Origin of the sequence: Pseudomonas mucoides, assembly GCF_015461845.1 — a bacterium.
Lineage (GTDB): Bacteria > Pseudomonadota > Gammaproteobacteria > Pseudomonadales > Pseudomonadaceae > Aquipseudomonas > Aquipseudomonas mucoides.
Genome location: NZ_JACOPW010000009.1, coordinates 113,919 through 171,375 on the forward strand (window position 1 = coordinate 113,919; position 57,457 = coordinate 171,375).

52 protein-coding genes and 1 pseudogene (2 of these 53 only partly in view) are annotated in these 57,457 nt (G+C 60.3%); 29 read left to right on the forward strand and 24 right to left on the reverse strand.

The window, feature by feature from the left end; translation table 11 throughout:
• From H8F22_RS27955 to ureC, 12 genes are all read left to right on the forward strand, one after another.
• On the forward strand, nt 1–214 hold the 3' portion of the coding sequence (locus H8F22_RS27955; RefSeq protein ID WP_194940960.1) for a hypothetical protein. Its footprint begins 86 nt before the window's first position; only the last 214 of its 300 coding nucleotides appear in the window; its start codon lies off the left edge, out of view; it ends in the stop codon at nt 212–214.
• A 224-nt stretch (nt 215–438) separates the two neighbouring features.
• Nucleotides 439–1,704: an urea ABC transporter substrate-binding protein gene (urtA, locus tag H8F22_RS27960; protein ID WP_027921927.1), complete on the forward strand. Its 1,266-nt coding sequence runs from the start codon at nt 439–441 to the stop codon at nt 1,702–1,704.
• 161 nt (nt 1,705–1,865) lie between these two features.
• Nucleotides 1,866–3,368, forward strand: a complete 1,503-nt coding sequence (gene urtB, locus H8F22_RS27965; protein ID WP_194940961.1) for an urea ABC transporter permease subunit UrtB — start codon at nt 1,866–1,868, stop codon at nt 3,366–3,368.
• Complete coding sequence (urtC, locus tag H8F22_RS27970; protein ID WP_027921929.1) at nt 3,368–4,447, forward strand: urea ABC transporter permease subunit UrtC; 1,080 nt, start codon at nt 3,368–3,370, stop codon at nt 4,445–4,447. The genes urtB and urtC overlap by 1 nt, the downstream gene beginning before the upstream one ends.
• Entirely contained in the window at nt 4,444–5,313 is an 870-nt protein-coding gene (gene urtD, locus H8F22_RS27975) for an urea ABC transporter ATP-binding protein UrtD (RefSeq protein WP_194940962.1), read from the forward strand. Before urtC ends, urtD begins: the two co-directional genes overlap by 4 nt.
• Nucleotides 5,314–5,452: 139 nt before the next feature.
• Nucleotides 5,453–6,151, forward strand: a complete 699-nt coding sequence (gene urtE, locus H8F22_RS27980) for an urea ABC transporter ATP-binding subunit UrtE (protein ID WP_027921931.1) — start codon at nt 5,453–5,455, stop codon at nt 6,149–6,151.
• A 43-nt stretch (nt 6,152–6,194) separates the two neighbouring features.
• A complete protein-coding gene (locus H8F22_RS27985) occupies nt 6,195–7,034 on the forward strand; it encodes an urease accessory protein UreD (RefSeq protein WP_194940963.1) in 840 nt (279 codons plus the stop codon).
• 69 nt (nt 7,035–7,103) lie between these two features.
• Entirely contained in the window at nt 7,104–7,406 is a 303-nt protein-coding gene (locus tag H8F22_RS27990; protein ID WP_007945249.1) for an urease subunit gamma, read from the forward strand.
• A gap of 9 nt (nt 7,407–7,415) precedes the next feature.
• A complete protein-coding gene (locus tag H8F22_RS27995; protein ID WP_027921933.1) occupies nt 7,416–7,949 on the forward strand; it encodes a GNAT family N-acetyltransferase in 534 nt (177 codons plus the stop codon).
• Nucleotides 7,950–7,955: 6 nt separating this feature from the next.
• Nucleotides 7,956–8,489 carry a GNAT family N-acetyltransferase gene (locus H8F22_RS28000; protein WP_027921934.1) on the forward strand — a complete coding sequence of 178 codons (534 nt, stop codon included), beginning with the start codon at nt 7,956–7,958 and terminating at the stop codon, nt 8,487–8,489.
• Nucleotides 8,489–8,797 carry an urease subunit beta gene (locus H8F22_RS28005; RefSeq protein ID WP_109627750.1) on the forward strand — a complete coding sequence of 103 codons (309 nt, stop codon included), beginning with the start codon at nt 8,489–8,491 and terminating at the stop codon, nt 8,795–8,797. The genes H8F22_RS28000 and H8F22_RS28005 overlap by 1 nt, the downstream gene beginning before the upstream one ends.
• 172 nt (nt 8,798–8,969) lie before the next feature.
• A complete protein-coding gene (gene ureC / locus H8F22_RS28010) occupies nt 8,970–10,670 on the forward strand; it encodes an urease subunit alpha (RefSeq protein ID WP_194940964.1) in 1,701 nt (566 codons plus the stop codon).
• Between the two features lie 62 nt (nt 10,671–10,732).
• Here ureC and H8F22_RS28015 read toward each other — a convergent pair whose 3' ends face one another.
• Nucleotides 10,733–16,018: an NEL-type E3 ubiquitin ligase domain-containing protein gene (locus tag H8F22_RS28015; RefSeq protein WP_194940965.1), complete on the reverse strand. Its 5,286-nt coding sequence runs from the start codon at nt 16,016–16,018 to the stop codon at nt 10,733–10,735.
• A 237-nt stretch (nt 16,019–16,255) separates the two neighbouring features.
• Between H8F22_RS28015 and H8F22_RS28020 the strand changes: the two genes are divergently transcribed.
• Nucleotides 16,256–17,383: a sensor histidine kinase gene (locus tag H8F22_RS28020; RefSeq protein WP_027921938.1), complete on the forward strand. Its 1,128-nt coding sequence runs from the start codon at nt 16,256–16,258 to the stop codon at nt 17,381–17,383.
• A gap of 115 nt (nt 17,384–17,498) precedes the next feature.
• Here H8F22_RS28020 and H8F22_RS28025 read toward each other — a convergent pair whose 3' ends face one another.
• Entirely contained in the window at nt 17,499–17,804 is a 306-nt protein-coding gene (locus tag H8F22_RS28025) for a chaperone modulator CbpM (RefSeq protein WP_027921939.1), read from the reverse strand.
• Nucleotides 17,805–17,827: 23 nt separating this feature from the next.
• Nucleotides 17,828–18,775: a DnaJ C-terminal domain-containing protein gene (locus tag H8F22_RS28030; protein ID WP_027921940.1), complete on the reverse strand. Its 948-nt coding sequence runs from the start codon at nt 18,773–18,775 to the stop codon at nt 17,828–17,830.
• Between the two features lie 293 nt (nt 18,776–19,068).
• On the opposite strand from H8F22_RS28030, the gene H8F22_RS28035 reads away from it, so the two are divergent.
• Nucleotides 19,069–20,343 carry an Hsp70 family protein gene (locus H8F22_RS28035; RefSeq protein ID WP_027921941.1) on the forward strand — a complete coding sequence of 425 codons (1,275 nt, stop codon included), beginning with the start codon at nt 19,069–19,071 and terminating at the stop codon, nt 20,341–20,343.
• Between the two features lie 56 nt (nt 20,344–20,399).
• Here the strand turns inward: H8F22_RS28035 and H8F22_RS28040 are convergent, their stop codons facing one another.
• The 4 genes and pseudogenes from H8F22_RS28040 to H8F22_RS28050 form a co-directional block, all read right to left on the reverse strand.
• The gene (locus tag H8F22_RS28040) at nt 20,400–21,413 is read right to left on the reverse strand and encodes an AI-2E family transporter (protein WP_027921942.1); all 1,014 of its coding nucleotides are present in this window, start codon (nt 21,411–21,413) and stop codon (nt 20,400–20,402) included.
• A 239-nt stretch (nt 21,414–21,652) separates the two neighbouring features.
• Complete coding sequence (locus H8F22_RS33315) at nt 21,653–21,811, reverse strand: PsiF family protein (protein WP_442966304.1); 159 nt, start codon at nt 21,809–21,811, stop codon at nt 21,653–21,655.
• Nucleotides 21,794–22,099 (reverse strand): annotated as a pseudogene (locus H8F22_RS32915) (PsiF family protein); the annotation flags it as partial. The gene H8F22_RS33315 and the pseudogene H8F22_RS32915, both read right to left, overlap by 18 nt.
• 64 nt (nt 22,100–22,163) lie before the next feature.
• Nucleotides 22,164–22,958 carry an AraC family transcriptional regulator gene (locus H8F22_RS28050; RefSeq protein WP_027921944.1) on the reverse strand — a complete coding sequence of 265 codons (795 nt, stop codon included), beginning with the start codon at nt 22,956–22,958 and terminating at the stop codon, nt 22,164–22,166.
• A 98-nt stretch (nt 22,959–23,056) separates the two neighbouring features.
• On the opposite strand from H8F22_RS28050, the gene H8F22_RS28055 reads away from it, so the two are divergent.
• Entirely contained in the window at nt 23,057–23,944 is an 888-nt protein-coding gene (locus tag H8F22_RS28055; protein ID WP_027921945.1) for a DMT family transporter, read from the forward strand.
• A gap of 33 nt (nt 23,945–23,977) precedes the next feature.
• On the opposite strand, the gene H8F22_RS28060 is transcribed toward H8F22_RS28055, so the two are convergent.
• The 3 genes from H8F22_RS28060 to H8F22_RS28070 form a co-directional block, all read right to left on the reverse strand.
• Nucleotides 23,978–24,868 carry an esterase/lipase family protein gene (locus H8F22_RS28060; RefSeq protein ID WP_059181715.1) on the reverse strand — a complete coding sequence of 297 codons (891 nt, stop codon included), beginning with the start codon at nt 24,866–24,868 and terminating at the stop codon, nt 23,978–23,980.
• A gap of 119 nt (nt 24,869–24,987) precedes the next feature.
• Complete coding sequence (locus H8F22_RS28065) at nt 24,988–25,293, reverse strand: DMT family transporter (protein WP_007947555.1); 306 nt, start codon at nt 25,291–25,293, stop codon at nt 24,988–24,990.
• Complete coding sequence (locus H8F22_RS28070; RefSeq protein ID WP_027921947.1) at nt 25,294–25,932, reverse strand: FMN-dependent NADH-azoreductase; 639 nt, start codon at nt 25,930–25,932, stop codon at nt 25,294–25,296.
• A 120-nt stretch (nt 25,933–26,052) separates the two neighbouring features.
• On the opposite strand from H8F22_RS28070, the gene H8F22_RS28075 reads away from it, so the two are divergent.
• Nucleotides 26,053–26,955: a LysR substrate-binding domain-containing protein gene (locus H8F22_RS28075; RefSeq protein ID WP_027921948.1), complete on the forward strand. Its 903-nt coding sequence runs from the start codon at nt 26,053–26,055 to the stop codon at nt 26,953–26,955.
• Between the two features lie 114 nt (nt 26,956–27,069).
• Entirely contained in the window at nt 27,070–27,600 is a 531-nt protein-coding gene (locus H8F22_RS28080) for a ferritin-like domain-containing protein (protein ID WP_027921949.1), read from the forward strand.
• Between the two features lie 57 nt (nt 27,601–27,657).
• On the opposite strand, the gene H8F22_RS28085 is transcribed toward H8F22_RS28080, so the two are convergent.
• Nucleotides 27,658–29,733, reverse strand: a complete 2,076-nt coding sequence (locus H8F22_RS28085; RefSeq protein ID WP_194940966.1) for an AsmA family protein — start codon at nt 29,731–29,733, stop codon at nt 27,658–27,660.
• Between the two features lie 389 nt (nt 29,734–30,122).
• On the opposite strand from H8F22_RS28085, the gene H8F22_RS28090 reads away from it, so the two are divergent.
• The 7 genes from H8F22_RS28090 to H8F22_RS28120 all read left to right on the forward strand — a co-directional run bounded on the left by H8F22_RS28090 (nt 30,123) and on the right by H8F22_RS28120 (nt 35,287).
• Nucleotides 30,123–30,593, forward strand: coding sequence for a hypothetical protein (locus tag H8F22_RS28090; protein ID WP_194940967.1), 471 nt, complete (start codon nt 30,123–30,125; stop codon nt 30,591–30,593).
• 158 nt (nt 30,594–30,751) lie between these two features.
• Nucleotides 30,752–31,384: a TetR family transcriptional regulator gene (locus H8F22_RS28095; protein ID WP_027921952.1), complete on the forward strand. Its 633-nt coding sequence runs from the start codon at nt 30,752–30,754 to the stop codon at nt 31,382–31,384.
• A 196-nt stretch (nt 31,385–31,580) separates the two neighbouring features.
• Nucleotides 31,581–32,081 carry an urease accessory protein UreE gene (gene ureE / locus H8F22_RS28100; RefSeq protein ID WP_027921953.1) on the forward strand — a complete coding sequence of 167 codons (501 nt, stop codon included), beginning with the start codon at nt 31,581–31,583 and terminating at the stop codon, nt 32,079–32,081.
• The gene (locus H8F22_RS28105; protein WP_027921954.1) at nt 32,078–32,752 is read left to right on the forward strand and encodes an urease accessory protein UreF; all 675 of its coding nucleotides are present in this window, start codon (nt 32,078–32,080) and stop codon (nt 32,750–32,752) included. Before ureE ends, H8F22_RS28105 begins: the two co-directional genes overlap by 4 nt.
• A 23-nt stretch (nt 32,753–32,775) precedes the next feature.
• Nucleotides 32,776–33,390, forward strand: coding sequence for an urease accessory protein UreG (gene ureG / locus H8F22_RS28110; RefSeq protein WP_007947546.1), 615 nt, complete (start codon nt 32,776–32,778; stop codon nt 33,388–33,390).
• A gap of 28 nt (nt 33,391–33,418) precedes the next feature.
• The gene (locus H8F22_RS28115; protein ID WP_059181719.1) at nt 33,419–33,991 is read left to right on the forward strand and encodes a HupE/UreJ family protein; all 573 of its coding nucleotides are present in this window, start codon (nt 33,419–33,421) and stop codon (nt 33,989–33,991) included.
• Between the two features lie 168 nt (nt 33,992–34,159).
• Nucleotides 34,160–35,287, forward strand: a complete 1,128-nt coding sequence (locus H8F22_RS28120; RefSeq protein WP_059181720.1) for an AGE family epimerase/isomerase — start codon at nt 34,160–34,162, stop codon at nt 35,285–35,287.
• A 94-nt stretch (nt 35,288–35,381) separates the two neighbouring features.
• Here H8F22_RS28120 and H8F22_RS28125 read toward each other — a convergent pair whose 3' ends face one another.
• The 8 genes from H8F22_RS28125 to amaB form a co-directional block, all read right to left on the reverse strand.
• Entirely contained in the window at nt 35,382–36,149 is a 768-nt protein-coding gene (locus H8F22_RS28125) for an SDR family oxidoreductase (protein ID WP_027921957.1), read from the reverse strand.
• 759 nt (nt 36,150–36,908) lie between these two features.
• Nucleotides 36,909–37,625, reverse strand: a complete 717-nt coding sequence (locus tag H8F22_RS28130) for an ABC transporter ATP-binding protein (protein WP_027921958.1) — start codon at nt 37,623–37,625, stop codon at nt 36,909–36,911.
• Entirely contained in the window at nt 37,622–38,497 is an 876-nt protein-coding gene (locus tag H8F22_RS28135; protein WP_027921959.1) for an ABC transporter ATP-binding protein, read from the reverse strand. Before H8F22_RS28135 ends, H8F22_RS28130 begins: the two co-directional genes overlap by 4 nt.
• Nucleotides 38,494–39,777 carry a high-affinity branched-chain amino acid ABC transporter permease LivM gene (gene livM / locus H8F22_RS28140; protein ID WP_027921960.1) on the reverse strand — a complete coding sequence of 428 codons (1,284 nt, stop codon included), beginning with the start codon at nt 39,775–39,777 and terminating at the stop codon, nt 38,494–38,496. The genes H8F22_RS28135 and livM overlap by 4 nt, the downstream gene beginning before the upstream one ends.
• Before the next feature lie 3 nt (nt 39,778–39,780).
• Nucleotides 39,781–40,695, reverse strand: a complete 915-nt coding sequence (locus tag H8F22_RS28145; RefSeq protein ID WP_027921961.1) for an ABC transporter permease subunit — start codon at nt 40,693–40,695, stop codon at nt 39,781–39,783.
• A gap of 170 nt (nt 40,696–40,865) precedes the next feature.
• Complete coding sequence (locus H8F22_RS28150; protein WP_027921962.1) at nt 40,866–41,999, reverse strand: branched-chain amino acid ABC transporter substrate-binding protein; 1,134 nt, start codon at nt 41,997–41,999, stop codon at nt 40,866–40,868.
• Nucleotides 42,000–42,363: 364 nt separating this feature from the next.
• Complete coding sequence (amaA, locus tag H8F22_RS28155) at nt 42,364–43,647, reverse strand: L-pipecolate oxidase (RefSeq protein ID WP_027921963.1); 1,284 nt, start codon at nt 43,645–43,647, stop codon at nt 42,364–42,366.
• Nucleotides 43,648–43,736: 89 nt separating this feature from the next.
• Complete coding sequence (gene amaB, locus H8F22_RS28160; RefSeq protein WP_027921964.1) at nt 43,737–45,227, reverse strand: L-piperidine-6-carboxylate dehydrogenase; 1,491 nt, start codon at nt 45,225–45,227, stop codon at nt 43,737–43,739.
• Between the two features lie 175 nt (nt 45,228–45,402).
• On the opposite strand from amaB, the gene H8F22_RS28165 reads away from it, so the two are divergent.
• The 3 genes from H8F22_RS28165 (at nt 45,403) to nadE (ending at nt 48,502) form a co-directional block, all read left to right on the forward strand.
• The gene (locus H8F22_RS28165; RefSeq protein WP_027921965.1) at nt 45,403–46,314 is read left to right on the forward strand and encodes a LysR family transcriptional regulator; all 912 of its coding nucleotides are present in this window, start codon (nt 45,403–45,405) and stop codon (nt 46,312–46,314) included.
• A gap of 129 nt (nt 46,315–46,443) precedes the next feature.
• The gene (gene pncB, locus H8F22_RS28170) at nt 46,444–47,670 is read left to right on the forward strand and encodes a nicotinate phosphoribosyltransferase (RefSeq protein WP_027921966.1); all 1,227 of its coding nucleotides are present in this window, start codon (nt 46,444–46,446) and stop codon (nt 47,668–47,670) included.
• Nucleotides 47,671–47,674: 4 nt separating this feature from the next.
• On the forward strand, nt 47,675–48,502 hold the full coding sequence (gene nadE / locus H8F22_RS28175) for an ammonia-dependent NAD(+) synthetase (protein WP_027921967.1): 828 nt from the start codon (nt 47,675–47,677) through the stop codon (nt 48,500–48,502).
• A 190-nt stretch (nt 48,503–48,692) separates the two neighbouring features.
• On the opposite strand, the gene azu is transcribed toward nadE, so the two are convergent.
• A complete protein-coding gene (azu, locus tag H8F22_RS28180; RefSeq protein ID WP_027921968.1) occupies nt 48,693–49,139 on the reverse strand; it encodes an azurin in 447 nt (148 codons plus the stop codon).
• 344 nt (nt 49,140–49,483) lie between these two features.
• On the opposite strand from azu, the gene H8F22_RS28185 reads away from it, so the two are divergent.
• Both H8F22_RS28185 and H8F22_RS28190 read left to right on the forward strand, forming a co-directional pair.
• Nucleotides 49,484–50,071: an LOG family protein gene (locus tag H8F22_RS28185; protein ID WP_027921969.1), complete on the forward strand. Its 588-nt coding sequence runs from the start codon at nt 49,484–49,486 to the stop codon at nt 50,069–50,071.
• 68 nt (nt 50,072–50,139) lie between these two features.
• Nucleotides 50,140–50,328 (forward strand): hypothetical protein, encoded by a 189-nt coding sequence (locus H8F22_RS28190; protein ID WP_007947526.1) that lies wholly within the window; start codon nt 50,140–50,142, stop codon nt 50,326–50,328.
• 137 nt (nt 50,329–50,465) lie between these two features.
• Here the strand turns inward: H8F22_RS28190 and H8F22_RS28195 are convergent, their stop codons facing one another.
• The 4 genes from H8F22_RS28195 to H8F22_RS28210 form a co-directional block, all read right to left on the reverse strand.
• Nucleotides 50,466–51,356, reverse strand: a complete 891-nt coding sequence (locus tag H8F22_RS28195) for a transglutaminase family protein (protein ID WP_059181724.1) — start codon at nt 51,354–51,356, stop codon at nt 50,466–50,468.
• Nucleotides 51,356–53,842 carry a circularly permuted type 2 ATP-grasp protein gene (locus H8F22_RS28200; protein ID WP_027921971.1) on the reverse strand — a complete coding sequence of 829 codons (2,487 nt, stop codon included), beginning with the start codon at nt 53,840–53,842 and terminating at the stop codon, nt 51,356–51,358. Before H8F22_RS28200 ends, H8F22_RS28195 begins: the two co-directional genes overlap by 1 nt.
• Nucleotides 53,843–53,930: 88 nt before the next feature.
• Nucleotides 53,931–57,206 carry a transglutaminase family protein gene (locus H8F22_RS28205; RefSeq protein WP_027921972.1) on the reverse strand — a complete coding sequence of 1,092 codons (3,276 nt, stop codon included), beginning with the start codon at nt 57,204–57,206 and terminating at the stop codon, nt 53,931–53,933.
• Between the two features lie 243 nt (nt 57,207–57,449).
• A protein-coding gene (locus tag H8F22_RS28210; protein ID WP_027921973.1) for a YgiQ family radical SAM protein crosses the window boundary here: on the reverse strand, nt 57,450–57,457 show its 3' portion. Its footprint extends 2,296 nt past the window's final position; the window shows 8 of its 2,304 coding nt (coding positions 2,297–2,304); its start codon lies beyond the right edge, outside the window — the gene reads right to left on this strand; the stop codon is at nt 57,450–57,452.

Sequence of the window (57,457 nt, forward strand, 5' to 3'; positions counted from 1 at the left end):
CGGCAAGATCCAATTCGTCGACAGCTTTCCGGACTACAAGGTGCAGGTGGTGAACTCCTTTCCCGATCTGAAGGTGCAGCAGGTCGACTCTTTTGCGGACTCGCCGGGCAAGTGGAAAACCGTCGACAGCTTCCCTGATTACAAAATCCAGATCGTCGATTCCTTCCCCGATTTCAAGATCCAATACGTCGACTCATTTCCCGGCCCCAACTGAACCCTTCTGCATCACCGCTGCCGCCACGCGGCAGCACCACAATGACGCACACCCTCGCACCACCGCCCCGCCCTCGTCCCTTCATGGTGCGCCGCCACCGCGCGCGAGCGCTCTAAAACGACATTTCCCTGCCTTTTGCCGACCGGGCACAGCCTTTGCAAAACACCCTTCAGTAGTCCGCATCTGCCAACCAAAAAAATTCATAAGTTCATGGAGATCGCACAATGAAGCGTCGTAGCTTGATCAAGGCTTTCACACTCTCGGCAAGCATTGCCGCGATGGGCATGACCTGGACCGTCCAGGCCGCCGAGACCATCAAGGTCGGGATTCTGCATTCGTTGTCCGGCACCATGGCGATCTCCGAAACGTCGCTCAAAGACATGGCCTTGATGACCATCGACGAGATCAACGCCAAGGGCGGCGTGAACGGCAAGATGCTGGAACCGGTGGTGGTGGACCCTGCGTCGAACTGGCCGCTGTTCGCCGAAAAGGGCCGGCAGTTGCTGACTCAGGACAAGGTGGCCGTGGTGTTCGGCTGCTGGACGTCGGTGTCGCGTAAATCGGTGTTGCCGGTGTTCGAAGAGCTCAACGGCTTGCTGTTCTACCCGGTGCAGTACGAAGGCGAAGAGATGTCGCCGAACGTGTTCTACACCGGCGCCGCGCCAAACCAGCAGGCGATTCCCGCCGTTGAATACCTGATGAGCGAAGAAGGTGGCAGCGCCAAGCGTTACTTCCTGCTCGGCACCGACTACGTCTACCCGCGCACCACCAACAAAATCCTGCGCTCGTTCCTGCACTCCAAAGGCGTGGCGGACAAGGACATCGAAGAGGTCTACACCCCGTTCGGCCACGCCGATTACCAGACCATCGTCGCCAACATCAAAAAATTCTCCGCCGGCGGCAAGACAGCCGTCATCTCGACCGTCAACGGCGACTCCAACGTGCCGTTCTATAAAGAGCTGGCCAACCAGGGTTTGAAAGCCACCGACGTTCCGGTCGTGGCGTTCTCCGTCGGCGAAGAAGAACTGCGCGGCATCGACACCAAACCGCTGGTGGGCAACCTTGCGGCGTGGAACTACTTCGAATCGGTCGAGAACCCGCAGAACGCGAAATTCGTCGCGGACTGGAAAGCCTACGCCAAGAAACACAACCTGCCGGGCGCCGACAAAGCGGTGACCAACGACCCGATGGAAGCCACCTACGTCGGCATTCACATGTGGGCGCAAGCGGCGGAAAAAGCCAAGTCCACCGACGTCGACAAAGTCCGCGAAGCCCTCGCCGGCCAGACCTTTGCCGCGCCGTCCGGCTACACCCTGACCATGGACAAGACCAATCACCACCTGCACAAACCGGTGATGATCGGCGAGATCCAGGCCGATGGTCAGTTCAACGTGGTGTGGCAGACCGAAGGCCCGATCCGCGCCCAGCCGTGGAGCCCGTTTATCGATGGCAACGACAAGAAGCCGGATTATGCGATGAAGAGCAACTAAGCCACTGGATGTCGGGCCTGGGCATGGAGCCCAGGCCCGACATAAATCCCTGTGGGAGCTGGCTTGCCTGCGATGGCATCACCTCGGAGCATCAGACACACCGAGTCGTCTGCATCGCAGGCACGCCAGCTCCCACAATGTCCGTGTCAAGGCGACTACCTATGCCCTCCGCCCTTTATCGTCTGATTCTCGCCATTGCGCTTTTGCTGCCGGCAACCTCCTTTGCCAGCGACACCGAAGACTTCGTCGCCGCCACCCCCGTGCAGCAAGCCAAACTGCTGGAAGCCTGGGCCGCGCAGCCCGACCCGGCCCGTGTCGAACTGATCAACGCCCTGCAACAAGGCGAACTGACCGTCGACGGCCAACCGAAAACCTTGCGCCTGAACAATCGCCTGCGGGGTCTGATCGACACCGCACTGGCCAGCCATCAACTGCTCGCCGCCGACCCGAAAACCCGTCTGGCCGCCGCGCAGCAGCTGCAGAAAAGCGCCAAACCCGCGCAGCTGACATTCCTCGACCAGCAACTGGCCGGCGAAAAAGACGAAAGCGTCCACGCCGCCCTCAGCCTCACCCTGGCCAATCTGCAACTGGTCGACACCGACCCCGCCGTGCGCCTCGCTGCGGTGCGTTTGCTCGGTGAAACCGGCGACCCGCTCGCCCGTACCCGCCTCGAAACCTTGCTCGAACCGGGCGTCGAAGCCGACGTCGCCGTGCGCACCGCCGCCGAAACCAGCCTCGCCCAAGTCAAACGCAAACTGCTGATCGGCGAGTTGCTCGGCCAGGCCTTCAGCGGCATGTCGCTCGGTTCGATCCTGCTGCTCGCCGCCCTCGGTCTGGCGATCACGTTCGGCCTGCTCGGCGTGATCAACATGGCCCACGGCGAGATGCTGATGCTCGGCGCGTACTCGACGTATGTGGTGCAGATGATGTTCCAGCGCTACGCCCCGCAAGCCATCGAGTTCTACCCGCTGATCGCGTTGCCGGTCGCATTCTTCGTCACCGCCGCCATCGGCATGGCGCTGGAGCGCACGGTGATTCGTCACCTCTATGGCCGCCCATTGGAAACCTTGCTCGCCACCTGGGGCATCAGCCTGATGCTGATTCAGCTGGTGCGCCTGGTGTTCGGCGCGCAGAACGTTGAAGTGGCCAACCCGGCGTGGTTGTCGGGCGGGATTCAAGTGCTGCCCAACCTCGTGCTGCCGTACAACCGCATCGTGATCATCGCGTTTGCGCTGTTTGTGGTGGTGCTGACCTGGCTGCTGCTGAACAAGACGCGCCTGGGTTTGAATGTGCGCGCCGTCACCCAGAATCGCAACATGGCCGCCTGCTGTGGCGTGCCGACCGGGCGCGTGGACATGCTCGCCTTCGGTCTCGGCTCGGGCATCGCCGGCCTCGGTGGCGTAGCGCTGAGCCAGATCGGCAACGTCGGTCCGGACCTCGGCCAAAGCTACATCATCGACTCGTTCCTGGTGGTGGTGCTCGGCGGTGTCGGCCAATTGGCCGGTAGCGTGCTCGCCGCGTTCGGCCTCGGCATCGCCAACAAAATTCTCGAACCGCAGATCGGCGCCGTGCTCGGCAAGATCCTGATCCTCGCGCTGATCATTCTGTTCATCCAGAAGCGTCCGCAAGGCCTCTTCGCACTGAAAGGACGGGTGATCGACTGATGAACCAGCCCCTGCTCGTTACCGCTACACAAAAAGCCGGCCCCACAGTCACGATCGCGGTCGGCGCGGTGATTCTCGCGCTGCTGCTGGCGTTGCCGCTGCTGTCGCTGTTGTCGCCGATCAGTGTGTTTCACGTCTCGGCCTACACCCTGACGCTGGTGGGCAAGATTCTTTGCTACGCCATCGTCGCGCTGGCGCTGGACCTGGTCTGGGGATACGCCGGCCTGCTGTCCCTCGGCCACGGCCTGTTCTTCGCCCTCGGCGGTTACGCGATGGGCATGTACTTGATGCGCCAGGCCTCGGGCGATGGCTTGCCGGCGTTCATGACCTTCCTGTCGTGGACCGAATTGCCGTGGTACTGGACCGGCACCAGCAGCTTCCTCTGGGCCATGTGCCTGGTGGTATTGGCGCCGGGATTGCTGGCGCTGGTGTTCGGCTTCTTCGCCTTCCGCTCGCGGATCAAGGGCGTGTATTTCTCGATCATGACCCAGGCCCTGACCTTCGCTGGAATGCTGCTGTTCTTCCGCAACGAGACCGGGTTTGGCGGCAACAACGGCTTCACCAATTTCCGCACCATTCTCGGTTTCGGCATCACCGAACCCGGCACCCGTGCCGTGCTGTTTTTCGCCACGGTGGTGTTGCTGGTGGCCAGCCTGTTCATCGGCTGGCGCCTGGCGCAGAGCAAGTTCGGCCGGGTGCTGACCGCACTGCGCGATGCGGAAAACCGCCTGATGTTCTGCGGTTACGACCCACGCGGTTTCAAGCTGTTTGTCTGGGTGTTGAGTGCGGTGTTGTGCGGTCTGGCCGGGGCGTTGTACGTGCCGCAGGTCGGGATCATCAACCCGAGTGAAATGTCGCCAACCAACTCGATTGAAGCGGCGGTCTGGGTGGCCCTTGGTGGTCGCGGCACGCTGATCGGTCCACTGCTGGGCGCCGGCGTGGTCAACGGCATGAAGAGCTGGTTCACCGTGGCGTTTCCGGAGTACTGGCTGTTTTTCCTCGGTGCCCTGTTCATCGTCGTGACCTTGTACCTGCCGAAGGGCGTGATCGGTCTGCTGAAGAAAAGGGGCGAACAATGAGAATCACACCCACGGCGGAATTCATGCTCGAACCAGCCTTTTTTCCCGTAGAGCCAAACAAGGACGCCGGCACCAGCCGCGACGCCATCAGTCACGGCCAACGCGTCGGCCCCGGCCTCGACACCCGCCACGGCACGATCCTGACCCTGGAAGACATCAGCGTCAGCTTCGACGGCTTCAAGGCGCTGAACAACCTGAACCTGTACATCGGCGTCGGCGAGTTGCGCTGCATCATCGGCCCCAATGGCGCGGGCAAGACCACGCTGATGGACGTGATCACCGGCAAGACCCGGCCGAGTCACGGCAAGGCCTGGTTCGGTGAAACCCTGGACCTGACGCAGATGAGCGAAGTGCAGATCGCCCAGGCCGGTATCGGTCGCAAGTTTCAGAAGCCGACGGTGTTCGAAGCGTTGAGCGTGTTCGAGAACCTGGAGCTGGCGCAGAAAACCGACAAATCAGTGTGGGCCAGCCTGCGTGCGCGCCTTACTGGTGAGCAGAAAGATCGCATCACTGACGTGCTGGAAACCATTCGCCTGACCACGTCGGTCAATCGGCCGGCGGGGTTGTTGTCCCACGGTCAGAAGCAGTTTCTGGAGATCGGCATGCTGCTGATGCAAGACCCGCAACTGCTGCTGCTCGACGAGCCGGTGGCGGGCATGACTGACGCTGAAACCGAATTTACCGCGGAACTGTTCAAGACCCTGGCGGGCAAGCATTCGTTGATGGTGGTGGAACACGACATGGGGTTTGTGGGTTCGATTGCCGACCACGTCACCGTGTTGCACCAGGGCAGCGTGCTGGCGGAAGGGTCGCTGGAGCAGGTGCAGGAGAATGAGCGAGTGATCGAGGTGTATCTCGGTCGCTGAACCTGCACACGCAAAACCTGTGGGAGCTGGCTTGCCTGCGATGAGGCCAGCATATCCAACAATGACGTTGACTGTCCCACCCCCATCGCAGGCAAGCCAGCTCCCACAGGGTTCTGTGTGAAACAGAAGGAATTCAGCAATGCTGCAAGTCGACAAGCTGCACCAGTATTACGGCGGTAGCCACATCCTGCGCGGCCTGACGTTTGACGTGAAAGTCGGCGAAGTCACCTGCCTGCTCGGACGCAACGGCGTCGGCAAAACCACCCTGCTCAAATGCCTGATGGGGTTGCTCCCGGCCAAGGAAGGTGCGGTGAACTGGGAAGGCAACCCGATCACAACCTTCAAGCCACATCAACGCGTGCATGCCGGGATCGCCTACGTGCCGCAGGGCCGCGAGATTTTCGGTCGGCTGACCGTCGAAGAAAACCTGCTGATGGGCCTGTCACGCTTCCCTGGCAGCGAAGCCAAGGAAGTCCCGGCGTTCATCTACGAGCTGTTCCCGGTGCTGCTGCAAATGAAGCAACGGCGCGGCGGTGACTTGTCCGGCGGTCAACAACAGCAATTGGCGATCGGCCGGGCGCTGGCCAGCCGTCCTCGCCTGTTGATCCTCGATGAGCCCACCGAAGGCATCCAGCCATCGGTGATCAAGGAAATCGGGGCGGTGATCAAGAAGCTCGCGGCTCGGGGCGACATGGCGATTTTGCTGGTGGAACAGTTCTACGATTTCGCCGCCGAACTGGCCGATCAATACCTGGTGATGTCCCGGGGCGAGATCGTGCAGCAGGGTCGCGGTGAACATATGGAAGCCGAAGGTGTGCGCGGTCTAGTCACGATTTAAGGCTACGATCTAATCTGTAGCGTCCTAACGATAATTAAAAAATATGAATGTACCTCTTCCTACTGTCCTGTTTACCCCGAGCTGGCACGCCGAGCTGGAGCTGGGCTATGCCCGTTTCGGCGACAGCACGCGCCCGGTCCAGCGCCGCCACAAAGGCCCGCTGCGGGTGCAAAAGCACCTGTATGCCGAAGGCCCCGAGGTCTGTCAGCACATCATCGTTCACCCGCCGGGCGGGATTGCCGGTGGTGATCGGCTGGACATTTCGGCCCGTGTCGGCGCGAAGGCCTGGGCGCAAATCACCAGCCCCGGCGCGGCCAAGTGGTACCGCGCGGCAGGCCCGGCCTATCAGCAACTGGATCTGAAAGTCGCGGCTGGCGGAACGCTGGAGTGGTTGCCGCAGGAGACGATTATCTTCAGCGATGCCCAAGCCGAATTGAGCACCTCGATTGAGCTGGAAGGTGACGCGCGGCTGTTCTACTGGGACGTTGTGGCGCTGGGTCGCCCGGCCAGTGGCGAGCGTTTTGACCTCGGGCATTTCCAGGCGCGGCTGGACATTCGCCGCGACGGCCAGTTGCTCTGGCACGAACGCCAGCGCATTGTCGGGAATGACGGGTTGCTGGATTCGCCGATTGGTCTTGATGGTCAACCGGTGTTTGCGACGTTGCTGGTCACCGGGGAGATCGACAGTGAACAGCTGGAAACCTGTCGATCGCTGCCCAATGACGTACGCGGGGATTTGACCCAGTTGCCGGGGCTGTTGGTGGCCCGGTGCCTGGCCAGTGAAGCGCTGTTGGCGCGCGGCTGGTTGATTGAATTGTGGCGATTGCTCAGGCCTGCGCTGCTTGGCCGGGAAGCGGTCCCACCGAGAATATGGAGCACCTGAAACACGATCCCACAGGGGATTGGTGTTTACAGATCTGAAATTTTTTATCTGCCCAGATGGATTCCAACGATGGACCTGACACCACGCGAAAAAGACAAGCTGCTGATCTTCACCGCCGGCCTCGTGGCCGAGCGGCGTTTGGCGCGCGGCGTGAAACTCAATTACCCGGAAGCCATGGCCTACATCTCCGCCGCCCTGCTCGAAGGTGCGCGTGACGGCCAGACCGTGGCCGACTTGATGCACTTCGGCACCACGCTGCTGACCCGCGAACAAGTCATGGAAGGGATTCCAGAAATGATCCCGGAGATCCAGGTTGAAGCGACGTTCCCCGACGGCACCAAGCTGGTCACCGTCCACCAACCCATCGCCTGAGGAGCCGCCATGACTTACCACATCCGTGACGCGGTGCATGCCGACTTGCCGGCGATCCGCGACATCTACAACGACGCGGTGCTCAACACCACGGCGATCTGGAATGAACAGGCCGTTGATCTCGGCAATCGCCAGGCCTGGTTCAGCGCCCGGCAAGCCCAGGGTTATCCGATTCTGGTGATTGTCGACGGTGACAACAGCGTGCTGGGCTACGCTTCATTTGGTGACTGGCGGCCTTTCGATGGTTTCCGCCACACCGTCGAGCACTCGGTGTACGTGCGCAGCGATCAGCGCGGTAACGGCCTCGGCCCGAAACTGATGACGGTGCTGATCGAACGCGCCAAAGGTTGCGACAAGCATGTGATGGTCGCTGCCATCGAAAGCGGCAACGCCGCTTCCATTCGTCTGCATGACCGCGTCGGGTTCATCACCACCGGGCAAATGCCCCAAGTGGGCACCAAGTTCGGCCGCTGGCTGGACCTGACCTTCATGCAACTGACCCTCAATCCCGGCGCGCAGCCGCCTGTCGCCAGCAAGGAGTAACGCCCGATGAACGCCGCCCAACTGCGACGCGTCAATGTTGAAAGCTTTGCGCACTACCGCCAGGGTTTGATTGATCTGCTGCTCGACGCCGTGGGTTATGGCGCCAGCGTCGGGTTCATGGCCAATCTGGACGCGACTCAGGCCCGCGCCTATTTCGATGAAGTCCAGGAGAACCTGAACAAGGGCAGCGTGCTGCTGTGGGTGGTGGTTCGCGACGAACAAGTGGAAGCCAGTGTGCAACTGACCCTGTGCCAGAAAGCCAATGGCCTGAACCGCGCCGAAGTGCAAAAACTGCTGGTGCGTGAACACGCGCGTCGTCGTGGTCTGGGCCAACAGTTGATGAGCGCGCTGGAACAGGCCGCGCTCCAGCACAAGCGCGGCATGCTCTACCTCGACACCGAAGCCGGCTCCCCCGCCGAAGATTTCTATAAGGCATTGGGTTATACCCGGGCGGGCGAGATCCCCGACTACGCGTGCGACCCGAGCGGGCGCTACAAACCGACCGCGCTCTACTACAAGATTCTGCAAGGAGCCCATTGATGATTCCCGGTGAATACCAGATCCAGCCCGGCGACATCGAACTCAACGTTGGCCGCCGCACCGTCAGTCTGAAGGTAGCCAACAGCGGCGACCGGCCGATCCAGGTCGGCTCGCATTACCACTTTTTCGAAACCAACGACGCCTTGACCTTCGACCGCGCCGCCAGCCGCGGCATGCGCCTGAACATCCCGGCGGGCACCGCGGTGCGTTTTGAGCCGGGACAAAGTCGCGAGGTCGAGCTGGTCGATCTGGCCGGGCATCGCCGGGTGTTCGGGTTTGCCGGCAGGATCATGGGTGACCTCGACTGATTACTGCAGTGCGTCCAAAAAGATCGCAGCCTCGTTTCACTCGACAGCGGCTACAAGACCGCGTGCAACCACAAACGTGTGTGAGCACCTGTAGGAGCTGTCGAGCGCAGCGAGGCTGCGATAGCGAGCTATGCGAGCGGTCTCAAAAACAATCGAATCCCAAGGCAAGCCCATGAAAATTTCTAAACAGGCCTACGCCGACATGTTCGGCCCCACCGTCGGCGACAAGGTTCGCCTCGCCGACACCGAACTGTGGATTGAAGTCGAAAAAGACTTCACCACCTACGGCGAAGAAGTGAAATTCGGCGGCGGCAAAGTCATCCGCGATGGCCAGGGCCAAAGCCAACTGTTGGCCGCAGACGTCGTCGACACGGTGATCACCAACGCGCTGATTATCGACCACTGGGGCATTGTCAAAGCCGACGTCGGCCTCAAGAATGGCCGCGTGGCGGGCATCGGCAAGGCCGGCAACCCGGACGTGCAGCCGAACGTGACCATCGCCATCGGCGCCGGTACCGAAGTCATCGCCGGTGAAGGGATGATTCTCACCGCTGGCGGCATCGACACCCACATCCACTTCATTTGCCCACAGCAAATCGAAGAGGCGCTGATGAGCGGCGTCACCACCATGATCGGCGGCGGCACCGGCCCGGCGACGGGCACCAACGCGACGACCTGCACCTCCGGGCCGTGGCACCTGGCGCGCATGCTTCAGGCCGCCGACGCGTTCCCGATGAACATCGGCCTCACCGGCAAGGGCAACGCCAGCCTGCCGGAGCCCTTGATCGAACAGGTCAAGGCCGGCGCCATCGGCCTCAAACTGCATGAAGACTGGGGCACCACGCCGGCGAGCATCGACAACTGCCTGAGCGTCGCCGACCAGTACGACGTGCAGGTGGCGATCCACACCGACACCCTCAACGAATCCGGCTTCGTCGAAACCACCCTCGCCGCGTTCAAAGGCCGCACCATCCACACCTACCACACCGAAGGTGCGGGCGGCGGTCATGCCCCGGACATCATCAAGGCCTGCGGCTTTGCCAATGTGCTGCCGAGCTCGACCAACCCGACACGGCCGTTCACCCGCAACACCATCGACGAGCACCTCGACATGTTGATGGTCTGCCATCACCTGGACCCGAGCATTGCCGAAGACGTGGCCTTCGCCGAAAGCCGTATCCGCCGCGAGACGATTGCCGCCGAAGACATCCTCCACGACCTCGGCGCGTTCTCGATGATCAGCTCCGACAGCCAGGCCATGGGCCGCGTTGGCGAGGTCATCACGCGCACCTGGCAAACCGCCGACAAGATGAAAAAGCAACGCGGCCCACTACCCGGTGATGGCGAAGGCAACGACAACTTCCGCGCCAAGCGCTACATCGCCAAGTACACCATCAACCCGGCGATCACCCATGGCATCAGCCATGAAGTGGGCTCGGTCGAAGTGGGTAAATGGGCGGATCTGGTGCTGTGGCGGCCGGCGTTTTTTGGCGTCAAGCCGACCTTGATCCTCAAGGGCGGAGCTATTGCGGCCAGCCTGATGGGCGACGCCAATGCGTCAATTCCGACGCCGCAACCGGTGCATTACCGCCCGATGTTTGCCAGCTACGGCGGTTCGTTGCACGCCACCAGCCTGACCTTTATCAGCCAGGCCGCGCAGGAGGCGGGCCTGCCTGAGGCGTTGGGGTTGAAGAAAAAAATCGCAGTGGTCAAAGGGTGCCGCGAGGTGCAGAAAACCGACTTGATTCACAACGATTACCTGCCGACGATCGATGTCGACCCACAGACCTATCAAGTCAAAGCCGACGGCGTGCTGCTCTGGTGTGAGCCCGCGGATGTGCTGCCGATGGCCCAGCGATATTTCCTGTTTTGATCGTTCGATCGGTCTGATCATTCCCGGGGACCTGGCGTACCCGTTCCCCGGGAAAGCAGCAATCAAACGTCCGGCTGTACGACAAACGGGACCTCTACCCTTTGCAGTTTTGCGCGGTCGATCGCCTGTTGGGTGAAGGTTTTGAGCAACTCCTTTTTGTCTTCATCGATTGCATTCAGCTCAGCAGCATAGTCTGCGTCGGTCATGACACGGCCCGGCGCAAAATCGCTTTCCGGTTTGCCCAGTTCAGCGCCAAGCACCCTGAGCTCTTCCTTCAACCGAGCCTTTTGCTCAAGGGAAAGCGTTGTGTCATTCGCACGCTGGTCCAATGCCATATAGAAGTCTGTCGTGGCATCGATCCGGCGCCTGAACCCTTTGAAAGCCCGTCGGTTGACCCCTTCGACGTAGGCTGCCCAGAACGGCTGATCGACAAGCAAATCACCGAGCAGCTCACCTTCCTCAAGGTCGAGCACACGCAGGTAAGCATTGTCGATCATCGCCGAGGTGACACCCGCGATCCCTCTGAATTGCATGTTTCGAGACTGCCAGGGCAAGTCCAGCCGTTCGGCAAGATCGGTCATGAACGCCAGGTGAACTTCCACCTCATCGATCGTGCCCATCACCTCCCCCATGGCATTGACACGCCTGAACGCCTCGCCCATCGCCTCGCGTTCGGAAATGGTTTTGCGGGCAATCCTGCTCAGTTCATCCAGACGTGACTTGCCTCGCGCCAGCGTAACCAGCTCACCTTCCACCAGCGAGGGATTGGCCAGTTCATACGCCTCATGAATCAGCACCTCCAGGCCCATGGCATTGAACAGCTGCGCGCCAGCATCGACGCACGCCGTGGGCACGGTGGTCATGGTGAAAAGTTTTTGCCGAAGCTCGGTGTTTTTCGACATCGCTTCGAGCATGCGCCAAACCTTGGCGGTCATATCGACCCGAAATCCGGTGTCGTGCTTGAAATGCCCCGACTCGGTGAGTTTGCGGATCTCGTTGAAAAAACCGACCGATCCGTGCTCATCTTCGACGCTGTTCCAGACCTCCTGTTTCGCCACCCATTCCGACCGTGTCATGCCCGCCTCCCAGTCGAGACTGTCACGCACACCGCGGGGTGGATATGGACGATCCGGGTCCATGCCGACGGATTCAATGGAGTCCCTGAGCGTCTGCAGATTGGCCTCGGCCAACCACTGCGGCTCCCGGCTCAGCAAGGTGCGCGCCAGCAATTCCGCCTGAGCAGAGCCAGGGGGCACTGCCGGAATGTGGGTGATTTCGTTGCGCTGCAAATCCAGGAAAAAATGCCGGAACCGCGGTTGTGCGAACAGCCCCTGCGGCCAGCCATGAATCCCGGTGTCCGCCAGGATCAGCGTGTGCAACCTTCTCATGCTGCCAATGTCCGGGGCTTGCCCCAACGGATTGCCAAACAGGTCCAAAACCTCCAGTCGTGTCAGGTTGCGCAGGTCCGCGACACCTTGTGCGTCCAGGACAATACGGTTACCTCGCATGTTGAGTTCCGTCAGCGCGCGCATGCGGCGGATGGCACCGGGAACAGCGGAGAGCGCATTGCCGTTGACGTTGAGCGAACGCAGGCGGGGAAAATGATCGAGGAAGGAACTGTGTGCGTCGGTCAATTCGGTCAGGGTCAAATTGAGGCGCGTGACGTGATCGAAATTGCCTTCCAGGGCAGGCAGGGTGCGCAGATGACGCCCAAGCGGCATGTTTTCCAGGTCGAGCACCATGCCCTGCAAATGACCGAATGAATCCACATGGCGCAACCCGGTGTGCTGCCAACATTCCCTGACCGCTTTGTACAAGGCGTTTCTGGATTGCCATTCGGCGACGCCGGCAGGGGTGAAGCTGTACGCGTGGGTCGGCGACTTCAACCAGCGTTGAAAGCTGGCATTGAGCCGATCGAATTCCGCTTCGAGTGCGCTGGCCCTCTGCTCCAGACTGAGTTCGCTGCCACTCACCTGCAGATAGGACAAGGCTTCGACCTCCGTCCATCCGGGGCGGACAACACGCACCCGCTCTTGCGGCGTCATGGGCTCGTTGACTCGGCTTAGCCCATGAGCCACCCCGCGCATGCCGCCACGCAGGCGCATCGTGACGGGGTCATACGTCGGTTTGCGTACAGGGTTATCGCCAAGTAGCGCGCTGAACGTGTCCCGTGGCAATGGCGTTTTTTGAATGGCGATCTTGAGCGTGGCGCCTTGATTGACGTGATACCCCAGTGTGTTTCGTTCGGCATCCGGCAAAGCATGCAACACCGACGTGTATAGATCATCGGCCCCGTGCAAATGCAGATCATCGGGATCGCGTGCCTGGTATTGGCCGTCCTCGCTGACCAGGATTCTGCGGTGGGTGGCGTCCGTCGAGCCGATGCTGTCGCGCAACCGCCCGTCGAATGAAAGCTCACGGATTTCGATCCGAACGTTTTCGGGCCACTCCGGTAGCGCTTGAATCGAGTGCAATGCCAGCCGTTCGGTGTCCACACCGAACGGCACGTCGAGAAAGAGCCCTTCATAAGCGCGCGCGGTTCGTATGGCCCGCAAGGCCACTCTCACCCGCTCCCTGAGTTGCAAGGGGATGCGCGACGGCTCGGTGAGGTTGAGCCGGTCTTGCGGCTCGATGTCGGCGAGCAATTCCCGGGCTACGGCCGTGGGGAGCCCATTGAACGCATCCTGAAGCACCTGCACCTGCGGGTTGTCGGTTTGCTGCAAACGGCGACTCAGCGCGTCAAACAGAGCTGCGCGGCGCTGGCTTGCTCGCCCGGCCAACAGGTTTTTCAAGGCTTCGATGCGGATTTGCTCGTCAGACGCAATGCCCTGTCCGAGCATCGCGTGAATGTCCGTCTCGTTCGCAAACTTCACCGCACGCTCCGGCAGTTTCCCTGATCGGACCTCGGCATGGCTGATCTGCAGCGTGTCGGCGGGCAGCGCATCGACGTTGCCCAATTTGATCGAGCGCCCGCTATGCCCGGGGCCGTCAAACAGCTCGATGCTTTTTTGCTCGGGCCATCTGGGCAATTCAACCAGCAACCGGGGCACCTGCTCGACGAACGCCTCCGGAACCTCATCGAGCCTTATCTGCCCGGGCAGTTTTTGCACCTCGGCCCAGGCCTGGAAACGTTCGATCGTGTCGGTCAGCAACGCAGGCGGCGGATCGCCGACGACATGCAACCGACGCAATTGATCCTCTTCCAGCCCACTGACGAGACGAATCTGCTCCAGGGTGTTATCAGAAAAGCCCTCGACCTTCGGTCCCAAGCGCCGCATGAGGGTGGTGGTGTCCCACTCGATGGGGCGGTCGAGTTCGGTCTTCCATGCGCCGGCACCGTTGTGCTCCAGTGTCGGCTGATAAGCCTTTGGCCGGGTCGGATGTTGCAGGCGTGGCTGACCGGTGCGTGGATCGTTGATGACGTCGAAATGTTTGTTGTCATGCTTCAGGATGTCTTTTTCCCTGTGCCGGTACAGGCCCTGCTCGTTTGGCTTCGCCTCGGTGGGCAACACCCTGTCTTGGGCGTAGGGCGAAAGGTCCGGGTTCCATAGGCGCGTCTGACCATCCGCCACTTCAACCTTTTTCAACCGGTCGATAAACGCCGACGGTTTGACAGACGGCGCCGCACCAGACGGCAAGACATGCCCGGCCGCCATAATGGCCAACTGCGCGAAATTGATCATGACACCGGTGAGATGGGCCGCCGCTTCCTCCTTGTCCCCTTTGCTCCAGTCTTCAATGCCTTCCAGGGTTTCGAAAGCCATTTGCCCGGCCATGATGGCCAGCATCGCTTCGCCCAGGCCGGGAACCAGCATGGCGCCAAAGTTGAACACGTTCCAGCCGATGTTCAGATAACTGGTCAGGCGATTCCAGCGGTTGGTGGCGTCTTCATCGCCGGTCGGCACAGCGATTTGCCGCGCGTCCGCAATCGCTTTCTCCCTGCGCCACAGACGGGTCTGCGCCCAGAGATCGCCTGAAAGGGTATGGGTGACAGGTTCTGCGTCGGCATTTTCAACGGCGGTCTCGCGCCACCATGGCCCCATGTCCAGCGGCTCGCGCTGTTTCCAGGTGAATGTCGAGAGGCGCTCGCGAACCCGGGCAAAGAACTTGCCCTGGTCTTTTTGCGCGACGAAACGACTGAAAAACTGTTGATAACCCGGCGAGCGCAATTGGCTCGTCAGTTCCTTCATGAAATCAGTGAAGGACTCGTATTCCTTGAAGGGGTGGTCGGGATCATCGGGGACATACGCAATCAGTGTTCCCTCCAGACGGCTTTGTTGATAAGCATCGTGGCGCTGCAACATGGCCTCGACAAGACCACTGGGGCCATTGGCGAAGAACGCCTGGAGCTGCTTGAACTGTTCAAACTCCTGCCCCGGGAGCAGTGCCAGACTTCGCGACCATTCGAGCATCGTTCGTTGATGCTCTGGAATCAGGGCGTCGTAGACTCTTTTGATTTTAGCGGGATCCGCCACGGCACTGAACAACACAATACCGGACAGCCTGAACCCCATGATCGAAAGCCGATGGCAATGCAGGGGACGACGCCCCATCAAAATGCCTGGTCCGTTGTCACGTATCTGCCGAAGTTTCCCGTAGCCATAGGACGTGACGTCCTTTTTCAGGTACGCGATCAGCGCCGACTCGTGGAACGCGGCTTTTTCACTGGCCGTGCATTGCCGCACGACGTTGGCTCTGGCCGTGACGTCCTCGGGCATCAGTAATGCCGTGAGGTGGCGCTGATATTGCGCACCGATATCGAGCGTCCGGCACAGGGACGCAAATCTTTCGACCGTCAGCGTATGCCGGTGAAGCTCGTTTTCGTCGTCCCTGGTGAAAATGCCCGAGCCACCGCGAAACGCGCCCACCTGCGTTTCGGGGGCCTCGAAATTGTGCAGGGCAGCTTCCAGCAACGACGATTGCCTGAGCCGACTGGCGTTGGTATCGATGCCAATAGCCAGATTGGCGGGGATGTACAGCCGGATCAGCGTCGCGTTGACGTCCAGTTCCAGATTCAACTGCTCTTTCAATGCCTGGACCAGCAAAGGCTCGGCAAAGGCAAGAATGTCCTGCTGCACGTTCTTCAGCGTATTGTCCAATGGCCCCTGAAGGCGCCAGTGCTCGTCGATCAACTCCTTGAGGTACTGGCGATCAATGGCCGTTGAATTGAAATACCACTCAGGAAACTCCGGTTTCGAATGGGCAAAGGCAACAAGGCGCGAGGCGGGTGCGTCTTTGACCAGCGGGGGCAGTTTACCCAGCAGATAATCACGATAAACAGTGCGCTCTGCGTCTCTTGCATGCAGGGCAATGACGGATCGATCCGCAGTGTCTGAACGTTCGTTCATTTCGCAAATCCTTATGCGATGAATTGAACCAACAGATTATTGGCTGGCGACGAAAACAAAAGATCAAAAAACAGCGCTGAAATCAGGCATACCTCAAAGTCGTATTCGATTTAAGAATTAAAAAAACAGGTAATTACCGCCCGGGCGCCAGACGAAAGTGCGCTACCGCGTAATGGTAGTTTTTAGCGGGCAGCAAAGGAGCTAAGATGCGCCAGACTTCCCATCAGGAAACCGGACATGCGCCTACCCGAATTCATCAGGCAACACGTAGACCGTATCGTCGATGAATGGGAGCAGTTCGCCAGTACCATTACCCCGGCGGCCGAGCACATGGACAAGGTCGCCTTGCGCGATCATGCCAAGGCCATTTTGCTGGCCGCGGCGCGGGACATGACCACCGCGCAAACCACCTGCGAACAGATGGCCAAGGCCAAGGGCGAAGGCCCGGAAAAAACCCCGAGCCTGGATGAAGCCGGCGCCAGCCATGGCGAACTGCGCCATACCGTGGGATTTGACTTGGTGCAGATGACCTCGGAATTCCGGCATCTGCGCGCCTGCGTGATCCGTTTGTGGGTCGATACCCTGGAATCACCGGACCTGACCTACTTCCAGGACATGATCCGTTTCAACGAAGCCGTCGACGAAGCCCTCGCCGAGTCCACTGCGGCCTATGCCGATCAGGTCAATCACTCACGGGACATCTTCCTGGCGATTCTCGGGCATGACCTGCGCGCACCGTTGCAAGCGGTGAGCATGTCCACTGAAATGCTGATGCGAAAAGTGGCGCTGGAAGGCGATGCACTCGCCTGCGCGAACAACATAAAGCGTGGCGCACGGCACATGGCGGTGATGGTCAGCGATTTGCTGGAGCTGGTGCGCAGCCGTTTGGGCAAAAGCCTGCCCATCGAGCCGGCGCCCATGGACCTGGCCGATGCCGCGGACGCGGCGATTGCCCAAGCCTGCGCCGGTAACCCGGAGTGCGATCCAACGCTAAAAGTCGTGGGGGACACCCAAGGTGTCTGGGATGCCGGGCGGATCGCTCAACTGTTGCAGAACCTGATCGGCAATGCCTTGCAGCACGGTTTGAACAAACGCGATGTGACCGTCACCGTGAGCGGGGAGCCTCAGGCGGTTCGCCTGACGGTGCACAACTTTGGCGTGCCGATTCCCGAGGAGGCCATTGGCACCGTCTTCGACCCACTGGTGCGCAGTGCCGACGAAGGACTGGGTCAGCCAACGACCAGCCTTGGCCTGGGGTTGTTTATCGTCAAGGAAGTGGTGAATGCCCATGGCGGGACGATAGAGGTCAGTTCGAACAAGACTGACGGGACACTGTTTACGGTGGTGTTGCCCCGGAACGGATAGGCAGGAATACCGCGTTATCGTTCTTCGCGAGCAGGCTCGCTCCCACAATAAACCGAGTTCATCCAGAAGGATGACCGCCCCTGCTCGCGAAAGCGGATTGACAGGCAATCGAGACCTACTCGACCACCAACCGCCCCAACCGTTGCTTCAACATCCGGTTCTCGGCCCGCAACTGCTGAACCTCTTCCAGCAGGTCCAGCGCCAAGGCAACGCCTTCCCACTCCAGCTCCAGGTCGCGCCGCAACTTCGCGGCGCGCTTGGCCAGTGACAGCTCGTAATCGTTGAAACGCCAATCCTTGGGCTGCTTGCCCTGAGGTTCGAGGATGCCGTGTTCGACGATTTCGATCACGTAGACGTCCGACAGGTCGGTCGCCTCACAGAATTCTGCCAGGTCCAGGTGAACGGTCAGGGGGGTGCTCATGATGGGCTACTCCGTCTCTTGGATCAGAAGTTTTCTCTTGGGTTGAACTCGGCTTTTTTCGCCAGTTCCTGCCACAACGCCTTGACCTCATCGTTCGAGGTTTTTGGCATGACCGCCTTCAATTGCACGAACAGGAAGCCACGCTCGCCCGCCTTGTTCAGCAGGCCGTGGCCCTTGGCACGCATGCGCTGGCCGTTCTGGCTGCCGGCCGGGACCTTGAGGTTGATCTTGCCGGTCAGGGTCGGCACCGCCACTTCAGTACCCAGCGCCAGTTCCCACGGTGCCAGCGGCAACGTGATGATCAGGTTCTCGCCTTCAACGTCGAATTTAGGGTGCGGCGCAAAGCGGATGATCAGGAACAGGTCGCCATTGGCGCCGCCACCGATCCCCGGGGCCCCTTGGCCCTTGAGGCGAATGCGCTCGCCGTCGGTCACACCGGCCGGGATCTTTACGTTCAGGCTCTTGGTGGTGTTGCTGACATGCTGGCCGGCCGCGTTGTACTGCGGCACCTGGAAGGTGACCTTCTTCGATTCGTTCGAGAGGCTTTCTTCCAGAAAAATTGCGAGTTCCATTTCCACGTCTTGCCCTCGACGTCCCGCACTGCGACGCGACTCTCCACCGCCAAAACCAGGCCCACGGTTACCGAAGATCGAACTGAAGAAGTCCGAAAAATCGCCCGTGTCCTGACCACCACCGAAACCACCGGCACCACGCCCCTGCCAACCTGGCGGGCCCTGGAACGGCTGGCCGTGCTGGCCGTATTTGCGCAAGTCGTCGTATTCGGCGCGTTTGTCGGCGCTTTTCAGCGCTTCATAGGCTTCCGAGGCGTCCTTGAATTTCGCCTCGGCGTCCTTTTCCTTGCTGACATCAGGGTGATATTTGCGCGCCAGCTTGCGATAGGCAGCCTTGATTGCCTTGTCGTCAGCGGTCGGTTCCACACCGAGAATCTTGTAATAGTCTTTGAAGTCCATCTAAGGATCACCATCCGTTATCAATTCGCGCAGCCACGCACAGCATGCTCCTGTTTGCAGCATTTGGATTGACCGATCTCAACTTTGTGACCGGGCGGCGCGTCAGAAGTTTATCGGCAGCGGGCGGCGGTTCTTGCGACCGCCGGTTGGCTACCAGGCCCATGCCAGCAAGTTTGGGGCAAAGCTGAGTGTTTCAAGCGCTAATGCCTGCGAAATAGCGGATAGTCGGCCTTCGAATATTCGTCGCACTGACATACACTGCGCGGCCGTTTTTTAACCGGAACCTGAAAGTCATGAAAAACGCATCTCCAGCCCGTGCCTGTGGTATCGACTTCGGCACGTCCAACTCCACCGTCGGCTGGCTGCGCCCCGGCATGGAAACGCTGATCGCGCTGGAGGACGACAAGATCACCCTGCCCTCGGTGGTCTTCTTCAACATGGAAGAACGCCGCCCGGTATACGGCCGTCTGGCGCTGCACGAGTACCTGGAAGGCTATGAAGGCCGACTGATGCGCTCGCTCAAGAGCCTGCTGGGCTCCAAGCTGATCAAGCACGACACCAGCGTTCTCGGCACGGCGATGCCGTTCAAGGACCTGCTCGGGCTGTTTATCGGCCAGTTGAAGAAGCGCGCCGAAACCGCCGCTGGTCGGGAGTTCGAGGAAGTGGTGCTGGGTCGCCCGGTGTTTTTCGTCGATGACGATGAAATGGCCGACCAGGAAGCCGAAAACACCTTGGTCGACGTGGCCCGCGCCATTGGCTTCAAGGATGTCTCGTTCCAGTACGAACCGATTGCCGCGGCGTTCGACTATGAGTCGACCATCGAAAAAGAAGAGCTGGTGCTGATCGTCGACATCGGCGGTGGTACCTCCGACTTCTCGCTGGTGCGCCTGTCGCCTGAGCGCCGCAACCACGACAACCGTCACGATGACATCCTCGCCACCGGCGGCGTGCACATCGGCGGGACCGATTTCGACAAGCAGCTGAGCCTGCAGGGCCTGATGCCGCTGTTCGGCTACGGCAGCCGCATGAAGAGCGGCGCCTACATGCCGACCAGCCACCACATGAACCTGGCGACCTGGCACACCATCAACTCGGTGTACTCGCAAAAGTCGACCCTGGCCCTGGGCAGCATGCGCTACGACATCGAAGACACCGGCGGCATCGATCGCCTGTTCAAGCTGATCGACCAGCGCGCCGGGCACTGGCTGGCCATGGAAGTGGAAGAAACCAAGATCCAGCTGACCCATGCCGACAGTCGCCATGTGCCGCTGGACCGGATCGAGCCGGGGCTGAGTGTGGAACTGAGCCGCGCATTGTTCGAATCCGCCATCGAAGCGTTGCTGGAGCGCGTGCGCAACAGCGTGACGCAAATGCTCAACGACGCGAATGTGCGGGTTGATCAGGTGGATACGGTGTTCTTCACCGGCGGTTCGAGCGGGATTCCGGCACTGCGCAACAGCGTTTCGGCGATGTTGCCAAAGGCGCGGCATGTGGAAGGGAACATCTTCGGCAGCATTGGTAGCGGGTTGGCGATTGAAGCGTCGAAGCGTTACGGCACGATGGACTGATCCGAAACCCTGTGGCGAGGGGGCAAGCCCCCTCGCCACAGTAGATCAACAGTCGCTTAGACCATCCCCACCTGCCGCAACTCGCTCTTCAGATACGCGTAATAAATCGGCCCCGCCACTACCCCCGGCAGGCCGAACGCGGCTTCGAACACCAGCATCGCCAGCAGCAACTCCCACGACTTGGCACTGATCTGCCCGCCGACAATCCGCGCGTTGAGGAAGTACTCGAGCTTGTGGATAAAAATCAGGTAACCCAACGCCGCCACTGCGACCCAGATCGACAGTGACAAACCGACAATGGTGATCAGCGTATTCGACATCAGGTTGCCGATCACCGGCAGCAAGCCGAGCAGGAAGGTCAGCACGATCAGGGTTTTGGTCAACGGTAGCTTGATGCCGAACATCGGCAGGATCACCGCCAGGAAGATCCCGGTGAAGAAGGTGTTGAGCAGGGAAATCTTGATCTGCGCAAACACGATGTTACGAAACGCCTGGACCAGCAAATGCAAACGATCAAACAACGCAGCGGCCAGCGGCTTGCGTTTGGTCAGGTCCGGCACGCGCTGCAAGGCAATGATCGCTCCCAGCACCATACCGATCAGCAGCGTCACGAACATGTGCGCCGCATCCTTGCCGACCAGTTGCAAATCGCTCAAGTGCTTGCTGATCCACTCGCCGATGGCCACGCGAAATTCACCGGCGCTGGCGGGCAGATAGGCGTCGATGAACGGCGGCAATTGTCCGCGCGCGCGTTCAACCACGTGCATGAATTTATCGAGGGACGCGCCGGGGTTTTCCGCCTCGTGCAGCAGGAAACTGAAGGCGCCGGCAAAGATCAGCGCCAGCACACTCACCACCAGAGTCCCGAGCAGCGCCACCGCCAGCCAGCGCGCACGCCGCCCTTCGATCAGCCGCTGCAATTGCGGCGTGAGCATATTGACCAGTTCGAACACCAGCAGGCCGGCCAACAGGCTAGGCAGCAAGCGCAGCGGGATCACCAGCAGCAAACCACCAAAAATGATGACCCAACTGATCAGCAGCAAAACGTGGCGTTGAGAAAACGTTGGCATACAGCCTCAAAACGAACGGCGTAAAAAGGATTGGCAGTCTGCCAGCGTTCCGGTGGCAGCACTAGGGATTGTGTCGATCGACTTTGGTCGGGGCTCTGGTGATTTTTTTGCAGCGCGCCGACGGGCCGCTTCGTGAACTGGCTCGCTCCCACATGGGTTCTGCGAACATAGATCTATTGTGGGAGCGAGCCTGCTCGCGAAGAAGCCCTCTCAGCCCCCACACCCTTCTGGACCAGAACTTATTTTTTCTTCAGGCAATCACTCATGAACGCCTTGCGCTCATCGCCCTTCAGCGCCTTGGTCGTAGCATCGGCGTTGCAGGCTTTCATCTTCTCTTGCTGAGGGGTCATGGCTTTCACGTCAGTGGCCGCCGGCTCGGCTTTTAGGCAGTTACTCATGAACGCCTTGCGCTCATCACCTTTCAACGCCTTGGTGGTGGCGTCGGCGTTGCAGTTTTTCATCTTCTCCTGCTGCGGGGTCATGGCCTTGACTTCAGCGGCGGCCGGAGCGGCCGGCGCTGCTTTGAGGCAGTTGCTCATGAACGTATTGCGCTCATCGCCCTTGAGGCTTTTGGCCGTCGCATCGGCATTGCAGGTCGTCATCTTGTCCTGCTGGGCAGTGGCCGCAAAGCCTTGGGAGCAGAGCAGCAAACCGATCATCAACAAAGGGGCACGCAACATCTTCATGGAGTTTTCTCCTTGTTGCCGCACCGATGGGCACGGCCTCATGCTGGAGTGTAGACAACCCCTGTTACACCTTCCTGTTCTCCAGGTGACTGCGTCGATACTGCTCCGGCGTACACCCGGCCTGACGCTGAAACATTGCGATAAAAGCCGAGCCGGTGCTGTAACCCATGTCGAAGGCGATGTCTTGAACACTGCGCTGGCTGTCCAGCGCCTCGATCGCCGCGAGGAAGCGCAAGCGCTGGCGCCATTCACCGAAGCTCATGCCCAGTTCGCGAACGAACTGCCGTGCCAGGGTGCGTTCGCTGACATGGATCTGCGCAGCCCAGTCGGCCAAGGGCCGGTTATCGCCCGGTTCGGCTTGCAAGGTTTCCAGTATCCCGAGCAACCCCGGACTGCTGGCGTAAGGCAGGTAGCATTCATGCACCGGCGCCAGTTGCAGTTGATCCACCAGCACCTGGCCTAGACGAACGTCCGCCTCGTACTCGGGAATTTTCACATCCCGCGCCGCGAAGTCCTTGAGGATCGCCTTGAGAATGTCGCTGATTGCCAGCGTACAGGCCTGTTGCGGCAACTCGCGGCACAGCGACGGCGCCAGGCACACCGCACGATAGTTGATCGGCTGGTTGCTATAGAAGCTGTGCTCGGTCTCGGGCGGCACCCACACCGCGTATTGCGGCGGTGACATAAAGCGACTGTTGCCGATTTCCATGTGCAACACGCCATTGGCCGAATATTCGAGCGTGCCCCAAGGGTGGCGGTGAGCCGAGGCGTATTCGTGGGTGTTGAAGTCGGCGTAGCGGAAATAAATCGGAGCCGGCAGTTCGCTGAACTCCAGCAGGTCGATGTGTTTACTGGTCATGCTGTCCGTCATCAAGGGCCGATTGTCTGGATCGAAGTATAGGCTTGTATCCAGACAAGGGGATAATTGCCCCTCATTAACGTCCTGGTTTTTTTCCGATGCAATACGCTTATCCCCTGCTGGCCATTTTCATTTGGGCTGGCAACACCGTGATCACCAAAATGTCGGCCGGGGCGATCTTCCCCGCCGAGATCGGTTTCTACCGCTGGCTGCTGGCCGGAATGCTGTTCACGCCGTTCATGCTCAAACCGGTGATCGCGCATTGGCCGCAGATTCGTCCGAACCTGGGCAAGATTTTCGTTCTCGGTGTGCTGGGCATGGCGGTCTATCAGAGCCTGGCCTACTTCGCCGCCGCCCTGACCTCGGCCACCAACATGGGGATCATCCTGTCGCTGATGCCGCTGATGTCGCTGGCCATGGCGATTATCAGCCTCGGGCAGCGCCTGACCATCGGCGCATTGGCCGGTGCAGTGCTGTCGTTTGCCGGTGTGTTGGTGGTGGTGTCGTCCGGCAGCCTCGGCGCACTGTTGGAACATGGCGTGAACCTGGGCGACGCGATGATGTTGATCGCCACGCTGGCCTATGCGATTTACAGCACCCTGCTGAAAAAATGGCAGCTGCGTTTGCCGCCGCTGGTGTTGTTGTATTTGCAGGTATGGGTGGCGGTGGTGGTGCTGTTTCCGCTGTTTGCGGCTTCACCGAAGGTCGGGCCGACGCTGCAGAATATTCCGCTGGTGCTTTATGCCTGCCTGCTGGCTTCAATGTTGGCACCGCTGGCGTGGATGCAGGCGGTGGTGCGGTTGGGACCGAGCCGGACCACACTGTTTTTCAACTTGCTGCCGGTGATGACCGCGCTGATTGCGGCGGTGGTGCTGCATGAGCAGTTGGCGATGTACCACCTGGTGGGCGGGCTGTTGACGCTGGGCGGGGTGGTGCTTTCTGAGCGCTGGACCACGGTGATCGGCCGTAAGGTTCGGGTTGCCTGAACTGAAGCCTGCTCGCGAAAAAGGCGACTCGGTCTAGACGCCTGCCTCTTTCAACCGCGCGGCATGCTCAACGAACAACCGAATCGGCTCGGCCCCCTTTCCCACCCACCCCAGCGACTGATTGACGATGTCGAAGTGATCCAGCGGATATTCATCGCCAATCACCGTCCCCAGGTGCGAGCTGTAACGCCCGACCATCCCGTCGCAATGCCCGGCCTCGTTCACAAAGGTTTTGGCAAACAACCGGCAACTGCGATGGGTCCCGTCCAACAGGTTGCGCCCGCGATCCGTAACGCCAGGCTGCAACTTCCCGGACCACGAGTAATAACGCACGCCATTGACCTCCTCCGGCCCGTGCCCGCCCCAGGTTTCAGGCAAGCCCTGTGGATAACGCTGATTGAACAGCGCCACACCTTCGGTGGTGAGTGAATGATGGGAGGCATGGATATCCACCGGCAGCTTCGGCCCGCGATAACCGGTTTCGAGCAGGCTCATCAACGCGGCAATCATCCGCAATAGAAAGGTCAGCAACCGGCCCTTGGCGCTGTCATGCGGGTAGTGTTTGTGCAGGTAATCGGCCAGTTCCGAACCGTGATTCGGCCCGGCCACCGAAGTCACCGACGCCACAAGGTCCGGGCGTTTGGCGGCAGCGTATCGGGCCGTCAGCGAGCCCTGGCTGTGACCGAACAGGTTGACCTTCTCGGCCCCGGTCTCGCGCAGGATTTCCTCGATCCGCGCCAGCAGCTGTTCGCCGCGCACTTCACTGGAGTTGAGCGGTGAAACCTGTACCGCGAACACCGTCGCCCCACCCTGGCGCAACGCCGCGACGATGCCGTACCAGTAGGGGTAGAGCACCAGCCGGATAAACCCGAGCATTCCCGGGACCAGCACCAACGGGAAGCGCGTGGCGGAACCTTGTGACATGGGCGAACGTCCGTGTGGTCGATGAGATGAAGCAAGGCGCGATGCAAGACGTCAGCCAAGCATCGTCACCGAATATGACAACTCGACGACCAGTCTATGACAACCGCCCCACTTGAGCGCTACTTCAACCCGACCACACCCGCCACGATGAGCCCGACCGACACCAGTTTGATCGCCGTCAGGCTTTCACCCAGCAACGCAAACCCCAGGAATACCGTGCCCAGTGAACCGATGGCGGTCCAGATCGGATACGCGATGCTCACCGGCAACTCGCGCATGGCCAGGGTCAGGAAGTAAATCCCGCCCACGGCGGCCACGACCGTGATCAGCGACGGCCAGAGCCGGGTGAAGCCTTCGGCGTACTTCATGCCCATGGCGAAGGTGACTTCGAACCCGGCGGCGATCAGCAGAAACAACCAGGCCATCTAAAACTCCCGGGCCAGCGCCAACAGGCGCTGCTCGGCCTCGGCGGCGGAGATCCGGAAGGTGCGCTCTTCGGACTCTTCGCCCTCGGCGGCGACCACGGTGATGTCGGTGATGCCGATGAATCCCAGTGCCGTGCGCAGCAACGGATCAGCGTGGTTCATGGCTTCCAGCTCACCGCCCGGGCCGAAGCCGAAGCCGCCACGACTGGTGACGATCAAGGCTTTTTTGCCCCGTACCAACGGCTCGTATTGGGCCACGCCGTTGTCCAGGCTGTGGTTGAACGTCAGGCCGAGCCGCACAACCTGATCGATCCAGGCCTTGAGGCCGCTGGGCACGCTGAAGTTGTGCATCGGCGTGGAAATCACCAGCAGATCGTGGCCGAGCAACTCGCCCACCAATTCGTCGCTGAACGCCAGATCAGCTTGCATCGACAGCGGTCGGGCATCCGGTTCCGGGTAAAACGCAGCGGCTATAAAGGCTTCGTTGACCGGTGGAATCAGCGCCCGGCCAACTTCGCGGCGGGTCAACTGAGTGTGTGGATGGCGCGCCTGCCAGGCCGAAAGAAACACTTCAGCCAAACGGCGGGAGTGAGAGCGGTCGCCACGGGGGCTGGCGTGAATGGCAAGAATTTTACTCATCTGAATCTCCTTGGGATTACACTCGAACGGCGTGTGGATTGCAGCTTGAAGCTCACCGCCAACCGCTTCAAATGAGCAGAAATCAGTCAGGATGAATTCATTTCATCCATGGAGCCTTGAATGTTCGCCTCGTTGCCACTGACCGCCCTGCGCGCCTTTGAATCCGCTTCCCGCTTGCTGAGTTTCAAGGCGGCGGCCGAAGAACTCTCGGTAACGCCGACCGCGGTGTCTCATCAGATTCGCTCTTTGGAAACCTGGCTCGGCGTGCCACTGTTCGAGCGACTGCCACGGCAAGTGCGCTTGACCGACGGCGGTGAACGGCTGTTCCGCAGCCTGCACGGTGCCTTTCTGGACGTGGCGCAAAGCGTCGATACCTTGCGCCCGCAACGCAACGGCACCAGCCTGACGGTTTCCACCACAGCAGCCTTCGCGGCGTTGTGGCTGGTGCCGCGCCTCGGGCGCTTTTATGCGCGCCATCCCGGCATCAGTCTGCGCCTGGACACCCACTGCGAAGTCATCGATCTGCATCAGGACGCCAGCGTCGATCTGGTGCTGCGCTACAGCCTCGACACCTACCCCAACCTCTATGGGTTGTGTTTGTTCGATGAGTCCTTCGGTGTCTACGGCTCGCCCGAGCAGGTCGCGTTGGCCGCCACTCGCACGCCGACGCTGATCAGCGTGCACTGGCACAACTCCAAGCTGTACGCCCATGGCTGGGAGGCGTGGTGCGCGCGGTCGGGCGAGTCATGGTGGGCCGGCAAACCGGCGATCCGTGAATACGACGAAGAGCATTACGCCCTGCAAGCAGCGATTGCCGGGCAAGGCCTGGTGCTGGCGAGCAATATTCTGGTGTCGGAAAGCGTGGCCAGCGGGTTGCTGGTGGCGTATCGCGGCGAGATTCAGGTCGATGGCGCCGGCTATAGCGCGCTGTGTGTGCCGGGGCGCGAGCGGCATCCGCCGGTCCGGGCATTTTTTGCGTGGTTGCGCGAGGAGGCGTTGCTGTCCGGGCATGCATTGGCGTGAGGCCGCCGATTACAAATCACATCAAACTTTTCGGCACGCGCATGACTCACAACTTTCGTAGCGATCACTTCTCTAGACGGTGACGCAAACCGGATTAGCCTCCAGGAGAACGAGATGAGTGACATGCATTTGTCTGATGTAACCACCCTTCGTGAACGGGCTCGCCAGAATGTCGAGAATGGCGCGGTCACTGAAAGCTACAGCGCTGACCGCGATGAAGTCCTGCGCCTGCTCAACGCCTCGCTGGCCACTGAACTGGTCTGCGTGTTGCGCTACAAGCGTCACTACTTCATGGCCAACGGCTTGAAAGCCCATGTGGCGGCCGATGAGTTTCTCGAACACGCGACCCAGGAAGCCGAACACGCCGACCGCCTGGCCGAGCGCATCGTGCAGCTGGGCGGTGAACCAGAGTTCAACCCGGATCTGTTGTCGAAGAATTCCCATGCCCAGTATGTGGCGGGGAACAACCTCAAGGAGATGGTCTACGAGGACCTCGTTGCCGAGCGTATTGCCATCGACAGCTATCGCGAGATCATTCAGTACATTGGCGAGAAAGACCCGACTACGCGGCGGATCTTTGAGGACATCCTGGCTCAGGAAGAAGAGCATGCGGATGACATGGCTGACATTCTGAAAGACCTGTAGCGCTGACAGACCGCCTTCGCGAGCAGGCTCGCGAAGGCGTCTTCATTGACGTCGCATTTACCGGGTAGGTTTGACGGTCACCGGCGCCTTGCCCGCCTTCATCTGCTCCAGCAACGGCGCACACTGGTTCGGCTCGCCACCACTGGGCGCCACCAGCGCCAGCAACCCGGCCGCCGGCGCTGCAATCACACCCAACGCCACCATCCCCGCCCCGCGCAGCATCAGCGGCACCGCTTTCACCCCGGCATCCGGCTTGATGAACTTGCCCCGTACGTACAGCGGCGAGCGTAGAGAGATCAAGCGCCAGCCCTTCGACTCCGGCGTAATGGTGAGGTCCAGTTGTTCGGTCGCCATGTTCGCGGTGCCATCGATGTAGATGATCGCGTTCTCGGTATCGAAGACGAACAGGCGCGTGGTCGCCAGCCCGGTCTTGATGTCGAAGTCGGCCGCCGCGCAATTGATCTTCACTTCCTTGTCGCCGAAGATTTTGCCGACCACGTAGTTACCGACGTTGAGCCCGGCCAGCTCCATCAGCTCGCGGCTGATCGCGCCATCATTGATCAGCAATTTCAGATTGCCGTTGGCGCTGCCCAGCAGCTTGGCCACCGAGTTGCCGCGCCCCGAGAGGTCGGCATCGCCATTAAGTTCGCCGAAACTGGTTTTCATTGGTTCGAAGGTCGGGAACAGTTGCTTGAGCTTGAACTTGCGCGCAGTGAGTTTGGCCTGCCCTTCCAGCGGTTCAGTCCGGCCATTCAAGCGAATCTGCGCTTCCAGATTGCCGCCCGCCACACCAAAGCGCAGGGGTTCGAGGCTGAGTTGGCCGTCGGTCAACACCAAATGCGTATAGAGGTCGGTGAACGGCAGTTTTTCGCTGTGGACGATGCGCTTGCCGGTGAATTCGACGTCGGCGTCCATGTCGCGCCAGCGCTCGGTCTTGAACGCTTCGACCGGCAAAATTTTGTCCGTCGGCTGCTGGCTGTCGGCGCCACGGGCCTTTTGCTTGGCATTGGAGTCGGCGCCGATCAGCGGTGCGAGGTCGACAAACAGCAGTTGGTTGGAAAGCAGCGAACCACTGAGCTTCGGCCTTGGCTGACTGGCGACATACGCCAGGCTGCCATGAATGTCACTTTCGCCGATCTTGCCGTTGAAGTCTTCATAGCGGAATACCGCGCCACCCGGCTCATGCAGCTTGGCAATCAAGTGCCCGTCGGTGGCGTACGGTGGCGTATCCGGCAGTGTCACACCGGTCAACGGATACAGATTGCCGAGGCTGGTGCCGGCCAGTTTCAGCCGCAGATCCAGCGCGCCGAGGTTCAGGGGATCGGTCAGGGTCCCGGCCAGTTCGACGCCGGTATCGGCAATCTTCACCTGCGCCTGGAGCGGGAACGGCTTGGCCGCGTCCTGCAACGCCAACAAGCCGCCGATCTTGCCGGAGCCCTCGAGTTTCTGCGCGTGGTATTGGCCTTTGACCTTGAGGGCGAAGGCGTAGTCCTGGGGCGCAGCACCCTTCTCAAGCGCGGCTTTCGCGGCCTTGTCACCGACGATGTCGCTGAACGGAATTGGCTTGCCCAGCGGATCGATGAGCACATCGAGCTGCGTCTTCAGGTTCTGGTCGTCAAGGGTAACGTGGCTCTTGTCGAAGCCGATGGCGCCGATATCGACCACCCAGTTCGACGGTTCGGCGTTGGGGTCTTTCGGGTCGAATTTGAAGGTCCAGTTCGCGCGGCCATCAGCCAGGCGTTGGAGCTGGGCGTTCGGTTCGGTCAGGTCGATACGCGGGATGACCACTCGCTGCGCCAGCAGGGCCAGCGGCGAAATACGCAATTCAACGCGCTTGAGGGTGACCATCTGCGGTTGTTTCGACCAGTCCGGGTTGCCGAGACTCAAGTCTTCGGCCACCACATGCGGCCACGGCACCCAGGCCCGCCAGCCACCCTCGTCAGGCTCGCGCTGCCAGACCACCGCGAGGTTGCCATTAATAGCAAACGCTCGGTGCAGCTCTTCGGAGACTTTGGTGTTGATCGTGGGTTTGATCCGGTTCCAATCGAAGAACACGATGATCAGCACGAGTATCGCCAGCAGAACAACCAGGCTGGCAAAGACCCAGGCGAAAATTTTGGGGGTGCGCGTCATTGCACAGGACTCCTGAATACGACTGAGCGCCCTGACTGCGACGCACGTATGAAACGTTAGGCCAGAACCGGCCTGCCATGACAGCTAGGACTGGGAAAAGCCGCGCAGGTTTAACCGAAAAGCCTATTAACGTTCAAATAATCCCCCACGATCACTCTGCGCACTCCAAACGGTGTTACCGCCACCCGCACTGCTGTGCGGCATGAGTGAGTCGAAACTACCCACTCCAGTGCAAAAACACCCGACGGAAAGGCCCGGTTTAGAGCCCTCCAGCAGAACAATCAATTCTGTTGATTATTACCATTGCGTTTATGAACTTTCATATCGACTTATCGAGAGTAGCATTGCCCTCGTACCCACTTTATCGCCCTCCCAAGGAGCACCCCATCATGAAACGCCAATTACTGCTTAGCCTGACCCTCTCGATGCTAGCCAGCACCGCTTTCGCTCTGCCAGCCGCTGATCAGGCCACTCCGCAAGTCAAAGACAGCCACTCGGTGTTCAGCCAAACCGTCGCCGCTGATGGTTCCGACCGCACTCCACAAGGCCAGACCCTTGCCGAAGGCGGTAACGATCGCCTGAAAGAAAAAGGCTTGATCACTCAAGATGGCACGGATCGCACCCCACAAGGCCAGGCCCTGGCTGCTGACGGTTCCGATCGCACTCCACAAGGTCAAACCCTGGCTGCTGACGGTTCCGATCGCACTCCACAAGGTCAAACCCTGGCTGCTGACGGTTCCGACCGTACTCCACAAGGCCAAACCCTGGCTGCTGACGGTTCCGACCGTACCCCACAAGGCCAAACCCTGGCTGAAGGTGGTGGTGACCGCGTGATCGAACGCAACAGCGCTCTGAGCTAAGCCTCATGGCCGCCCTGAAAAAAAGCCCAATCCCCGGATTGGGCTTTTGACTTATAGAGAAGCCGCGTTTTCCCCCGCCTGCCCCCGATAGTCGTTCGACGCCAGCGAAGCCGATTTGCTAGAGTGCGCCGCTGTCCTGTCCAGAAAACACCCTTGCGATGCTGCCCCGCGCCGAACAGAAACAACAAACCCGCAACGCCCTGATGGACGCTGCCCGTCACCTGATGGAATGCGGCCGAGGATTCGGCAGTCTCAGCCTGCGCGAAGTGGCGAAAACCGCTGGCATCGTGCCCACCGGTTTCTACCGGCATTTCGCCGATATGGATGAACTGGGCCTGGTGCTGGTCAGCGAAGTCGGTCAGACCTTCCGCGAAACCATTCGCCTGGTGCGCCATAACGAATTCGTCATGGGCGGCATTATCGATGCGTCGGTGCGGATCTTTCTCGACGTGGTCAGTGCCAATCGTTCGCAATTTCTGTTTCTTGCCCGTGAGCAATACGGCGGATCGCTGCCCGTGCGGTTGGCGATCGGGCGGTTGCGCGAAGACATCAGCTCGGATCTGGCGGCCGACTTGTCGTTGATGCCAAAGCTGCAGCATCTGGACATTGCCGGGTTGAGCGTGATGGCGGACCTGATTGTAAAAAGCGTGTTCGCGACACTGCCGGACATCATTGACCCGCCCGCCGAAGCGCTACCGGAGCATCTGACGCCGCAAGCGAAAATCACGCAGCAACTGCGCTTCATCTTCATCGGCCTGAAACACTGGCAAGGCCTCGGTAGCACAGAATAATCCCCTATCCCCGCTCCCATAAGGAGTTGCATCGCTGCAAATTGGTGCGCCACACCCTATCCCCGCACCAATTTCAGCCAAAACCCTGCAACATCCAGAAACACCCACTGCGCTCCGACAGGTATTTCCTACGTATCCCCCGATTGGCAAGCCCCTTGCTCTAGCCTGAGCATTGCCCATTGCTGGAAGCCTACCGATGCTGGTGATTCATCGCAGAATCGACCCTCGACCCGTCTGGGCCGCTGAATTGCACCTGACCTTCGAAGCCCGGAGTAAAAGCCGTTTGCGCTGTTTCAGTGCCGAAGGTGAAGACGTCGGGTTATTTTTGGAGCGCGGTCAGCCGCCCCTGTATGACGGCGAGTGCCTGCAAGCCGAAGACGGGCGCATCGTGCGTGTTTGCGCCCGCCCCGAACAATTGCTGCACGTTACCTGCGCCAACGCCTTCGAATTGACTCGCGCCGCCTATCACCTCGGCAACCGCCATGTCGCCCTGCAGATCGGTGATGGCTGGCTGCGCCTGCTTGACGATTACGTGCTCAAAGCCATGCTCGAACAGCTGGAGGCCAAGGTCGAAAACATCGAAGCGCCGTTCCAGCCGGAACACGGCGCCTATGGTGGCGGCCATCACCATTCGCGGCATGGCGACGAAGACTTCAACTACCCACCGAAACTGCACCAGTTCGGCGTCCGTTTATGAACCCGGCCTGGGCGCTGCTGCGCCTGGCCAGTCCGCAGCTGCCGATTGGCGGCTACAGCTATTCCCAAGGTCTGGAAATGGCGGTGGATAACGGCCGCGTGAGCGATGCAGACGGCGCGCGACGCTGGATCAGCGATCAATTGTTGCTGAACCTGGCGCGGTTCGAAGCACCGCTGTTACTCGCCCATTGCGTGGCCGCCGCGGAGGAAAACTGGGCCGAATTGCAGCAACGCTGCGAAGAACACCGGGCCAGTCGGGAAACCCGCGAATTGCATCAAGAGAGCCGGCAGATGGGCTACTCCTTGCAACAACTGCTCAGCGGTTTGCCGGAACTCGACGCACCCGCCCGCGCCTTCCTCGAACAACGCCCCGAACCGCATCTGGCCCTCGGCTGGGCGCTGGCCGCCCGGGCCTGGGGGATCAGTCCGCAGGATGCGCTGGCCGCGTGGCTCTGGAGCTGGCTGGAAAACCAGTTGGCGGTGCTGATGAAAACCCTGCCGCTGGGCCAGCAAGCCGCGCAACGCCTGACCAGCGAACTGCTGCCGCTGCTGCAACAAGCCCAGCAGGACGCCACCCGAATCAACCCCGAACACTATGGCAGCGCCGCGTTTGGCCTGTCCCTGGCGTGCATGGCCCATGAGCGCCAGTACAGCCGTCTGTTCCGTTCCTAGGGCCTTTTAAGTTGGAGAACCACATGAACACACAACCCCTGCGCGTCGGCATCGGCGGCCCGGTCGGTTCCGGTAAAACCGCGTTGACCCTGGCCCTGTGCCTGGCCCTGCGCGAGCGCTACAACCTGGCCGTCGTCACCAATGACATCTACACCCGCGAAGACGCCGACTTTCTGGTGCGCAACGAAGCCTTGGCGCCGGAGCGGATCATCGGTGTGGAAACCGGCGGCTGCCCGCACACGGCGATCCGCGAAGACGCCTCGATCAACCTCGAAGCCGTGGATCAACTGAACCGCCGCTTCCCGGGGCTGGACCTGATTCTGGTGGAGTCCGGTGGCGACAATCTGTCTGCGACGTTCAGCCCCGAACTGTCCGACCTGACCATCTATGTGATCGACGTTTCGGCCGGCGACAAGTTGCCGCGCAAGGGCGGTCCAGGGATCTGCAAATCCGATCTGCTGGTGATCAACAAAGTCGACCTCGCGCCATTGGTAGGTGCGTCGCTGGAGATGATGGACAGCGACACCAAACGCATGCGCAACGGCAAGCCGTTTGTCTTCAGCAACCAGAAAACCGGTCTGGGCCTTGAAGAAATCATCGCCTTCATCGAACGCCAAGGCCTGCTGACAGCCGCCTGACCACCACTTATCAACAGGAAGCTTATCCATGACACTGAAACGTATTCTGGGCGCCATGGCCCTGCTGCTGACCCCGGCCATCGCCTTCGCCCATCCGGGACATGGCGACAACGGCCTGATCGCCGGTATCAGCCACCCGATTGGCGGCCTCGATCACTTGCTGGCGATGGTGGCTGTTGGCTTGTGGGCGGCGCAGCAAAAAGGCGCGGCGCGCTGGGCGCTGCCGTGTACGTTTGTCGGCACGATGTTGATTGGCGGGTTGCTGGGGTTTGAAGGGCTGAACCTGCCGGCGCTGGAAGGCGCGATTGCCGCGTCGGTGCTGGCGCTGGGTCTGGCGGTGGCGTTGGCGGTGCGTCCGCCATTGAGCCTCGCGGTGGCGGCGACGGCGTTGTTTGCGCTGTTCCATGGTGTGGCGCATGGGCTGGAGTTGCCGGACATGTCGAGCCCTTGGGCGTATGCGGCCGGGTTCGTGGCAGCGACGGCGGCGTTGCATGGGTTGGGTTATGCGGTCGTTCGGGTGTTGCCGCACGCGGCGGCTCCGCTGGTTCGATTGGCGGGCGCGGCGTCCGCAGCGACTGGCGTGTGGTTGTTGGCGGGCTGATTTCTTTATCGCCGGTAATGGCCTCATCGCGAGCAAGCTCGGCTCCCACAGTGGAATGCGTACTCCTGTGGGAGCCGAGCTTGCTCGCGATGGCGGCCTGACAGACACCGCATCTCTCAGGCCTGCTAACATGTCGCGCAATCAACCCTGCCGTGACGACGCCAGCCAATGCCGCCTGTTTCCCGCTCCGCCTCCCAGCCTGAATTGACCGCCCTGTTCGCCTCGGTGCAACAGCACTTCCAGGACGTGATCGTGCCGCTCTGGCAAGGCCCCGGCTGGAATGCCGACATGGCGCTGCCGTATGAGGCGCTGGACGCGGAGCATCAGCCGCTGCCGCCTCAACGCTATCGGGCCATGGCCTGCGCACGGCAGCTGTATCTTTTCTCAAGCCTGATCGGCCAGGTGCCGGGCGCCGAAGCGCGTGCCGCCGTGCTGTTCCGATCCCTTCAGCAGCACTTCCACGATGCCGAGCACGGCGGCTGGTTCTACAGCATCGACCCGCAAGGCGCGCCACTCGACCCGCGCAAAGACCTCTACACCCACGCATTCATTCTGTTCGCCTGCGCCCATTACTGGGACAAGGTTCGCGAGCCGCTGGTGGAATCGGTACTCAATGCAGCGCTGGAAGTGATCGCTCAGCGTTTCGCGACGGGCGACGGCCTGTACGAAGCCAGCCTCGACCGTGGCTGGTCCTCGCTTGATTCCGGGCCGCTGCAAAATCCCCTGATGCACTTGGCCGAAGCCTTCCTTGCCACCCTGTCGGTGCGTGAAGACGCCGCCGTGCAGCGGGCGCTCGTCGACTTATGCACAGCCATGCAGAAGCGCTTCATCGACCCGCAACAGTGCGTGTTGATGGAGAAGCCGTTGGGTGCTGTGGATAACTGGTTTGAGCCGGGGCATCAGTTCGAATGGTATTTCCTGCTGGAATCTTCGCCGTTACTGCGCGGCTCGGCATTACATGTGTCGCTTGATCATGCATTTACGCTGACCGAGCAGCGGGGTGTTGATCCACAGACGGGTGCCGTTGTCGCGATGCTCGATCTGGAGGGTTCTGCAAAGGATGCCACCCAGCGCATCTGGGCCCAGGCTGAATACCTGCGCGCCCTGACCTTGCGGCCCGACAGCGAGGCCTCTGTGCAGCGTCAATTGCAGGCGCTGCAACAGCATTTCCTGCATGCGGGCGGTTGGTATGAGTGTCGTGATGAGAAAGGCGACGTGAGCCGCAAGGACATGCCGTCGACGACGCCTTATCACTTGGCGACCTGCTATCGCGGGCTGGTCGAGTTTCTCGGCTAACTGACAGATCGCTATCGCGGGCAAGCCGCGCTCCCACAGGGATCACACTGTACCTGTGTGAGCGTGGCTTGCCCGCGATGGCCGTTACGCGGTCTTACGCCTTGGCATTACGTTCAATCGAGAAACCAGCCCAGGTCTGGCTCACCGGCATCAACTCCAGGCTGTTGATGTTGATGTGCGCCGGCGCATTCATCACCCAGAAAATAGTCTCGGCGATATCCTGCGGCTGGATCGGCTCGGCACCCGCATACGTCGCGTTGTACCGCTCCTGGTCACCGGCGAAACGCACCAGCGAGAACTCGCTCTCACACAGACCCGGCTCAATGTTGCTGACGCGCACGCCAGTGCCTTGCAGGTCGCAACGCAGGTTCAACGAGAACTGCTTAACGAACGCCTTGCTCGCGCCATACACATGGCTGCCCGGATACGGATAGTTGCCAGCGATGGAGCCAAGGTTAACGATGCCGGCGCCACGGCCATGGGCAATCAGGCGCGGTAGCAGCAGACGGGTGCTGTACATCAGGCCTTTGATGTTGGTGTCGACCATGGTGTCCCAATCGTCGAGATCGCACTTGGGTGCCGGGTCCACACCGAGCGCCAGGCCGGCGTTGTTGATCAGCCCGCGCAGCTTGGCGAAGGATGGCGGCAGGTTGGCAATCGCTTCCTCCATGGCTTTGCGATCACGCACGTCGAGCACCAGGCCATGCACCTCGGTCTGCTTCGACAATTCGGCGCACAGGGCATTCAGGCGCTCTTCACGACGGCCTGTCAGCACCAGTTTCCAGCCAGCCTCGGCAAAACGGCGGGCACAGGCTTCACCAAAACCGGAGGTCGCGCCGGTAATAAACAGGGTGTTGGACATCGTGTTCTCCTTGCTTCGGCTGATGGACAGCCCTTGGAATAGAAAATCAGCTGGCAGCATGCCCGGCCTTGCTCACAGCGGCAACCACCGCAAAAGCTGTACGAAAAACAACCAACCCAGCGAACGCCTTACGCCCCGCGACTTGCAGCCATGTACGCGCACGTTATCCACAGGCCGGTCCACAGTTTCCGGGGGCAAGTGGAAAAGCTGGAAGCCGCTGTGCACAAGGCTTTGCGGGGAGTTTTGAAAGTTTTTTGCTTGACCCTCGAATGCTCGCGGTGTAGCGCAGGGCATTTTGCACGATGGGCCCTACAGAGCAGCGATGGCGCCAAGCCAGTAACTACGGCCCTCAGCCGAGTCTTTCCAGAGTTTAATCACAGACTTATCCACAGGCTTGCCCTACCTGTTTCGCCTCTCTTTTGTCTCCAATAAAAAGGTTGACAACGACGGTTCTCCCCCACGCAAAAACGCCTGATCAAAAAACAACCACAGCGCTGCAAGCCACGGATTTAAAGGCGCCCAGCCAGCTACTCCCACGTTATTCACAGCCAGCTCCACAGCAAACGGGGACAAGTCAAAACCGTGACAAAACAACTATTTGCAGCGGCTTTATGTCGCGCTTTCAGAGCTTGTGAATATTGTTTTCCACAATTTCCAGAAAGCACTGTTTTGTGACCTGTGAGGGGAAATGCGGTGAATTGGGGACGTAAAAAAGCCCCGGCGATTGCTCGTCGGGGCTGTGGGTATTTCAGCGAAGAATCAATGACCGCCGAGATACGCGTTACGCACTTCCTCGTTCACCAGCAGCTCCTTGCCGGTGCCCGTGAGGCGGATCTCGCCGTTGACCATCACATACGCCCGGTCCGACAACTTGAGCGCGTGGTTGGCGTTCTGCTCGACCAGGAAGATGGTCATGCCGGTTTTGGCCAGCTCGCGCAAGGTCGCGAAGATCTGTTTCACCACAATCGGCGCCAACCCCAGGCTTGGCTCGTCGAGCAACAGCAGTTTTGGCCGGCTCATCAACGCACGAGCGATGGCGAGCATTTGCTGTTCGCCGCCGGACATGGTCATTGCCCGCTGGTTGCGCCGCTCTTCAAGCCTTGGGAACAACTCGAACATGCGTTGCATGTCTTCCTTGGCGTACTTGTCACCGATAGGGATGGTGCCCATCAGCAGGTTTTCCTCGACAGTCATGTCGGGGAACACCCGCCGCCCTTCCGGCGATTGCGCGATGCCATTGGACGCGATGTAGTGGGACGACTTGTGGGTGATGTCCACACCCTGATAGATGATCTGCCCGTCTGCCGCGCGCGGCTGGCCGAAAATCGACATCAGCAGGGTCGACTTGCCGGCACCATTGGAGCCGATCAGGCTGACTGTTTCACCTTCATTGATGTGCAACGAGACTTTCTTCAGGGCCTGGATCGGCCCGTAAAACACGTCCAGTTCCTTGAGTTCGAGGATCGGTTGACTCATAACACCACTTCCTCTTCATCGGCGCCCAGGTAGGCCGCAATCACTTTCGGGTCGTTGCGGATCGCGTCGGGGCCGCCCTCGGCGATGACGATGCCGTGGTCCAGCACCACGATGTGGTCGGAAATACTCATCACCATGCCCATGTCGTGTTCGATCAGCACCACGGTCAGATCGTGCTCGTCACGCAGCAGCCGGATCATCGCGCTCAATGCTTCGGTTTCCTGAGGGTTGAGGCCGGCGGCCGGTTCGTCGAGGCAGATGATCTGCGGACGGGTGCACATGGCCCGGGCGATTTCCAGGCGGCGCTGTTGGCCGTAGGACAATTCGCCGGCGAGGCGGTTGGCGCAATCCACCAGGTCCACCACTTCCAGCCAGTAGAAAGCATGGTCCAGCGCATCACTTTCAGCCTTGCGGTAGCCCTTGGTGTTGAGGATGCCGGCCAGCATGCTGCGGTTGACCCACATGTGTTGGGCCACCAGCAGGTTTTCCAGCACCGACATTTCCTTGAACAGGCGAATGTTCTGGAAGGTCCGCGCCAGCCCGGCCCGGTTCACCAGGTGGGTGCCGCCAAACATCTTGTAGTACAGACGACTGGCGAAGGATTTAGGCGAGACGAAATCGGTCGGTTTGAACGCTTCGCCCAGCAATTGGATGACATTGGTCTGCTCGCCGCGCACGTTCAGTTCGATCTTGCCGCCGGAGGCCTTGTAGAACCCGGTCAGGCAGTTGAACACCGTGGTCTTGCCAGCGCCGTTGGGGCCGATCAGGGCGAAGATCGAGTTGCGTTTGACCTGCAGGCTGACATCATTCAACGCCTTGATGCCGCCAAAGTGCATCATCAGCTTCTCGACCGAGAGTACGACTTCGCTCATGGCGCTACTCCTTTACGCGGGGTCACACCGGTACGGCTGATCCGAATCAGGCCGCGCGGTCGCCAGATCATCATCAACACCATCAGGATGCCGAACAGCAGCACGCGGTATTCCGCGAAGCCACGCAGCAGCTCCGGGGCGACGGTCAGCACGAAGGCTGCAATCACCACGCCGATGGTCGAGCCCATGCCGCCGAGTACCACGATGGCGAGGATCAGGGCCGATTCAAAGAAGGTAAACGAGGTCGGGTTGACGAAGCCTTGATAGGTGGCGAAGAACACGCCAGCCAGACCGGCCGTCGACGCACCGATGGTGAACGCCGAGAGCTTCACCAGTACATGGTTCAGGCCCATGGAGCGGCAGGCGATCTCGTCTTCACGCAAGGCTTCCCAGGCGCGGCCAACCGGCATACGGGTCAAGCGATGCTTGATGTACAACACCGCCAGCACAACCATGAACAACACCGCGTAGATGAAGTAGTACTTCACGTCGGGGTTGTAGGCGATGCCGAAGAACTCGTGGAACGGTATGCCGCCGTCTTTCGCCCGTTTGCCGAACTCCAGGCCGAAGAACGTCGGCAGCGGTGCCGGCATGCCGTTCGGGCCGCCGGTCAGCGACAGCCAGTTGTTGAGGATCAAGCGGATGATTTCACCGAAACCAAGGGTCACGATGGCCAGGTAGTCACCGTGCAGACGCAACACCGGGAAGCCGAGGATGCACCCGGCAAGCCCGGCAGTGATTGCTGCCAGCGGCAGCACCGTCCAGAAGCCCAGGCCGAGGTACTGGTAACCGAGCGCCAGGCCATAGGCGCCGATGGCATAGAACGCCACGTAACCCAGGTCGAGCAGGCCGGCCAGGCCGACCACGATGTTCAGCCCCAGACCGAGTAGCACGTAGATCAATCCAAGGATGACCACGCCCAGCAGGTAGGAGTTGGAGAAAAACGGAAACACCACGGCAATGACGATCATCAGCGGGATGATCCAGCGCAACCGGGATTTGTAATCGGGCGGCAGTACATGAACCCCGGAGCCGGTGGTTTCAAACCCTTCGAGAATTTTCAGACCCTTGGGTGTTTGCAGGAACAGGCTCAGGGCAAAACGGCCCGCCATGACGATGGCGACAATCCACGCCACGCGTGTTGGTTGCAGGTTGAAGCCATAGCCGTCGAGGACAATGCCGACAATCGGACCAAACACGATGAGCGCTACAAGGCCGGCAAGAATCGCGTCAACCAGGCTTCTTTTGAGATCAATGGTTTTTTTAGTGGTTGAAGACATCGCTTACACCTTCGACACAAGAGGACGGCCGAGCAGGCCTTGAGGCCGAAAGACCAGAACGAGAACGAGCAGCGAGAAGCTGAAAACGTCTTTGTAGTCCGAGTTGACCAGACCAGAGAACAGCGACTCGGAGATCCCGAGAATGATCCCGCCGAGCATCGCACCCGGCAACGAGCCGATCCCGCCGAGTACCGCTGCGGTGAACGCTTTGATACCGATGACGAAACCTGCGTAGAAGTCGAACGTGCCGTAGTTCATGGTGATCAGTACGCCGGCCAGGGCCGCCATCGCTGCACCGATGATGAACACGTAGGAAATCACGCGGTCGGTGTTGATCCCCAGGATCGAGGCCATCTTGCGGTCTTGCTGGGTCGCGCGGCACATGCGGCCGAGCTTGGTGTACTTGATGACGTAGGTCAGCAGGCCCATCCCGACAAACGCGGCGACCAGAATGAAGATCTTGGTGTAGGTCAACTGGACGAAGCCAGTGCCGACTTCAACGCGCCATGCACCGGTCAGCAGTGTCGGAACACCTTGCTGGCGTGCACCTTGGGCGATCTGTGCATAGTTTTGCAGGATCAGGGAAATACCGATGGCGCTGATCAGCGGTGCCAGTCGGGTTGAGTTTCGCAGCGGTTTGTAGGCGACGCGCTCGATGACCCAGCCATACACCGCCGTAACGACGATGGTGAAGACCAGTGTGCCGAGCATCAGCAGCGGGAAGGATTCAATACCGAAGTAAGCCAGCAGAGCCAGACTGATTGCCGCCAGGTAAGCAGAAATCATGTAAACCTCGCCGTGGGCGAAGTTGATCATGCCAATGATGCCATAGACCATTGTGTAGCCGATGGCGATCAGGCCATAGACCGACCCGAGGGTCAGGCCGTTGACCAGTTGCTGCAGGAAAATACCATCCATAACGCAATCTCACGCATTTGAGAGACTGCACAGAAGCCGGGTACGACGGACCGGGGTTCAGCCGCCGACGCTAACCGGTTGTGTGCAGCTCTACGAGAAAAGACAGGTACTGCACGGACATGTTCTTTGAATGCCCGACGCACAAGGCGCCGGACAATCAGCAGGTCATATCACTTCTGTTTTTCCAGCTGGTGGTATTTGCCGTCCTTATCCCACTGGTAAACCACGTAGTCGGAGACTTTCAGGTCGCCCTTGGCGTCCCAGGTCTTCTCGCCCATCACGGTTTTGACCGGGTTGGCTTTCAGCCATTTGGCAGCGTCTTCGCCCTTGTTGGACTTGGCGCCATTGAAAGCAGCGGCCAGGGTCTGGACCGAAGCGTAAGCGTAGAGGGTGTAGCCTTCAGGCTCGGTACCGGCCTTGCGGAAAGCGTCTACCACGGTCTTGCTGTCTGGCAGCAGGCGTGGGTCGGCGCCGAAGGTCATCAGCACGCCGTCGACGTATTGCGGGCCGCCAGCGGTGGTCACCAGTTCGTCGGTCACGATGCCGTCATCGGACATGAATTTCACGTCTTTCAGGCCTTCGGTACGCAGCTGTTTAACCAGTGGACCCGCCTCTGGGTGCAGGCCGCCGAAGTAGACCACGTCGGCACCGGCCGCACGGATCTTGGTCACCACGGCGCTGAAGTCTTTCTCACCGCGAGTCAGGCCTTCATACAGAACCGGTTTCACACCGCGTTTTTCCAGCTGAGCCTTGGTGGCATCAGCCAGGCCCTGACCGTAGGTGTCCTTGTCGTGCAGCACGGCAACTTTTTTGCCCTTGAGCACGTCGACGATGTAGTCGCCGGCCACGATGCCTTGCTGGTCGTCACGCCCGCACATACGGAACATGGCACTCAGGCCGCGCTCGGTAACAGCCGGGTTGGTGGAACCTGGGGTGATTGCAATGATGCCCGCTTCGTCGTAGATCTCGGAGGCCGGGATGGTCGACGAGGAGCAGAAGTGACCGACCACGCCAGCCACTTTCTGGTTGGTCAGGTCCTTGGCGACCGTCACAGCCTGTTTCGGTTCGCAGGCGTCATCGCCCTTCACCAGTACGATTTTTTCCCCGTTAACGCCGCCCGCCGCGTTGACCGCGTCGGCTGCAGCCTGTGCACCCTTCATGTACTGCTCGCCAAATGCCGCGTTGGCGCCTGTCATCGGGCCCGCCACACCGATTTTCACATCAGCCTGTGCAAACGCAGAAACACCCAGCGCAGCTGCCACTGCGAGGGCCAGAAAGCCTTTCTTGTAAAACGTCTGGGACATGAGGTGGTGCTCCAAGGTTTTTTTTTAGTTGGCACTGCGATTTCACTGATTGCTCAGAGCAAGGGCCGTGCCATCGGTTTTTTATTCTGAAAAAAGTCGCTGCTTTATTGTTTTTTCGACTGTTTCGATCCCATTTTCATTGGGCGTGCAACCGTCTAAACCGCGGAAGGTGAAACCATTTATTTTTAAAGGCGCAACCCGCATGCGCCATCATTGCAACCGCGGCGTTAAACGACGTGCAACCAGCCTGTAACAACGTGCGTCACCGAAGTGCACACTGCTGGTGCGGGACTGCTACAACCCGCACCATTACAGGCTAGTCGCTGCGCCGAAAAGCGCCGCTTCCAGCAACAAATTTCAACAATCAGATGACGATCCGCAAGCACTGGCCTGCGTGATACAGCGAGAATCCAGCCTCGTATAGACAACTGCGCAACCCTACTCCCGCCAGGGGCTGCATCGGTGCGAACGGAATCGGTAGCGCTTGAGGATTTCCGTTACACAAATAATCGGCAAAGGCTTTGCCGACGACTGTCCCCGTGGTCACGCCCCGGCCGTTGTAACCGGTGACTGCCACTAAACCGGGCGCCGGTTCGAACAGACGCATCAAATGATCGGGGGTGAACGCAATGCAGCCGGTCCACGTGCATTCCCACTCCACCGGTTTGAGGTAGGGGAAATAGTGTTGCTGAACGCGGTCAGCCCAGGCTTTGAGGAACCAGGCCGGTTTCTGATTGCCATTACCGAGACTTCCGAGCAACAGACGCCCGTCCTTGTCGCGACGAATGCTGCTGAGCACCTGACGGGTGTCCCAGGAACCCTGGCCGCCAGGCAGAATCTGTTGCGCGGCGTCTTCGGTCAGCGGGACCGAAGCCACTTGGTAGTAATAACCGGGGAAGAAATTGCGCCGCAACTCTGTCCAGTCACCTTCGGTGTAAGCGTTGGAAGCGATCACGACTTTCTCGGCCATGACCGAACCCTGAGCGGTTTGCACCGACCAGCGCTGGCCCTGGCGTTCGAGTCGGGTCACCGGGGAATGATCGAACAGGTGACCGCCGAGGCTGATGGCCGCTTTGGCCAGCCCGGTGGTGTAAGCCATCGGATTGAGGGTGCCCGCACGTCGATCAAGCAAGGCAGCGGCGATTTTCTTGGTACCCGTCGCCTGCTCGCAGGCCTGGCCGGTCAACAGTTCAACCGGCGCTCCGCGACGTTTCCATTGTTCTTCACGACTGCGCAAGTCCGCCTCGCCACGGGCGTTGTGCGCCATGTGCAGCGTGCCTTCGCGGCGTAACTGGCAATCGATGTTGTATTTGTCCACAAGGCTGAACACCAGGGACGGTGCCGCGCCGAGCATGCGGTTGAGCTGGCTGCCCACCGCTTCGCCGAAGCCGGCTTCGATGTCGTCCGGCGGAATCCACATGCCGGCGTTGACCAGGCCGACATTGCGCCCCGAACCGCCATGGCCGGCGCGATGAGCTTCCAGCACACACACCGATTTACCTTGTTCCAGTAGATGCACCGCCGCCGACAGACCGGTGAACCCGGCGCCGATGACGCAGACATCGACTGTCACTTCACCCTTGAGCGCCGCGTTGTCAGGCCTTTGCGGCGTCAGTTTTTCCCACAGACACTCTTCGCGTAACGGCATTGCAAGCTCCTGTCGGAGCAGCTACAAGTCGCAAGCTACAAGCCGCAAGCCAGTTTGCTTGCAGCTGGTAGCTTGTAGCTTGCCGCTGCTTAATCGAATGTAATGCCCTGAGCCAACGGCAATTCCAGCGAGTAGTTCACGGTGTTGGTCTGGCGACGCATGTAGCCGCGCCATGCATCGGAGCCCGATTCACGGCCACCGCCGGTTTCTTTTTCGCCACCAAACGCGCCACCGATTTCTGCGCCGCTCGGGCCGATGTTGACGTTGGCGATGCCGCAGTCGCTGCCGACCGCCGACATGAACTGCTCGGCTTCACGCACGTCGGTGGTGAAGATGCACGAAGACAGGCCTTGTGGCACGGCGTTGTTCAGGCGCAGGGCTTCGTCGAAATCCTTGTAGCCGATCACGTACAGAATCGGTGCGAAGGTTTCGTGGCAGACCACAGGGCTCTGCTCCGGCATTTCAACAATGGCCGGCGCGACGTAGTAGGCGTCAGGGAATTTGTCTTCCAGTTGACGCTTACCGCCGAATACCCGGCCGCCTTCGCTCAACGCCTGCTCCAGCGCGTCCTGCATGTTTTCAAAACTTTGTTTGTCGATCAGCGGACCGATCAGGTTGCCTTCCAGCGGATGGCCGATGCGCACTTTGGAATACGCGGCTTTCAAGCGGGTGACGATTTCTTCCTTCACCGATTCGTGCGCTATCAGGCGACGCAGGGTGGTGCAGCGCTGGCCGGCAGTGCCGACGGCGCTGAACAGGATGGCGCGAACGGCCATGTCCAGGTCGGCGCTAGGGCCGAGGATCATCGCGTTGTTGCCGCCCAGTTCGAGAATGCTGCGAGCGAAACGTGCGGCAATTTTCGGTGCCACTTCGCGGCCCATGCGGGTGCTGCCGGTGGCGCTGATCAGTGCGACACGCGGGTCATCGACCAGCGCTTCGCCAGCGTCGCGGCCGCCGATGATCACTTGGCTCAGGTGCGGTGGTGCGTCGCTGAAGTTTTTCAGTACGCGATCGAACAGCGCCTGGCAGGCCAGCGCGGTCAGCGGGGTTTTCTCGGACGGTTTCCAGATCACCGGGTTGCCGCAGACCAGCGCCAGCGTGGTGTTCCAGGCCCAGACCGCAACCGGGAAGTTGAACGCACTGATGACGCCGACAACGCCCAGCGGGTGCCAGGTTTCACGCATGTGGTGGCCAGGACGCTCGGACGCAATGGTCAGACCGTACAGCTGACGGGACAGACCGACGGCGAAATCGCAGATGTCGATCATTTCCTGAACTTCGCCCAGGCCTTCCTGAGTGATCTTGCCAGCTTCCCAGGAGACCAGTTCGCCAAGATCAGCCTTGTATTCGCGCAAGATGTCGCCCAATTGGCGCACCAGTTCGCCACGGCGCGGTGCCGGGACCTTGCGCCACAATTCGAACGCATGATCGGCACGACTGATGTGCTGCTCGACTTCAGCCGCGCCTTCCCAGTTCACGGCAGCAATCCGGCTGCCATCGATCGGCGAATGCACCGGCACTTTGCCGTTCTGGTACAGGGCCGGGTTTACACCAAGACGATCAAGCAATGCGGCAACCATGGGTCACTCCTCAAGCGAAAAACACAAAGGGTGCAGCCGGAATAATCACGGCTGATCAGACCTGTAGTTTTAGCGCCCCGGAGGTTACCCAACAAACGACCTTTAAGAGAGATATCATTCCGTTTATTCATGCTGCGAATTGCTGGTAAGAAAGAAACAAGAAAAAGGACTACCCATGCTGAATAAACGTTACCTGCCGTCGATCACCGCGCTGCAGTGTTTCGAGGCCGTGACCCGGCATTTGAGCTTCACCCGGGCCGCCGAAGAGCTGAACCTGACCCAGAGCGCGGTCAGTAAACAGGTCGCGCAACTTGAAGAATTGTTGCAGCACTTGTTGTTCCGCCGCGTGCGCCGACGCCTGCAAATGACTCCGGCCGGTGATTTGTACCTGGTGGAAGTCAGAAAAATCCTCACCCAGGTCGAGATGTCGACCCATTACCTGCGCTCCTACGGCGGGGAAACCGAAGTCTTGCGCGTCTCGACTCCGCCAACGTTCGGTGCGCGCTGGTTGGTGCCGCGCCTGAAAGGTTGGCGCCTGCGCCATCCCTCGATCCATCTGGACCTGTGCAGCGAGCAGGAAGCCGACGATTTATTGCAAGGTCGCAGCGATCTGGCGTTCTACTTCGGCCAGGGTTCAAGGCCCGGGACCGAATGCCTGAAGCTGTTCGGCGAAGAACTGGTGCCGGTTTGCGCACCGGGCAGCCTCCCCGACAAGCCGTTCACCGACCCGACACAGCTCACCGACCTGGTCCTGCTGCAAAACGCTTCTCGCCCGCAGGCCTGGCACGACTGGTTCGACAGTCAGGGCTACCACACCGAACACAGCTACCATGGCCCGCGGTTTGAAACCTTCTACATGTGCATTCGCGCCGCCCAGGTCGGCTGCGGCGTGGCGCTGTTGCCAAGGTTTTTGGTGGAAGAGGAATTGGCCGACGGCAAACTGGTCATCCCCTGGAAACACGCGATGCCGAGCACGGACGCCTATTACCTGGCGTATCCCGAGCATTCGGCGGAAGTGCCCAAGGTGCGGGATTTTGTGAAATGGATGCTGGAGCAGATAGATAGCCCGGATGGAGCACAAATCTAAAGTTTCACTCAATCCCTGTGGGAACGAGCTTGCTCGGTCCCACAGGGGTCTGCTGTTGTCCAAAAAATCGCTGGCAATTTTTACCCGTGATATGCGCCACTACCCCCATTCAATGCGGAGAACCCCGTTATGAGCGAGAGCGTGTTTGGCGATCGCATCGTGCAGAACCTGCTCGACACCGACTTCTACAAACTGACGATGATGCAGGCGGTGCTGCACAACTACCCGAACGTCGAAGTCGAATGGGAGTTTCGTTGCCGCAACAGTGAAGATTTGCGCCCGTACCTGGCGGAGATCCGTTTCCAGATCGAGCGTCTGGCAGAGTTGAGCCTGAGCCCTGATCAATTGGGTTTTCTGGAGCGCATCAGTTTTCTGAAGCCGGATTTCCTGCGGTTTCTCGGCTTGTTCCGCTTCAACCTGCGTTACATCCACACCGGCATCGAAAACGGCGAGTTGTTCATCCGCCTGCGCGGGCCGTGGCTGCATGTGATTCTGTTCGAAGTGCCGCTGCTGGCGATTGTCAGTGAAGTGCGCAACCGCTATCGCTACCGGGAGATCGTCCTGGAGCAGGCGCGCGAACAGCTGTACCGCAAGTTCGACTGGCTGACCGCCAACGCCAGCAGCGACGAATTGTCCGAGTTGCAGGTCGCCGATTTCGGCACGCGCCGGCGCTTTTCGTACCGCGTGCAAGAAGAAGTGGTCAACGTGCTCAAGCACGACTTCCCCGGGCGTTTCGTCGGCACCAGCAACGTGCACCTGTCCCGGGAACTGGACATGAAACCGTTGGGCACCATGGCCCACGAATGGATCATGGCCCATCAACAGCTCGGTCCACGGCTGATCGACAGTCAAATTGCCGCGCTCGACTGCTGGGTGCGCGAGTACCGTGGCCTGCTGGGGATTGCCCTGACTGACTGCATCACCATGGATGCGTTCCTCGGTGATTTCGATCTGTTCTTCGCCAAGCTTTTCGACGGCCTGCGCCACGACTCGGGTGATCCGGTGGCATGGGCGGAAAAAGCCATCGCTCATTATCACAAGCTCGGCATCGACCCGATGAGCAAGACGCTGACATTCTCCGACAGCCTGACGCTGCCCAAGTCGCTGGAAATATTCCGCGCGCTGCGGGGTCGGATCAATGTCAGCTTTGGCATCGGTACCCACCTGACCTGCGATATTCCAGGTGTCGAACCGATGAGCATCGTGCTTAAAATGACGGCCTGCAACGGCCAGCCCGTGGCAAAGATTTCTGATGAGCCTGGCAAGACTCACTGCAAAGACCCGAATTTCGTCGCCTATTTGCGACACGTTTTCAAAGTACCTGCCGCCCTTTCAAGCACATCTAGCAAGGAGTGAATTCATGCAAGCCGTACAGCGTGAGATTGCTGAGCAGCTCAAGGTTCAACCACCGTTCGCCGACGAGGCCGCCCTTGAGGCAGAAGTCGCCCGGCGGGTGAGTTTCATTCAGGATTGCCTGGTCAATTCCGGGCTCAAGACCCTGGTGCTGGGCATCAGCGGTGGCGTCGACTCCCTGACCGCCGGCCTGCTGGCCCAACGCGCGATGCGTGAACTGCGTCAGCGCACCGGCGACAAGAGTTACAAGTTCATCGCGGTGCGTTTGCCGTACGAGACTCAGTTCGATGAACACGATGCCCAGGCTTCGGTGGACTTCATCGCCCCGGACGAACGCCACACCGTGAACATCGGCCCGGCGGTCAAATCCCTGGCCAATGAAGTCGCGGCCTTCGAAGGCAAGCACGCGGTGTCGGTGGATTTCGTGCTCGGCAACACCAAGGCGCGCATGCGCATGGTTGCTCAGTACACCATCGCCGGCGCGGCCCATGGCCTGGTGATCGGCACCGACCATGCGGCGGAAGCGGTGATGGGTTTCTTCACCAAGTTCGGTGACGGCGCCTGCGACCTGGCACCGTTGAGTGGGCTGGTGAAGAATCAGGTTCGCGATATTGCTCGCAGCTTTGGTGCACCGGAATCGTTGGTAGAGAAAATCCCTACGGCGGATCTGGAAGACCTGTCGCCGGGTAAGCCGGATGAAGCGTCCCATGGCGTGACCTATGCCGAGATTGATGCGTTCCTGCACGGTGAGCCGGTGCGTGAGGAAGCGTTCAAGATCATTTGTGAGACTTACAAGAAAACTCATCACAAGCGGGTGATGCCGTTTGCGCCATAAGGACGTCGGCGTCTGTATGACGCCTTCGCGGGCAAGCCACGCTCCCACAGATTTTGTGTCGGACGCCGGTAATGGGCACGACGCAAATCCTGTGGGAGCGTGGCTTGCCCGCGATGAACGATGACTCGGTCAAACGTCAGGCACAAAAAAAGCGTCCCAAGCGGACGCTTTTTTTATGAGCTCGATTCGATTACTTCAGGGTAACCGTGCCTTTCATCATCGAGATGTGGCCCGGGAACGAGCAGAAGAAACCGTAATCGGTGCCCGCTGTCAGCTTCGATACATCGATGGTCAGCGTATCCTTCTCTCCGGCTCCGATGATTTTGGTATGAGCAATAACGCGATCATCACCGTCTTTCAGATAGTTTTTGTCGATACCGGCTGCCAGGCCATCGGTAGCGATCGGCTGCATATCTGCCGCTTTACTGATCACCAGGTTATGGCCCATGACATTTTTCGGCAGGCTGCCGGAGTGGGTCAGCTCTACGGTAAACGTCTTACAGCTTTTGTCGATTTCGATGGCCTTGGTGTTGAAGGTCATTTGATCGGTGGAGTCGACAGTGGCCTTGCATTCAGCAGCCATCAGTTGGCTGCTAGCCAGTGTCAGCAGGGATACCGCAACAAGTTTGGCAAACATGGTGAATCTCCAAGGCAGGGTTAACAAGAGTGCGAATGGACAGAAGACTGCCTGAAAACTGCGCAAGTTCCTATGACCTGAATCAAAAATTGTATACAACTTTCGGGCTATGACACCTATCGAAACAATCTACCAGCCAGACGTCTGGCCCGGCCCTATCATCAGGCCGTCATCCCTGATCTGGAGCGCCTGTCATGTCCTTTAACAGCCTGTTGCGCAGTTTGCTTGCCGCCTACGCCTGTGGTGCCAGCGGCACCTATGAAACACCCCAGCGCGAGGTTTAACCCTTGGAGCGTAGCTGACCTGCCTTTATTCTGTGGGCCATCCTGACCCTGGAGTAAGGCATGTCTTTAACGTCTGTTTGTGTATTTTGCGGCGCCAGCACCGGCACCCACCCAGCCTATCGTGAAGCGGCAGTTGCCTTGGGGCGAGCCTTGGCCGAGCGCAAGTTGACCCTGGTCTATGGCGGCGGTGCCGTCGGGCTGATGGGGATTGTGGCCGACGCGGCACTGGCGGCCGGCGGTGAAGTGATCGGGATCATCCCGCAAAGCCTCAAAGACAAGGAAATCGGCCACAGCGGCCTGACTCGTCTGGAAGTGGTCGACGGCATGCATGCGCGCAAGGCGCGGATGGCCGAACTCAGCGACGCGTTTATCGCGCTGCCCGGTGGCCTCGGCACCCTGGAAGAACTGTTCGAAGTCTGGACCTGGGGCCAGCTCGGCTATCACGGCAAGCCGCTCGGCCTGCTGGAAGTGAACGGTTTCTACAGCAAATTGACCGGTTTTCTTGATCATATCGTCGGCGAAGGCTTCGTTCGCGCACCGCACCGTGACATGCTGCAAGTGAGCGAATCACCGCAAACCCTGCTCGATGCCCTGGACGCCTGGCAACCGTCGGTCCTGCCAAAATGGACCGATCAAAAACCCAGCTAACGGCTCGGCACCGATACAGGGCAGAATATGCGCCGCTCAACCTCACCTTCGACCCCAGAGGATCGCCCATGGCTAAACCTAATTATTCCTTCGCCAAACGTCAGAGAGACTTGGCCAAGGAGCAGAAGAAAGAGGAAAAGCTTCAGCGCAAGAAAGCTACAGCTGAAGAAGAAGCAGCAGCACTGAACCCGGATGCCGAAGGCGAAGTGGCTACAGACGAAACTGAAGCACCGAAAGATCAGGCGCCCGACGCCTGAGACCCTCAGGGCCGGATGATCTGATCAGGCCCACCGGATCTGTGTCCAGGGTCAGCAGTTGTTTTTGCTGACCCTCACAGTCCCCCTCTGAAATACCCCAATCCATAGAACACACACACTCCTACAGGGGATCTGTGTTAATCCATTGGCATTACGGTGACGCGGACTTCCGGGTCGTGATTGCCGCCCCCCAGAATCACCCCACGCAATGGCGAAACATCGGAGAAATCCCGGCCCCAGGCCAGGGTGATGTGCTCAAGTGCCGGCTGAACGTTGTTGGTCGGGTCGAAATCGACCCAGCCCAGCACCGGGCAAAACACCGAGACCCAGGCGTGGGACGCGTCCGCGCCGATCAATCGCGGCTGCCCCGGCGGTGGCTGAGTCAGCAGGTAACCGCTGATATAGCGCGCCGCCAGACCACGAGAACGCACGCACGCGAGCATCAGGTGGGCGAAATCCTGGCAGACCCCGCGTCGGCGCTCCAGCACTTCCACCAACGGCGTCGCCACTTGGGTCGCTTCGGCGTCGAAGGTGAACTCGCTGAAGATTTTCTCCATCAGGGCCTGAACGCCCCACAGCAACGGTCGCCCCGCGGGAAAACAGCTCTCGGAGAACTCGACGAAATTGCGCTTCAAATGCACGTAAGGCGATTCGAACCGATACCGGCAGGCTTCGAGTATGTCGGGGGACAGCGGCTGGCTGCTGTAGGTCAACGCATTGCGGGTGTCCTCCCAGGGCGGCGACTGTTTGAAGTCCAGCACGGGCCGGGGCAGGACCTCGACGGTCAGGCTGGCATTGACCAGCAATTCATCGTGCGGGCGCTCGAAGGCCAGGCGCGTGAGCGGATTGCCAAACACATCCAGCTCATCCCGGCGCGTGGTCGGGTCGGGACTGATCTGCAATTGTCGAGCGGTGCAGCGTTGCCAGGCGCAGGGCCGCGGCCAGAGATGAGCGAGCTGCTGAGCCAAAGAAACCGGGCTGTCATAGTGATAATGGGTGTCGTGGAAAATCTGGTAGTGAGCACTCATCAGACAGACACCGTACGTTGGCTGACGTCATCGACATGAGCAAAATGGCGCAGGGCCAGGCGATCCGAGACCTGGCCACTGGCGTCGGCAATCTCTTGCAGCAAATCGGCCAGCCCATCGAGCGCGGCGCGAACGCTGGCTTCGCCGAACAAGGCGTTTTCCAGGCAGCCCAGATCGAACTGCGCCAGCCGCTCCACCAACAGCGGCAAACCGGCTTCGCGTGGCGCGCCAAAGTCGTCATTCAAGCGTTTCAGGGTTCGCGTCACCAACTTCAACTGGAACAGTACGGCGTGAGGGTTCTGCTCATCGAGCAGCAACAGGTCGAGCACCGGCAGCAATTGCGCCACCGCCAGATACCGCGAGCGGTAGGTGATGCTGCTGTTGCCCAACTCCAGCAGCCATTCCAGCCCGGCCTGATCAAAAGCCCCGGCACCGCGCAGAAACGCTGAAAGGCTGGCGCTGAGAAATTGCAGACGCTCGATCCGTCGGCCGATCATCAGGAAGCGCCAGCCTTCGTCGCGGGTCATGTCGTCCAGGGCGAAACCTGACAGCGCCGCCAGCGACATCACTAGACGGTTGAGGAAATCCAGCAGCTCACCAAAGTCCGGCTCTCCGGTTTCCAGTTCCATGGCTTCGCGCTGCAATTCCACCAGCGCCTGCCAATTTTCCCGCGAGAGTTTGCCGCGCACTTGCGAGGCCGCCCACTGCAGGCGTTGCAGATTGGAACGCAGGCTGAATGGCCAATCGTCACCGAGCAAGGCGGCCAACAAACGCTCCGGCAACTCGCCTTCATCGGGCAAAAGATTCAGCCGTTCACCGAGGTCGACGGCCGCCTGCAAGGCTTGCGGATCATCGCCGTCGACGTAGCGCGCCAGCACGATCCGCAGCAGTCGCGCGCTGTCATCACAACGTTCGCAATAGCGGCCGAACCAAAACAGGTTTTCCACCACCCGCGAGGGCAGATAAGGGTCTCGCCGAACCAAGTCATGCACACCGATCGTGCGCTGGGTTTTCCATTGCTCGCCGCTGGGCGGACGATCCCCTAGTACCCACGTGTCCTTGCTCGCACCGCCGCGCTGCATCGACACCACTTCGGCGTCCGCCTCGGCCGCCACGCGGGTCAGACCGCCGGGTAAAACCCGGTAGCCGTCATGGCTGGCCACGGCGTAGACGCGCATGCCGATGGCACGCGGTTGCAATTGACCGTCTTCGGCCTGCCAGATCGGCGCCTGGGACAACTGGGCCATTTCTTGCGCCACATAGGCATAAGGCCGCGCCTGCATGCGCTCAGCCAGGGCCTGACGCTGTTTTTCACTCAGATCACGGCCAAACACAGGCGCGAAGCTTTGAGACGGGAACGCTGGTTTGATCAGCAACTCTGGCAATTTTTCCAGCGCTTGAGCCAGCACGGGCGCCTCGCCGCACCACCAGGTTGCGATGGACGGCAGGATCAGTTCTTCGCCGAACAGGAACTGATTGATCTTCGGCAGAAAGCCCAATAACCCCGGCGACTCCAGCACGCCGCTGCCGAGGGCATTCGCCACCAACACCCGCCCTCGCCGCACGGCTTCGAGCAGCCCCGGCACGCCCAGTGCAGAATCGGTGCGCAGCTCCAGCGGGTCGCAGAAATCATCGTCGAGCCGGCGCATGATTGCGTGAACCCGACGCAGGCCGCTCAGGGTTTTCAGGTAGACCGTGGCATCGCGCACCGTGAGGTCGCCGCCCTCCACCAATGGGTAACCGAGCTGACGCGCCAGATACAAGTGTTCGAAATAGCTTTCATTGAAGCGCCCCGGGGTCAGCAACACGATCAGCGGAGCTTCATCATCGCGCGGGGCCTGACGAGCCAGGGTTTCCTGAAGCGTGCGGAAGAACCCGGCCAGATGCTGCACTTTCAAATCGCGATACAGCTCGGGAAAGGCCCGGGACACGATGGTGCGGTTTTCCAGGGCGTAACCGGCGCCGGACGGCGCTTGCGTCCGGTCCGCGGTGACCCACCAGCGGCCATCAGGCGTGCGTGCCAGATCGACGGCATACAGATGCAGAAAAACCCCGTCGGGCGGCGCAATGCCCTGACAGGGCCAGAGGAAGTTGTTATGACCGAACACCAGTTCTGCCGGCAACAGACCTTCGGCGATCAAGCGTTGCGGGCCGTACAGATCCGCCAGCACCGCATTCAACAGACGCGCCCGCTGTGCGATCCCAGCTGACAGCTGCGCCCACTCATCCGCGGCAATCACATGGGGCAACAGATCCAGTTCCCACGGCCGATCCGCGCCTTTTGGATCGGCGTAAACGTTGTAGGTCACGCCGTTTTCCTGGATCTGCCGGGTCAACAAGGCCTGACGCAGCACCAATTGTGCAGGCGTGCTGCGTTGCAATTGGTCGATCAGCCGACGCCAGTGCGGGCGTACGGTGCCGCTGTCGTCGAGCAGTTCGTGATAAGTGCCCGCCGTCAGCGGGTAGCGGTCAAGCAGGTCAGGCATGGAAAGCTCGGCAGACAGCAAAGAACAGTCAGACTAACGCACGCTCATGACGCCCGGATAGACGAAAAATCCGAGCGTCGCGTACGACTTAGAAACGTCGTAAATCGAGCGTCATCGGCAGCTCGTCGTTGATTTCCACAGTCGGTACGGGCAGTTTTCCCGGCGTGTGCCCTATACGGAAAAATCGCGCCATTCGCCGGCTCTCGGCCTCATTGGCGTTCACCGGCAGGCTGTCGTAGTTGCGCCCACCCGGATGGGCCACGTGGTATTGGCAGCCGCCTAGCGAACGCTGCATCCAGGTGTCGAGCAAGTCGAACACCAATGGCGCGTGGACCGGGATGGTCGGTTGCAAACAGTTGGCCGGTTGCCAGGCGCGAAAACGCACGCCGGCAACAAACTCCCCAACCCGTCCGGTGGGTTGCAACGGCACCGGAATACCATTGCAGGTCAGCAGATAACGTTGCGGTGGCAGGCCGGTGAGCTTGACCTGCAAACGCTCCAGCGATGAATCCACATACCGCACCGTGCCGCCGACCGCGCCCTCCTCACCCAACACATGCCACGGTTCCAGTGCCTGACGCAATTGCAGTTCAATGCCGCTGACCGCGTAATCACCGACCTTGGGAAAACGGAACTCCAGATGCGCGGCGAACCACTCGGCCCGCACCGGATACCCGGCCGCATTGAGATCGACAATGACGTCAGCGAAATCCTGTTCGATAAAGTGCGGCAACAAGAACCGGTCGTGCAGCTCCGTGCCCCAGCGCGCGAGCTTCGGCGGCGCATAAGGCTCACGCCAGAACCGCGCGACCAGCGCTCGCAGCAACAATTGCTGAGCCAGGCTCATGCGCGCGTGTGGAGGCATTTCAAAGGCACGCAACTCCAGCAAGCCAAGACGTCCGGTGGCACCGTCCGGCGAATAGAGTTTGTCGATGCAGAATTCGGCACGGTGGGTGTTGCCGGTCACGTCGATCAGCAGGTTACGCAGCAACCGATCCACCCGCCATGGCGCGCATTCCTCACCCGGTGCAGGCATTTGGGCGAAGGCGATTTCCAGTTCATACAGCGCATCGTTGCGCGCTTCATCGACGCGCGGTGCCTGGGACGTCGGGCCGATGAACAGCCCGGAAAACAGGTAGGACAGCGACGGATGGTTATGCCAGTAGCTGATCAAGCTGCGCAGCAAGTCGGGACGACGCAGAAACGGCGAGTCGGCCGGGGTCGCGCCGCCGAGCACAAAATGGTTACCGCCCCCCGTGCCTGTGTGCCGCCCGTCAATCATGAATTTTTCGGTGGTCAGTCGGGTCTGGCGCGCTTCTTCGTACAGAAACTCGGTGCGCTCAACCAACTCGTCCCAGGTCGCGGATGGCTGCACGTTGACTTCGATCACGCCCGGATCCGGGGTGATACGAAAGTTGCTCAGACGCGGATCGCTTGGCGGTTCATAGCCTTCCAGCAACACCGGGCAATGCAGCTCTTCGGCAGTGGCCTCGATGGCGGTGACCAGTTCCAGATAATCCTCGACCCGCTCCAGCGGCGGCATGAACAGGTACAACCGCCCTTCCCGGGCTTCAGCGCAGAACGCCGTGCGTGTCAGCCAGTCGGCAGACTCGTCGATTTTCGGCTCACGCTCAACCGCTTCGGCCGGCGCGCCTGGACTGTTCAACGCCATGGTGTCGGGAAGCGCCGGGAATTCCTGATTCGGGTCGTTGGGATGAATGAACGGATACTCGGCCGCTTTCACCCAAGGCTGCGAGCCGAGCGGCAAGCGATAACCCAGCGGAGAATCCCCCGGCACCAGCCGGCAATGCTCGTCACGCAGATACCAGCGACCGCTTTGCCATTGATCACCCTTGGCGGTGCGCGCCAGCGGCAGGACCTGGCCAATGACTTTATCCAGCCCCTGGCTGAAGACTTTACGCAGACGTGCACGCTCCAGCGGCTCTTCCAGACGTGAGTCTTCGGCGCTGACGTTCTGCGGCAATGTGCCTTCGCGCCATAGGTAATAGAAATTGTCTTCGTAGGCCGGGAACACGAAGCGTGTCGGAAGCTTCAGCCGTTCGGCGACGCTCGCCAGAAACCGACCGGCCAGTGCGCCATCAGCGCCGTAGTCTTCCTGCTCATCGGCGATCAGCCCGCTGTTGTGCCAGATCGGCACGCCATCGCGGCGCCAATAGCAATTCAACGACCAACGTGGCAACTGCTCACCGGGGTACCACTTGCCCTGGCCGAAATGTACGAGGCCTTTGGGCGCGTAGTGTTTGCGCATGCGCTGGAACAGTTCGGCGGACAGTCGACGCTTGTCCGGCCCGAGCGCGGCGGTGTTCCACTCGGCGCCATCCGGGTCATCGATGGAAACGAAGGTCGGCTCGCCGCCCATGGTCAGGCGCACATCGTCTTCCAGCAGGTCGGCATCGATCTGCCGGCCCAGCGCCTGGATCGCCAACCATTGATCGTCGGTATAGGGCCTGGTGACGCGAGGGGCCTCCCAAATCCGTTCCACGGACATTTCGTGGGTGAACTCGCACTCGCACGGCTCCACCAGGCCACTGATCGGCGCCGCAGAGCCCGGATCGGGGCTGCACGCCAACGGAATGTGGCCTTCGCCGGCAAACAGCCCTGAGGTCGCGTCCAGGCCGATCCAGCCGGCACCGGGCAAATAGACTTCGCACCAGGCATGCAGGTCGGTGAAGTCCACGTCAGTGCCGGATGGACCGTCGAGGCTTTTGACGTCGGCGGTCAATTGAATCAGGTAACCGGAAACAAAGCGCGCGGCCAGCCCGAGGTTACGCAGCAGTTGCACCAGCAACCAGGCCGAGTCGCGGCAGGAACCGGAGGCGTGTTCGAGGGTGTGCTCGGGTGTCTGTACGCCCGGTTCCATGCGGATCAGGTAACCGATGTCTTCGCTCAAGCGCTGGTTGAGCGCGACGAGGAAATCCACGCTGGGCAGCGGCGTGCGGTCGATGCCGTCCAGATAGGCCTTGAACTTCGGCGTCAGGGGCAGGGTTTCCAGGTACGGCGCCAGTTCCTTGCGCTCGTCGGCGGCGTAGGTAAACGGGATTTTTTCCGCGTAGGGCTCGAGGAAAAAGTCGAAGGGATTGAAGACCGCCATTTCCGCGAGCAGATCGACTTCGATCCGCAGCTCATCGGTTTTCTCCGGAAACACCAACCGCGCCAGGTAATTGCCCTGCGGGTCTTGTTGCCAGTTGATGAAGTGCTGCTCGGGCGAGACTTTCAGCGCATAGGACAGGATCCGCGTGCGACTGTGGGCGGCCGGGCGCAGGCGAACGATCTGCGGACCGAGTTCGACAGCGCGGTCGTAGCGGTAATGCGTGACGTGGTGCAATGCGACATGAATCGACACGGCGTGCCTCCTGCGAGCCCTAAGCGTTATCGAAAGCGCGCAAGACTTATGCCATCGCGGCATCGCTGGCGCTTTCTCCATTTGCTTGAGGCAGTACAGCACCAAAATCGGGCGATGCGGGAAATTGGTTGGGGGTAGTTGCACGCAAATGTTGCGGTCGGGGCGCCGTCGGCCGGGTTTTCAGTGGCGCACAACGTAAAACGCCAACCCGAAGGTTGGCGTTCTGTTCAGCTCAAGCAAGGCTTAGCGCG

Coding starts and splice junctions, on each gene's coding strand:
- urtA (WP_027921927.1), top strand. CDS start 439: ATGAAGCGTCGTAGCTTGATCAAGGCTTTCACACTCTCGGCAAGCATT.
- urtB (WP_194940961.1), top strand. CDS start 1,866: ATGCCCTCCGCCCTTTATCGTCTGATTCTCGCCATTGCGCTTTTGCTG.
- urtC (WP_027921929.1), top strand. CDS start 3,368: ATGAACCAGCCCCTGCTCGTTACCGCTACACAAAAAGCCGGCCCCACA.
- urtD (WP_194940962.1), top strand. CDS start 4,444: ATGAGAATCACACCCACGGCGGAATTCATGCTCGAACCAGCCTTTTTT.
- urtE (WP_027921931.1), top strand. CDS start 5,453: ATGCTGCAAGTCGACAAGCTGCACCAGTATTACGGCGGTAGCCACATC.
- H8F22_RS27985 (WP_194940963.1), top strand. CDS start 6,195: ATGAATGTACCTCTTCCTACTGTCCTGTTTACCCCGAGCTGGCACGCC.
- H8F22_RS27990 (WP_007945249.1), top strand. CDS start 7,104: ATGGACCTGACACCACGCGAAAAAGACAAGCTGCTGATCTTCACCGCC.
- H8F22_RS27995 (WP_027921933.1), top strand. CDS start 7,416: ATGACTTACCACATCCGTGACGCGGTGCATGCCGACTTGCCGGCGATC.
- H8F22_RS28000 (WP_027921934.1), top strand. CDS start 7,956: ATGAACGCCGCCCAACTGCGACGCGTCAATGTTGAAAGCTTTGCGCAC.
- H8F22_RS28005 (WP_109627750.1), top strand. CDS start 8,489: ATGATTCCCGGTGAATACCAGATCCAGCCCGGCGACATCGAACTCAAC.
- ureC (WP_194940964.1), top strand. CDS start 8,970: ATGAAAATTTCTAAACAGGCCTACGCCGACATGTTCGGCCCCACCGTC.
- H8F22_RS28015 (WP_194940965.1), bottom strand. CDS start 16,018: ATGAACGAACGTTCAGACACTGCGGATCGATCCGTCATTGCCCTGCAT.
- H8F22_RS28020 (WP_027921938.1), top strand. CDS start 16,256: ATGCGCCTACCCGAATTCATCAGGCAACACGTAGACCGTATCGTCGAT.
- H8F22_RS28025 (WP_027921939.1), bottom strand. CDS start 17,804: ATGAGCACCCCCCTGACCGTTCACCTGGACCTGGCAGAATTCTGTGAG.
- H8F22_RS28030 (WP_027921940.1), bottom strand. CDS start 18,775: ATGGACTTCAAAGACTATTACAAGATTCTCGGTGTGGAACCGACCGCT.
- H8F22_RS28035 (WP_027921941.1), top strand. CDS start 19,069: ATGAAAAACGCATCTCCAGCCCGTGCCTGTGGTATCGACTTCGGCACG.
- H8F22_RS28040 (WP_027921942.1), bottom strand. CDS start 21,413: ATGCCAACGTTTTCTCAACGCCACGTTTTGCTGCTGATCAGTTGGGTC.
- H8F22_RS33315 (WP_442966304.1), bottom strand. CDS start 21,811: ATGAGTAACTGCCTAAAAGCCGAGCCGGCGGCCACTGACGTGAAAGCC.
- H8F22_RS28050 (WP_027921944.1), bottom strand. CDS start 22,958: ATGACCAGTAAACACATCGACCTGCTGGAGTTCAGCGAACTGCCGGCT.
- H8F22_RS28055 (WP_027921945.1), top strand. CDS start 23,057: ATGCAATACGCTTATCCCCTGCTGGCCATTTTCATTTGGGCTGGCAAC.
- H8F22_RS28060 (WP_059181715.1), bottom strand. CDS start 24,868: ATGTCACAAGGTTCCGCCACGCGCTTCCCGTTGGTGCTGGTCCCGGGA.
- H8F22_RS28065 (WP_007947555.1), bottom strand. CDS start 25,293: ATGGCCTGGTTGTTTCTGCTGATCGCCGCCGGGTTCGAAGTCACCTTC.
- H8F22_RS28070 (WP_027921947.1), bottom strand. CDS start 25,932: ATGAGTAAAATTCTTGCCATTCACGCCAGCCCCCGTGGCGACCGCTCT.
- H8F22_RS28075 (WP_027921948.1), top strand. CDS start 26,053: ATGTTCGCCTCGTTGCCACTGACCGCCCTGCGCGCCTTTGAATCCGCT.
- H8F22_RS28080 (WP_027921949.1), top strand. CDS start 27,070: ATGAGTGACATGCATTTGTCTGATGTAACCACCCTTCGTGAACGGGCT.
- H8F22_RS28085 (WP_194940966.1), bottom strand. CDS start 29,733: ATGACGCGCACCCCCAAAATTTTCGCCTGGGTCTTTGCCAGCCTGGTT.
- H8F22_RS28090 (WP_194940967.1), top strand. CDS start 30,123: ATGAAACGCCAATTACTGCTTAGCCTGACCCTCTCGATGCTAGCCAGC.
- H8F22_RS28095 (WP_027921952.1), top strand. CDS start 30,752: ATGCTGCCCCGCGCCGAACAGAAACAACAAACCCGCAACGCCCTGATG.
- ureE (WP_027921953.1), top strand. CDS start 31,581: ATGCTGGTGATTCATCGCAGAATCGACCCTCGACCCGTCTGGGCCGCT.
- H8F22_RS28105 (WP_027921954.1), top strand. CDS start 32,078: ATGAACCCGGCCTGGGCGCTGCTGCGCCTGGCCAGTCCGCAGCTGCCG.
- ureG (WP_007947546.1), top strand. CDS start 32,776: ATGAACACACAACCCCTGCGCGTCGGCATCGGCGGCCCGGTCGGTTCC.
- H8F22_RS28115 (WP_059181719.1), top strand. CDS start 33,419: ATGACACTGAAACGTATTCTGGGCGCCATGGCCCTGCTGCTGACCCCG.
- H8F22_RS28120 (WP_059181720.1), top strand. CDS start 34,160: ATGCCGCCTGTTTCCCGCTCCGCCTCCCAGCCTGAATTGACCGCCCTG.
- H8F22_RS28125 (WP_027921957.1), bottom strand. CDS start 36,149: ATGTCCAACACCCTGTTTATTACCGGCGCGACCTCCGGTTTTGGTGAA.
- H8F22_RS28130 (WP_027921958.1), bottom strand. CDS start 37,625: ATGAGTCAACCGATCCTCGAACTCAAGGAACTGGACGTGTTTTACGGG.
- H8F22_RS28135 (WP_027921959.1), bottom strand. CDS start 38,497: ATGAGCGAAGTCGTACTCTCGGTCGAGAAGCTGATGATGCACTTTGGC.
- livM (WP_027921960.1), bottom strand. CDS start 39,777: ATGTCTTCAACCACTAAAAAAACCATTGATCTCAAAAGAAGCCTGGTT.
- H8F22_RS28145 (WP_027921961.1), bottom strand. CDS start 40,695: ATGGATGGTATTTTCCTGCAGCAACTGGTCAACGGCCTGACCCTCGGG.
- H8F22_RS28150 (WP_027921962.1), bottom strand. CDS start 41,999: ATGTCCCAGACGTTTTACAAGAAAGGCTTTCTGGCCCTCGCAGTGGCA.
- amaA (WP_027921963.1), bottom strand. CDS start 43,647: ATGCCGTTACGCGAAGAGTGTCTGTGGGAAAAACTGACGCCGCAAAGG.
- amaB (WP_027921964.1), bottom strand. CDS start 45,227: ATGGTTGCCGCATTGCTTGATCGTCTTGGTGTAAACCCGGCCCTGTAC.
- H8F22_RS28165 (WP_027921965.1), top strand. CDS start 45,403: ATGCTGAATAAACGTTACCTGCCGTCGATCACCGCGCTGCAGTGTTTC.
- pncB (WP_027921966.1), top strand. CDS start 46,444: ATGAGCGAGAGCGTGTTTGGCGATCGCATCGTGCAGAACCTGCTCGAC.
- nadE (WP_027921967.1), top strand. CDS start 47,675: ATGCAAGCCGTACAGCGTGAGATTGCTGAGCAGCTCAAGGTTCAACCA.
- azu (WP_027921968.1), bottom strand. CDS start 49,139: ATGTTTGCCAAACTTGTTGCGGTATCCCTGCTGACACTGGCTAGCAGC.
- H8F22_RS28185 (WP_027921969.1), top strand. CDS start 49,484: ATGTCTTTAACGTCTGTTTGTGTATTTTGCGGCGCCAGCACCGGCACC.
- H8F22_RS28190 (WP_007947526.1), top strand. CDS start 50,140: ATGGCTAAACCTAATTATTCCTTCGCCAAACGTCAGAGAGACTTGGCC.
- H8F22_RS28195 (WP_059181724.1), bottom strand. CDS start 51,356: ATGAGTGCTCACTACCAGATTTTCCACGACACCCATTATCACTATGAC.
- H8F22_RS28200 (WP_027921971.1), bottom strand. CDS start 53,842: ATGCCTGACCTGCTTGACCGCTACCCGCTGACGGCGGGCACTTATCAC.